This window comes from Paenibacillus thailandensis (genome assembly GCF_042685365.1).
GTDB lineage: Bacteria > Bacillota > Bacilli > Paenibacillales > Paenibacillaceae > Paenibacillus_AP > Paenibacillus_AP thailandensis.
In genome coordinates this window covers 98,237-153,732 of sequence record NZ_JBHUMY010000011.1, presented here as the reverse complement: position 1 = coordinate 153,732, position 55,496 = coordinate 98,237, and the positions used below count along the sequence as shown (strand labels likewise).

The 55,496-nt window shown below is 55.6% G+C and carries 56 protein-coding genes and 1 pseudogene (1 of these 57 cut by a window edge); 29 read left to right on the top strand and 28 right to left on the bottom strand.

What is annotated here, in order from left to right; genetic code table 11:
* From ACFSW5_RS11210 to ACFSW5_RS11195, 4 genes are all read left to right on the top strand, one after another.
* On the top strand, positions 1-1,369 hold the 3' portion of the coding sequence (locus ACFSW5_RS11210) for a sensor histidine kinase (RefSeq protein ID WP_379272764.1). 821 nt of this gene lie to the left of the window's left edge; only the last 1,369 of its 2,190 coding nucleotides appear in the window; the start codon falls outside the window, past its left edge; the stop codon is at positions 1,367-1,369.
* Between the two features lies 1 nt (position 1,370).
* Entirely contained in the window at positions 1,371-2,006 is a 636-nt protein-coding gene (locus ACFSW5_RS11205; protein ID WP_379272761.1) for a response regulator, read from the top strand.
* 66 nt (positions 2,007-2,072) lie between these two features.
* Complete coding sequence (locus tag ACFSW5_RS11200; protein ID WP_379272758.1) at positions 2,073-3,572, top strand: amidase family protein; 1,500 nt, start codon at positions 2,073-2,075, stop codon at positions 3,570-3,572.
* A 23-nt stretch (positions 3,573-3,595) separates the two neighbouring features.
* Positions 3,596-3,697: a hypothetical protein gene (locus tag ACFSW5_RS11195; protein ID WP_379272884.1), complete on the top strand. Its 102-nt coding sequence runs from the start codon at positions 3,596-3,598 to the stop codon at positions 3,695-3,697.
* A gap of 87 nt (positions 3,698-3,784) precedes the next feature.
* On the opposite strand, the gene ACFSW5_RS11190 is transcribed toward ACFSW5_RS11195, so the two are convergent.
* Positions 3,785-5,065 carry an ArsB/NhaD family transporter gene (locus tag ACFSW5_RS11190; protein ID WP_379272757.1) on the bottom strand — a complete coding sequence of 427 codons (1,281 nt, stop codon included), beginning with the start codon at positions 5,063-5,065 and terminating at the stop codon, positions 3,785-3,787.
* Positions 5,066-5,204: 139 nt separating this feature from the next.
* Complete coding sequence (locus ACFSW5_RS11185; protein ID WP_379272754.1) at positions 5,205-6,113, bottom strand: NAD(P)-dependent oxidoreductase; 909 nt, start codon at positions 6,111-6,113, stop codon at positions 5,205-5,207.
* Between the two features lie 282 nt (positions 6,114-6,395).
* Here ACFSW5_RS11185 and ACFSW5_RS11180 point away from each other — a divergent pair, with 282 nt between their 5' ends.
* The 7 genes and pseudogenes from ACFSW5_RS11180 (at position 6,396) to ACFSW5_RS11150 (ending at position 12,945) form a co-directional block, all read left to right on the top strand.
* Positions 6,396-7,745, top strand: coding sequence for a glucose-6-phosphate isomerase (locus ACFSW5_RS11180; RefSeq protein WP_379272752.1), 1,350 nt, complete (start codon positions 6,396-6,398; stop codon positions 7,743-7,745).
* A gap of 102 nt (positions 7,746-7,847) precedes the next feature.
* The gene (locus ACFSW5_RS11175; protein ID WP_379272749.1) at positions 7,848-8,483 is read left to right on the top strand and encodes a YigZ family protein; all 636 of its coding nucleotides are present in this window, start codon (positions 7,848-7,850) and stop codon (positions 8,481-8,483) included.
* Between the two features lie 34 nt (positions 8,484-8,517).
* Positions 8,518-8,634, top strand: a pseudogene (locus ACFSW5_RS11170) (DinB family protein); the annotation flags it as partial.
* 546 nt (positions 8,635-9,180) lie between these two features.
* Positions 9,181-9,975: a sulfate ABC transporter permease subunit CysT gene (cysT, locus tag ACFSW5_RS11165; RefSeq protein ID WP_379272882.1), complete on the top strand. Its 795-nt coding sequence runs from the start codon at positions 9,181-9,183 to the stop codon at positions 9,973-9,975.
* On the top strand, positions 9,972-10,769 hold the full coding sequence (locus ACFSW5_RS11160) for a sulfate ABC transporter permease subunit (protein ID WP_379272747.1): 798 nt from the start codon (positions 9,972-9,974) through the stop codon (positions 10,767-10,769). Before cysT ends, ACFSW5_RS11160 begins: the two co-directional genes overlap by 4 nt.
* Before the next feature lie 3 nt (positions 10,770-10,772).
* Positions 10,773-11,834 (top strand): sulfate/molybdate ABC transporter ATP-binding protein, encoded by a 1,062-nt coding sequence (locus ACFSW5_RS11155; protein ID WP_379272745.1) that lies wholly within the window; start codon positions 10,773-10,775, stop codon positions 11,832-11,834.
* A 40-nt stretch (positions 11,835-11,874) separates the two neighbouring features.
* The gene (locus ACFSW5_RS11150) at positions 11,875-12,945 is read left to right on the top strand and encodes a sulfate ABC transporter substrate-binding protein (RefSeq protein WP_379272743.1); all 1,071 of its coding nucleotides are present in this window, start codon (positions 11,875-11,877) and stop codon (positions 12,943-12,945) included.
* Between the two features lie 287 nt (positions 12,946-13,232).
* Here ACFSW5_RS11150 and ACFSW5_RS11145 read toward each other — a convergent pair whose 3' ends face one another.
* The 5 genes from ACFSW5_RS11145 to ACFSW5_RS11125 form a co-directional block, all read right to left on the bottom strand.
* Entirely contained in the window at positions 13,233-14,033 is an 801-nt protein-coding gene (locus ACFSW5_RS11145; RefSeq protein WP_379272741.1) for a Cof-type HAD-IIB family hydrolase, read from the bottom strand.
* A 145-nt stretch (positions 14,034-14,178) separates the two neighbouring features.
* Complete coding sequence (locus ACFSW5_RS11140; protein ID WP_379272739.1) at positions 14,179-14,967, bottom strand: IucA/IucC family C-terminal-domain containing protein; 789 nt, start codon at positions 14,965-14,967, stop codon at positions 14,179-14,181.
* Positions 14,968-14,989: 22 nt separating this feature from the next.
* A complete protein-coding gene (locus tag ACFSW5_RS11135) occupies positions 14,990-16,030 on the bottom strand; it encodes a FecCD family ABC transporter permease (RefSeq protein WP_379272737.1) in 1,041 nt (346 codons plus the stop codon).
* Positions 16,027-17,040 (bottom strand): FecCD family ABC transporter permease, encoded by a 1,014-nt coding sequence (locus ACFSW5_RS11130; protein ID WP_379272735.1) that lies wholly within the window; start codon positions 17,038-17,040, stop codon positions 16,027-16,029. The genes ACFSW5_RS11135 and ACFSW5_RS11130 overlap by 4 nt, the downstream gene beginning before the upstream one ends.
* Before the next feature lie 3 nt (positions 17,041-17,043).
* Positions 17,044-18,099 carry an ABC transporter substrate-binding protein gene (locus ACFSW5_RS11125; protein WP_379272732.1) on the bottom strand — a complete coding sequence of 352 codons (1,056 nt, stop codon included), beginning with the start codon at positions 18,097-18,099 and terminating at the stop codon, positions 17,044-17,046.
* 305 nt (positions 18,100-18,404) lie between these two features.
* Between ACFSW5_RS11125 and ACFSW5_RS11120 the strand changes: the two genes are divergently transcribed.
* Together ACFSW5_RS11120 and ACFSW5_RS11115 are read left to right on the top strand one after the other, a co-directional pair.
* Entirely contained in the window at positions 18,405-19,820 is a 1,416-nt protein-coding gene (locus ACFSW5_RS11120; RefSeq protein WP_379272729.1) for a S41 family peptidase, read from the top strand.
* A gap of 182 nt (positions 19,821-20,002) precedes the next feature.
* The gene (locus ACFSW5_RS11115; RefSeq protein ID WP_379272727.1) at positions 20,003-21,022 is read left to right on the top strand and encodes a Gfo/Idh/MocA family protein; all 1,020 of its coding nucleotides are present in this window, start codon (positions 20,003-20,005) and stop codon (positions 21,020-21,022) included.
* 133 nt (positions 21,023-21,155) lie between these two features.
* On the opposite strand, the gene ACFSW5_RS11110 is transcribed toward ACFSW5_RS11115, so the two are convergent.
* Genes ACFSW5_RS11110 through ACFSW5_RS11100 form a run of 3 tightly spaced genes read right to left on the bottom strand, consistent with a single transcriptional unit; the run spans position 21,156 to position 24,285 of the window.
* On the bottom strand, positions 21,156-21,995 hold the full coding sequence (locus ACFSW5_RS11110) for a carbohydrate ABC transporter permease (protein ID WP_379272724.1): 840 nt from the start codon (positions 21,993-21,995) through the stop codon (positions 21,156-21,158).
* A 1-nt stretch (position 21,996) separates the two neighbouring features.
* Complete coding sequence (locus ACFSW5_RS11105; RefSeq protein WP_379272722.1) at positions 21,997-22,890, bottom strand: carbohydrate ABC transporter permease; 894 nt, start codon at positions 22,888-22,890, stop codon at positions 21,997-21,999.
* A gap of 57 nt (positions 22,891-22,947) precedes the next feature.
* Entirely contained in the window at positions 22,948-24,285 is a 1,338-nt protein-coding gene (locus tag ACFSW5_RS11100) for an extracellular solute-binding protein (protein WP_379272719.1), read from the bottom strand.
* A gap of 492 nt (positions 24,286-24,777) precedes the next feature.
* On the opposite strand from ACFSW5_RS11100, the gene ACFSW5_RS11095 reads away from it, so the two are divergent.
* Entirely contained in the window at positions 24,778-25,713 is a 936-nt protein-coding gene (locus tag ACFSW5_RS11095; protein WP_379272716.1) for an ArsR/SmtB family transcription factor, read from the top strand.
* A 50-nt stretch (positions 25,714-25,763) separates the two neighbouring features.
* On the opposite strand, the gene ACFSW5_RS11090 is transcribed toward ACFSW5_RS11095, so the two are convergent.
* Positions 25,764-27,821 (bottom strand): ATP-dependent helicase, encoded by a 2,058-nt coding sequence (locus tag ACFSW5_RS11090; RefSeq protein ID WP_379272714.1) that lies wholly within the window; start codon positions 27,819-27,821, stop codon positions 25,764-25,766.
* 146 nt (positions 27,822-27,967) lie between these two features.
* Between ACFSW5_RS11090 and ACFSW5_RS11085 the strand changes: the two genes are divergently transcribed.
* Both ACFSW5_RS11085 and ACFSW5_RS11080 read left to right on the top strand, forming a co-directional pair.
* Positions 27,968-28,537, top strand: coding sequence for a GNAT family N-acetyltransferase (locus tag ACFSW5_RS11085; protein WP_379272711.1), 570 nt, complete (start codon positions 27,968-27,970; stop codon positions 28,535-28,537).
* A 193-nt stretch (positions 28,538-28,730) separates the two neighbouring features.
* On the top strand, positions 28,731-29,372 hold the full coding sequence (locus ACFSW5_RS11080; RefSeq protein WP_379272709.1) for a hypothetical protein: 642 nt from the start codon (positions 28,731-28,733) through the stop codon (positions 29,370-29,372).
* 134 nt (positions 29,373-29,506) lie between these two features.
* Here the strand turns inward: ACFSW5_RS11080 and ACFSW5_RS11075 are convergent, their stop codons facing one another.
* The gene (locus ACFSW5_RS11075) at positions 29,507-29,848 is read right to left on the bottom strand and encodes a DUF1904 family protein (protein WP_379272706.1); all 342 of its coding nucleotides are present in this window, start codon (positions 29,846-29,848) and stop codon (positions 29,507-29,509) included.
* A 204-nt stretch (positions 29,849-30,052) separates the two neighbouring features.
* Here ACFSW5_RS11075 and ACFSW5_RS11070 point away from each other — a divergent pair, with 204 nt between their 5' ends.
* Positions 30,053-30,214, top strand: coding sequence for a hypothetical protein (locus ACFSW5_RS11070; protein ID WP_379272704.1), 162 nt, complete (start codon positions 30,053-30,055; stop codon positions 30,212-30,214).
* An 87-nt stretch (positions 30,215-30,301) separates the two neighbouring features.
* On the opposite strand, the gene ACFSW5_RS11065 is transcribed toward ACFSW5_RS11070, so the two are convergent.
* Positions 30,302-31,195 (bottom strand): TIGR01777 family oxidoreductase, encoded by an 894-nt coding sequence (locus ACFSW5_RS11065; protein ID WP_379272702.1) that lies wholly within the window; start codon positions 31,193-31,195, stop codon positions 30,302-30,304.
* A 43-nt stretch (positions 31,196-31,238) separates the two neighbouring features.
* Positions 31,239-32,660 carry a vWA domain-containing protein gene (locus tag ACFSW5_RS11060; protein WP_379272700.1) on the bottom strand — a complete coding sequence of 474 codons (1,422 nt, stop codon included), beginning with the start codon at positions 32,658-32,660 and terminating at the stop codon, positions 31,239-31,241.
* Positions 32,661-32,995: 335 nt separating this feature from the next.
* Between ACFSW5_RS11060 and ACFSW5_RS11055 the strand changes: the two genes are divergently transcribed.
* Entirely contained in the window at positions 32,996-33,640 is a 645-nt protein-coding gene (locus ACFSW5_RS11055) for a futalosine hydrolase (protein WP_379272698.1), read from the top strand.
* A 2-nt stretch (positions 33,641-33,642) separates the two neighbouring features.
* Positions 33,643-34,482 (top strand): 1,4-dihydroxy-6-naphthoate synthase, encoded by an 840-nt coding sequence (locus tag ACFSW5_RS11050; protein ID WP_379272696.1) that lies wholly within the window; start codon positions 33,643-33,645, stop codon positions 34,480-34,482.
* A gap of 116 nt (positions 34,483-34,598) precedes the next feature.
* Here ACFSW5_RS11050 and ACFSW5_RS11045 read toward each other — a convergent pair whose 3' ends face one another.
* The 3 genes from ACFSW5_RS11045 to ACFSW5_RS11035 are packed head-to-tail and all read right to left on the bottom strand — an operon-like array spanning position 34,599 to position 37,264.
* On the bottom strand, positions 34,599-35,456 hold the full coding sequence (locus ACFSW5_RS11045) for an SDR family oxidoreductase (protein WP_379272694.1): 858 nt from the start codon (positions 35,454-35,456) through the stop codon (positions 34,599-34,601).
* Complete coding sequence (gene uxuA / locus ACFSW5_RS11040) at positions 35,453-36,535, bottom strand: mannonate dehydratase (protein WP_379272692.1); 1,083 nt, start codon at positions 36,533-36,535, stop codon at positions 35,453-35,455. The genes ACFSW5_RS11045 and uxuA overlap by 4 nt, the downstream gene beginning before the upstream one ends.
* A 21-nt stretch (positions 36,536-36,556) precedes the next feature.
* Positions 36,557-37,264, bottom strand: coding sequence for a GntR family transcriptional regulator (locus ACFSW5_RS11035; RefSeq protein WP_379272880.1), 708 nt, complete (start codon positions 37,262-37,264; stop codon positions 36,557-36,559).
* A 252-nt stretch (positions 37,265-37,516) separates the two neighbouring features.
* Here ACFSW5_RS11035 and ACFSW5_RS11030 point away from each other — a divergent pair, with 252 nt between their 5' ends.
* Together ACFSW5_RS11030 and ACFSW5_RS11025 are read left to right on the top strand one after the other, a co-directional pair.
* Positions 37,517-39,082, top strand: coding sequence for a stalk domain-containing protein (locus tag ACFSW5_RS11030; RefSeq protein ID WP_379272690.1), 1,566 nt, complete (start codon positions 37,517-37,519; stop codon positions 39,080-39,082).
* A 138-nt stretch (positions 39,083-39,220) separates the two neighbouring features.
* Positions 39,221-41,032 carry a B12-binding domain-containing radical SAM protein gene (locus ACFSW5_RS11025; RefSeq protein WP_379272687.1) on the top strand — a complete coding sequence of 604 codons (1,812 nt, stop codon included), beginning with the start codon at positions 39,221-39,223 and terminating at the stop codon, positions 41,030-41,032.
* Positions 41,033-41,177: 145 nt separating this feature from the next.
* Here ACFSW5_RS11025 and ACFSW5_RS11020 read toward each other — a convergent pair whose 3' ends face one another.
* The 4 genes from ACFSW5_RS11020 to ACFSW5_RS11005 all read right to left on the bottom strand — a co-directional run bounded on the left by ACFSW5_RS11020 (position 41,178) and on the right by ACFSW5_RS11005 (position 44,218).
* On the bottom strand, positions 41,178-42,152 hold the full coding sequence (locus tag ACFSW5_RS11020; RefSeq protein WP_379272683.1) for a type I phosphomannose isomerase catalytic subunit: 975 nt from the start codon (positions 42,150-42,152) through the stop codon (positions 41,178-41,180).
* A 72-nt stretch (positions 42,153-42,224) separates the two neighbouring features.
* Positions 42,225-42,614 (bottom strand): VOC family protein, encoded by a 390-nt coding sequence (locus ACFSW5_RS11015; protein ID WP_379272681.1) that lies wholly within the window; start codon positions 42,612-42,614, stop codon positions 42,225-42,227.
* Between the two features lie 72 nt (positions 42,615-42,686).
* A complete protein-coding gene (locus ACFSW5_RS11010) occupies positions 42,687-43,256 on the bottom strand; it encodes a class I SAM-dependent methyltransferase (protein WP_379272679.1) in 570 nt (189 codons plus the stop codon).
* A gap of 2 nt (positions 43,257-43,258) precedes the next feature.
* Positions 43,259-44,218, bottom strand: coding sequence for a TIGR01212 family radical SAM protein (locus ACFSW5_RS11005; RefSeq protein ID WP_379272677.1), 960 nt, complete (start codon positions 44,216-44,218; stop codon positions 43,259-43,261).
* A 304-nt stretch (positions 44,219-44,522) separates the two neighbouring features.
* Between ACFSW5_RS11005 and ACFSW5_RS11000 the strand changes: the two genes are divergently transcribed.
* Positions 44,523-44,735, top strand: a complete 213-nt coding sequence (locus ACFSW5_RS11000) for a hypothetical protein (protein ID WP_379272674.1) — start codon at positions 44,523-44,525, stop codon at positions 44,733-44,735.
* A 185-nt stretch (positions 44,736-44,920) separates the two neighbouring features.
* On the opposite strand, the gene ACFSW5_RS10995 is transcribed toward ACFSW5_RS11000, so the two are convergent.
* Complete coding sequence (locus ACFSW5_RS10995; RefSeq protein ID WP_379272877.1) at positions 44,921-45,163, bottom strand: transposase; 243 nt, start codon at positions 45,161-45,163, stop codon at positions 44,921-44,923.
* A 214-nt stretch (positions 45,164-45,377) separates the two neighbouring features.
* On the opposite strand from ACFSW5_RS10995, the gene trmB reads away from it, so the two are divergent.
* Positions 45,378-46,145 (top strand): tRNA (guanosine(46)-N7)-methyltransferase TrmB, encoded by a 768-nt coding sequence (gene trmB / locus ACFSW5_RS10990; protein WP_379272672.1) that lies wholly within the window; start codon positions 45,378-45,380, stop codon positions 46,143-46,145.
* A gap of 92 nt (positions 46,146-46,237) precedes the next feature.
* On the opposite strand, the gene ACFSW5_RS10985 is transcribed toward trmB, so the two are convergent.
* On the bottom strand, positions 46,238-46,792 hold the full coding sequence (locus ACFSW5_RS10985; RefSeq protein WP_379272670.1) for a phosphatase PAP2 family protein: 555 nt from the start codon (positions 46,790-46,792) through the stop codon (positions 46,238-46,240).
* Positions 46,793-47,022: 230 nt separating this feature from the next.
* Here ACFSW5_RS10985 and ACFSW5_RS10980 point away from each other — a divergent pair, with 230 nt between their 5' ends.
* From ACFSW5_RS10980 to rplT, 5 genes are all read left to right on the top strand, one after another.
* The gene (locus tag ACFSW5_RS10980; protein WP_379272668.1) at positions 47,023-48,201 is read left to right on the top strand and encodes a glycosyltransferase family 4 protein; all 1,179 of its coding nucleotides are present in this window, start codon (positions 47,023-47,025) and stop codon (positions 48,199-48,201) included.
* A gap of 342 nt (positions 48,202-48,543) precedes the next feature.
* A complete protein-coding gene (locus ACFSW5_RS10975; protein WP_379272666.1) occupies positions 48,544-49,782 on the top strand; it encodes a glycosyltransferase family 2 protein in 1,239 nt (412 codons plus the stop codon).
* Positions 49,783-50,041: 259 nt separating this feature from the next.
* On the top strand, positions 50,042-50,554 hold the full coding sequence (infC, locus tag ACFSW5_RS10970; protein WP_379272875.1) for a translation initiation factor IF-3: 513 nt from the start codon (positions 50,042-50,044) through the stop codon (positions 50,552-50,554).
* Between the two features lie 23 nt (positions 50,555-50,577).
* Entirely contained in the window at positions 50,578-50,778 is a 201-nt protein-coding gene (gene rpmI, locus ACFSW5_RS10965; RefSeq protein ID WP_379272664.1) for a 50S ribosomal protein L35, read from the top strand.
* Positions 50,779-50,820: 42 nt separating this feature from the next.
* Entirely contained in the window at positions 50,821-51,180 is a 360-nt protein-coding gene (gene rplT, locus ACFSW5_RS10960) for a 50S ribosomal protein L20 (protein ID WP_379272662.1), read from the top strand.
* 136 nt (positions 51,181-51,316) lie between these two features.
* On the opposite strand, the gene ACFSW5_RS10955 is transcribed toward rplT, so the two are convergent.
* From ACFSW5_RS10955 to ACFSW5_RS10940, 4 genes are all read right to left on the bottom strand, one after another.
* Positions 51,317-52,081 carry a DUF4247 domain-containing protein gene (locus ACFSW5_RS10955; RefSeq protein ID WP_379272660.1) on the bottom strand — a complete coding sequence of 255 codons (765 nt, stop codon included), beginning with the start codon at positions 52,079-52,081 and terminating at the stop codon, positions 51,317-51,319.
* 33 nt (positions 52,082-52,114) lie between these two features.
* Positions 52,115-52,621 (bottom strand): DUF4178 domain-containing protein, encoded by a 507-nt coding sequence (locus ACFSW5_RS10950; protein WP_379272658.1) that lies wholly within the window; start codon positions 52,619-52,621, stop codon positions 52,115-52,117.
* A gap of 33 nt (positions 52,622-52,654) precedes the next feature.
* On the bottom strand, positions 52,655-53,056 hold the full coding sequence (locus ACFSW5_RS10945) for a DUF350 domain-containing protein (RefSeq protein WP_379272655.1): 402 nt from the start codon (positions 53,054-53,056) through the stop codon (positions 52,655-52,657).
* A gap of 167 nt (positions 53,057-53,223) precedes the next feature.
* A complete protein-coding gene (locus tag ACFSW5_RS10940; RefSeq protein ID WP_379272653.1) occupies positions 53,224-53,895 on the bottom strand; it encodes a PspA/IM30 family protein in 672 nt (223 codons plus the stop codon).
* A gap of 241 nt (positions 53,896-54,136) precedes the next feature.
* On the opposite strand from ACFSW5_RS10940, the gene ACFSW5_RS10935 reads away from it, so the two are divergent.
* The gene (locus tag ACFSW5_RS10935) at positions 54,137-54,505 is read left to right on the top strand and encodes a hypothetical protein (RefSeq protein ID WP_379272651.1); all 369 of its coding nucleotides are present in this window, start codon (positions 54,137-54,139) and stop codon (positions 54,503-54,505) included.
* Between the two features lie 50 nt (positions 54,506-54,555).
* Here the strand turns inward: ACFSW5_RS10935 and ACFSW5_RS10930 are convergent, their stop codons facing one another.
* Positions 54,556-55,002, bottom strand: a complete 447-nt coding sequence (locus ACFSW5_RS10930; RefSeq protein ID WP_379272649.1) for a GNAT family N-acetyltransferase — start codon at positions 55,000-55,002, stop codon at positions 54,556-54,558.
* Positions 55,003-55,496: the final 494 nt, after the last annotated feature.

The following is a 55,496-nucleotide window of genomic DNA, read 5'->3' as shown; positions in this document are numbered from 1 at the left end:
GGATGTCGCCGTCCTCCTCGTCATGCTGCCGATCCCGGTTACGCTTGGCATCTCGATGCTGAGAAAACGGCTGTGGGATATCGATCCGATCGTCAACCGGACGCTCCTGTACGGCTGCCTCAGCGCAGCCGTCGTAGCGACGTATTCTTTGACCGTTTGGTACCTTTCTTATCTTTTCCGTTCGGACCCGGGCATGATCTCCTCGCTGATCGGCGCGGGAATTGTGGCCGTCGTGTTTGCCCCATTGAAGGAGAAGCTGCAGCGCGGCGTGAACCGGCTCGTCTACGGGGTTCAGACCGATCCCTTCTCCGTTCTGGAAAAGCTCGGGAACCGGCTGAAGGAGCCTTCGTCTCCGGAGGCCGTACTGGATCTCGTTGTCCGAACCGTAAAGGACTCGCTTCGCCTTCCTTATGCCGCCATTCACGTGACGCATCAAGGCGAAGCGCAGCGCATGGCTTCGGCCGGATTCGAGGCAGGCGGCAAAGTATCGCAGCTTCCGCTGGTCGCCGGCGGGCAAGAGCTCGGCTCCTTGCTCGTATGCACGCGCGGTCCGGAGGAAAGCTTTAGCGATGCGGACTGGAAGCTGCTGAACATCCTCGCGCGCCAAGCGGGGGTTGTTGTGCAAGGCGTAAAGCAAGCGATGGACATCCGGATGCTGCTGGGCGATTTGCAGGAGATGCGGGAGCAGCTTATTTTTGCAAGGGAAGAGGAGCGAAGGTCGATCCGCAAAAATCTTCACGACGATATTGCGCCGCGATTGGCGGCTATGCGTCTGACCTCCGATCTGGTCGTCGATTGGATACGGAAGGATCCGAATAAAGCCATCGACATTATGAACAAGTTCAAGCAAGACATCGGGGAAACCGTAAACGAAATAAGAGGGATCGTTTACGATTTAAGACCGCAGGCGCTGGATGAGCTTGGACTAAGCGGAGCAATCGGACAGCGCGTCGAACAGCTTCTGCAGCTGCAGCGGGTGAAGGATATCGCGGCGGCCGAGCCGCTTCGGGTGGAGCTGGATCTGCCGGAGCAGCTGCCCCCGCTGCCGGCCGCGGTCGAGGTAGGCGCTTACCGGATCGTGACGGAAGCGATGCTCAATGTCGTAAAACATGCGCGGGCGAGCTTTTGTTTAGTCCGGATCGTCCTCATGGAGGGTGACGGCATGATGAAGATCGACATTGTCGATAACGGAGTCGGACTTGGCGCAAGCCCGGCGCAGCAGGAAGGCGGGCTCGGCTTGTTCTCCCTTCGGGAACGGGCCGAAGAGTTGGGAGGCCGCTGTACGATTGAGAGCGCCGAAGCGGGCGGGACGCATGTATCCGCGGCGCTGCCGCTGCGAGCGGGAATCGTTAAAGGGAAGGAGGTTTAAAATGCTGCGTATTTTGCTTGCCGACGACCATCCGATGTTTCGGGAGGGGGTTCGAAGCATTCTGGAGAACGCCGAGGGCCTGACGGTCGTAGGCGAAGCGGCAACGGGAGAGGACGCGGTGCGTTTGGCCCTTGAGCTGAAGCCCGATATCGTGGTGATGGATATACGCATGCCCGGACTGAACGGGATTGAGGCCACCGCGCAAATTCGGTCGGCCGAACCGCAAATCGGTATTCTGATCTGCTCGATGTTCAAGGACGACGCCTCGGTCATTACGGCCATGAAAGCGGGCGCGCGAGGATATATTCTAAAGGATTCGGACAGGGACGATATCATTCGGGCCATCTGGGCCGTTGCTTCCGGCGAAGCCATCTTCAGCGGCGACGTCGCGGCCCGCATGATCGATTTCGTTACGAGACCGACGCATCGCCTGGATTCGTTCACCGAGCTGACTTATCGGGAAAGAGAGGTGCTTGGTCTGGTCGTCGAAGGGATTTCCAATGCCGAAATTTCAAAGCGTCTCATGTTAAGCCCGAAGACCGTCTCCAATTACATGACGAATATATTCAACAAGCTTCAAGTTTCCGACCGGGCCGAGGCGGTCGCCAAGGTGAAGGAGGCCGGGTTGTCGGGCTAATTCCGCAAAAATAGAAACGAGGGTACTTTTTGATGCCGGGGCTTGGACGGCGGGAAGGAGAAACGGATGACTGACTCCGTAATCGAAAAATGGCTTTTGGAAGCAAGCCTATTAGACTTGCAGTCGGCGATGGAGAACGGGGAGCTCAATTCGGAGAAGCTCGTGCAATGGTATTTGGACCGGATTGAACGTTACGACCGATTGTTAAACTCGATCTTGGAGCTAAATCCGGACGCGCTCGAGCTCGCGAGAGAGCTTGACCGTGAACGCCTAACGGCAGGGAGCCGCGGACCGCTGCACGGCATTCCGGTCTTGCTCAAGGATAATATCGGCACGGCGGACCGGATGCATACGAGCGCCGGGTCGATTGCTCTGGCGAATTGGCATGCGGAGCGGGATTCCGGGGTCGCTGCGCGGCTAAGAGCGGCCGGCGCCGTATTCCTCGGCAAAACGAATATGACGGAATGGGCGAACTTCATGTCGTCTACGATGTGGGCGGGCTACAGCTCGCGCGGCGGATTGGTGCTCAATCCGCACGGTCCGGGCGAGCTGTTCGTCGGCGGCTCCAGCTCGGGGTCGGCTGCCGCCGTGGCGGCTCATCTGGCGGCGGCCGCGGTCGGAACGGAGACGAGCGGCTCCATTATTAGCCCTGCCAGCCAGAACAACATTGTCGGCTTGAAGCCGACGGTCGGTCTGGTCAGCAGATCGGGCATCATTCCGATCAGCATAACCCAGGATACGGCGGGTCCGATGACAAGAACGGTGACGGACGCGGCCGTTATGCTCGGCGTTATCGCAGGATCCGACGAGCGGGACGCGATGACCGCCAGCGCCGACGTTCGCAAGCATGCGGATTACACTGTTTTTTTGCGGCGGGATGGCTTGCGGGGGGCTCGTATCGGCATTCCCCGCTATTATTATGGAAAGCTGGAAACCCATCGGCTTGCCGTGGCGGAAGCGGCCATAGAAGTCCTTCGGAAGGAAGGCGCGATCCTCGAAGACCCGGTGGAGCTTCCTTGCGAACGGACGGAATGGGATGCGAACGTGATGCGCTACGAGTTCAAAAAGGGGTTAAACGATTACCTTGCCGGCCTCGGCGAAGATCAGCCGGTTCGGAGCTTGAAAGAGCTGATCGCCTACAATGAAGCGAATGCGGAGCGGGCGCTTCGCTACGGGCAGGATGTGCTGCTGTGGGCGGAAGAGACAAGCGGAACGTTGACGGAACCCGAATATTTGGCGAGTAAAGCGCTCAACCGGGAGATGGCCCGTGCTCAAGGTATCGATTATGCGATCGATGCGCATCGGCTTGACGCCTTGCTTATACTCGGCGACGAGGATTTGAACGACGTGGCCGCTCGGGCGGGTTATCCGTCGATTACGGTCCCGGGAGGTTATGCGGAAGAGGGCCTCCTCGATCCGGGCGGGTACAATACGAAAGGGCCTCAAGGGATGACCTTTATCGGCAAAGCGTACAGCGAGCCGACGCTGCTGCGGCTGGCCTATGCGTTCGAGCAGGCGACGCGGCATCGGCGCTCTCCCATACTGAAGCCGTCGGATGAAAAGTAAGACCATTTCGAGGCTGCGACGACATTGACGCCTGCCGTTTCAGCAATCCAAGATTGACGACGATCAGGCAACATAAGGACCGGGTCGGGCAGCTGGCGGCCCGATTGCTGACCGACCTGATCTGAACAGCCCATAAACGGAACAAGCGCTCCATACCCGTCGGAAGACGAGACATGGAGCGCTTTTTCGGTTTTGCGGCGCGTACCGGTAGGCTACAGCAAATAACGCAAATAAATATAAACGCTGCATATCGCAATGGACAAAAGCATGAGCGGGAACCCGATTTTCAAGTACGGAACGAACCGGATCGGGTATCCTTCCTTGCCGGCCAGGCCCGCGACGACCAGGTTGGCGCTGGCGCCGATCAGCGTGCCGTTGCCGCCCAAGCAAGCGCCGAGCGCAAGGCTCCACCATAACGGCTCCAGATCCGTTACGCCCATCCGGCCCATTTCCTGGATCATCGGAATCATCGTCGCGACAAACGGGATATTGTCCAGGAAAGAGGAAGCGATAGCGCTAAGCCACAGAATAAGCATCGAAGCCGCCACCGGATCGCCGCCGGTCCACTCCACCGCCCTCGAGGCAAGCTCGGCGATGACGCCCGTCTCCTCCAGGCCGGACACCAGCACGAACAGCCCGACAAAAAAGAAAATCGTCGTCCATTCCACGCGGGTGAGCGCTTGCTCCATCCGATGCTCGCCCGCAAAAAGCAGCAGGACGAAGGCGCCGGCGAGCGCCACCGTCGCCGATTCGATATGAAGCGCTTGGTGCAGGAAAAAGCCGAGTATCGTCAGCCCCGTAATCGCAAGGCACAGCTTCATCAGCTTGCGGTCGGTGATAAGTCCTGCCGTTTCCATCCGCATAATGCCCGCTTTGCGTTCCTCCGTGGTATGGAGCCGTTTGCGGAACAGCAGGACAAACAGCGGGATATGCGTTAACAGCACGATGAGAACGACCGGCGTCAAATTTTCGATGAACGCCATAAAGGTCAGCTCTTCGACGGCGCTGCCGATCATAATGTTCGGCGGGTCGCCGATCAAGGTGGCCGTCCCCCCGATATTGGACGCCATAATTTCCGCCAGCAAATACGGAATCGGCGTCACGCCCAGCTGGCGCGTAATGCTGAACGTAACCGGCACGATGAGCAGGACGGTCGTCACGTTGTCCAGAAAAGCCGATCCGATCGCGGTAATGCAGGTCAAGGCGACGAGAATGCGCACCGGTTCGCCTTTGGCGCGTTTGGCGGCCCAGACGGCGACGAATTTGAACAGTCCGGTATCGGCCGTAACGCTGACGATGATCATCATGCCGATCAGCAGGCCCAGCGTATTGAAGTCGACGTGGTGCAGCGCGGTTTCCTGGTCGACGATGCCGAACGCCACCATGACGACGCCGCCCAGCATGGCGAGAATCGTCCGGTGGATTTTTTCCGAGATAATAAGGGCGTATACCACGAGGAAAATAACGATTGCATAATAAGCTTGCGGTTCCATAGCTCCCCCTGAAGTTTGCGGCATAGTTGAAAAACAACAGGAGGAGCCCGTCTTTGACAGGCTCCTCCCAGACGTGCGTATGAAATTCAATTGCCATTATAAAAGAGCTTCCGGCAGTTGTAAAGGCCGTACCGGCCGGCTACTTTTTGGCCGCGTTGACGCTTTCGCTGAACTTGCGGCCCGTCCATTGCTCGTACGCTTGGGCGACACTGCACATATCGAGGCCGGACAGCCCCATCGTTTCGCCGATGACGAACAGGCTTTTGGCCGCTTCGAGCATCGGGGTCGGCACGTTCATCTGATCGGACAGCACCGAAGAAAGCTTCAAATCCTTCAGCATAAGCGCCAGCGAAAACTGCACGTCGTAATCGCCTTGCAGCAGCTTGTCTCCCTTCAGCTCCGCCTGTTTGCTGCCGGCGCTGCCGGCTTTGACGAGCTCAAGAAATGCGCTGCCGTCGAGGCCGCCGCTCGTCGCGATCGCCAGCCCTTCGGATAACGCGGCAATATTGATGCCGACAATCGTGTTGTGGGCAAGCTTTGCAACCGCTCCGGTACCGTTCAAGCCCATCGGGATGATTTTGGTGCCCATCGCCGAAAGAACGTCCTCAACTTGCTTCAGCGTTTCGGACTCGCCGCCGACCATAAAAACGAGCGTGCCGGCATCGGCGGCCGGTTTGCTGCCGGTAACCGGCGCATCGAGAAACTTCCCGCCGCGCTGCTCCACCTTGTTCGCCAGTTCCCGAGCCAAGGACGGCGAGATGGTGCTGCTGTCGATGACGACGACGCCCGGGCGGACCGCTTCGAGGACCCCCTGCTCGCCGAAGTAGACTTCGCGGATCGCGTCGTCGTTGCTGATCATCGTTAGGATCACGTCGGCTTCGGCTCCGGCTTCGGCCGCCGAGCCAGCTTCTTTCGCTCCGAGCTCCAGCAGCCCTTCGGCTTTGCCCGGAGTCCGGTTGTAGACGGTGACGCCGTAACCTTTGCGAATGAGATTGGCGGCCATGCCGTAACCCATGACGCCAAGCCCGATAAATCCGATTTTTTTCATCATTTTTTCCTCCTTGCCGTCATCCTTTCGGATGCAGAAGCTGGATGCGCAGCGTTATTGGGAAACGATTACATCCGCGTAATATCCGGTTTTTTGCTGCGGCGGCATCGATTTTATCGTTCCGGTATAAAGGAACTTTATCCTTATTATAAAGTTTCTTCATTGATTTTTCATGGCTTAAAAACTTGTTTTTATAAGTCAAATTCGCTATTCTTAATTGCAGCGCGCAATCAGCGGACGTATTGTTTTTTTAATTCAAGCCTGTAGGAGGTCAATTAAGCAATGAGTAAAACGGTAAAATTCGACTACAGCAAAGCGCTTGCCTTTGTTGGTCAACATGAAATCGACAACCTGGCTCAGCCGGTTAAGCTTGCCCACGAGCAACTACATAACGGAACGGGAGCCGGATCGGACTTCCTCGGATGGATCGACCTTCCGGTTAACTACGATAAAGAGGAATTTGCGCGCATTCAACAAGCCGCCAAAAAAATCCAAGGCGACTCCGACGTGCTGGTCGTAATCGGTATCGGCGGTTCGTACCTCGGCGCGCGCGCCGCGATCGAAATGCTGTCGCATTCGTTCTACAACATGCTGCCGAAGGAGCAGCGCAAGACGCCTCAAGTGCTGTTCGCCGGCAACAACATCAGCTCCACTTACGTAACGCACCTGCTTCAGCTGCTGGAAGGCCGCGACTGGTCGATCAACGTCATCTCCAAATCCGGCACGACGACCGAGCCGGCTATCGCTTTCCGCATTTTCCGCGAAGAACTGGAAAAGAAATACGGCAAGGAAGAAGCTCGCAAACGCATTTACGCCACGACGGACAAGGCGAAAGGCGCCCTGAAAAAACTCGCGACCGAAGAAGGCTACGAATCGTTTGTCATTCCTGACGACGTAGGCGGCCGTTATTCGGTGCTGACCGCAGTAGGCCTTCTGCCGATCGCGACTGCCGGCATCGACATCGAAGCGATGATGAAAGGCGCTGCCGACGCTTCCAAGGAATACAGCAACCCGAACCTGGCGGAAAACGAAGCTTACCAATATGCGGCTGTCCGCAACGCTTTGTACCGCAAGGGCAAAGTAACGGAAATTCTCGTCAACTACGAGCCGAACCTGCACTACGTGTCGGAATGGTGGAAGCAGCTGTACGGCGAAAGCGAAGGCAAGGATTACAAAGGCATCTATCCGGCATCCGTTGACTTCTCGACGGACCTTCACTCGATGGGTCAATTCATCCAGGAAGGCAACCGCAACATTTTCGAGACGGTTATCCAAGTAAACGAAGTGGCGGAGCACATTACGATCGGCCATGACGAGGACAACCTGGACGGCTTGAACTTCCTGACGGGCAAGACGATGGACTTCGTCAACAAAAAAGCGTTCCAAGGCACGCTGCTTGCGCATACGGACGGTCAAGTACCGAACCTGATCGTGAACATCGCAGACATGACGCCTTACACGTTCGGCTATCTCGTATACTTCTTCGAGAAAGCTTGCGGCGTCAGCGGTTACCTGTCGGGCGTTAACCCGTTCGACCAACCGGGCGTGGAAGCGTACAAGAAAAACATGTTTGCGCTTCTTGGCAAACCGGGCTACGAGAAAGAAAAAGCCGAGCTGGAAGCGCGGCTGTAAGCGCCGCTTGGCGAATCAAGCGCGGCGCGGGAGAAGGAGCGGCTTCGGCTGCTTCCGGCTTCCGCGCCGTTTTTTTGTTATATGGGAAAGGAGGGGAAAGCTATGAGCCTGACTCGTTACCGGACAATCCGGCAGGAGGGCGTTCAGGAAATCGTCATTAAAAAATCGCGTTTTATCGGCCATGCAAAGCCTGTCGAGAGCGAGGAGGAGGCGATTGCATTCATCGAGGAAATCAAACGCCAGCATCGGACCGCCACTCACAATTGCTCCGCTTATATGGTCGGGGAACGCGATCAGTTCCAGAAGTCTTCGGACGACGGGGAGCCGAGCGGCACGGCCGGCAAACCGATACTTGAAGTGATCAAGAACAAAGGGCTCAAAAACGTCGCCGTCGTCGTTACCCGTTACTTCGGAGGTATTATGCTCGGCGCCGGCGGACTTGTTCGGGCCTACACGGACGGGGCTGTCGCAGGCATCGAAGCGGCCGGAGAAATCGTTCGCGTGCTTCATCGGGAAGTGTTCGTCGAGGTCGATTATACGTGGTACGGCAAGCTGGAGAACGAGCTGCACGGGCGCGCCGTTCGTGTTGGCGGAACCGATTTTACCGATCGGGTAACGGTGAGGTGCTTGCCCGAGGAGCCGGAGGCGGATGACTTTATCGCTTGGATCACCGACTTGACCCAGGGGCAGGCGGTTATCGCCCAAGGCGAAAGCCTGTATTTCATTGAAGGGGAGTAAATGGTATTTTTGATATGGGAATACGATGTGAAGACTGTTAACTCATGTAGAGACACACGAATTTCATCACAAAGGTCAAATCGTATGGATGGCAAGACATTTGGGCGCTCCGCCTCCAGCCGATGATCGTTTAGGCGGATTGTTTACCTAAAGCCCCAAAACCGGGAAGAGGTGTAGAATTGGAAACTTTAGGATCCCTTCCCCGTTTATGAAGACGACAATTCCGCCGCATTTGACTTCGCCAACATGAGCATCAATTTGCCGGGTCGCGTCAGACAATAACAAAATAAATCTTTGGCGAGTCCGTTATTCAACGGATACGCCAGTTCAATTTACCGCCTTTTCGTAAAGGCGGTTTTATTTTGGTCAAATATCTCGTTCACGAATCCGCAGATCGGCATCTCATTGCGAACCATTCGCCCATTTCTGAATAAACATCTATATATAAGCAACCGCTATATGCTCCATCAGAAAATTTGAGAAAGATTTTTTCGCCGAAGCTCTTCGAGAATGGTCGGCCGCGGTTAAAGGTTGCTGCTATCGCCAATAAGAATTGGTAAAAAAGCATTGACGCCATGCTCCTTTTTCTGTTAAATTTGAAATACCTAGTATCCTAATAGGAATTATCTTATTCGACGTTGAGGGCATGCCTACGGCTCGAGCCGACGGTTTGGAGGTTAAGTCACAAGTGAATGCTATGTTTCGGGGCCGAGGATGGAGTTTCGGCTTTCGCAGCGCGGTACTGTTGTATTTTATCGTCCTTATCGTATTTCCCATTATCGGAATTTATACCCAATCCTTCTCGCAGGGGTTCGTCCCTTTCTGGGAGAGCGTGTCCGATCCGCTCGCTTGGAAAGCGGTGCTGCTTACGATCAAGCTTGCTCTGATTTCGACGCTCATTAATATGGCGCTCGGCACGATGGTCGGCTGGGTGCTAATCCGTTACCGGTTTCCGGGACGCAGCCTGCTGAACAGCCTCGTCGATTTGCCGTTTGCGCTGCCGACGGCCGTCGGCGGCTTAATGATATTGCTGTTGCTTGGCCCGCGCAGCCTATTCGGCCAGATGGGACTTGAAATCGTATTTCACGAGCCTGCGATCGTCATTGCGATGGTATTCGTCACGTTCCCGTTTGTCATTCGCGCGGTTCAGCCGCTGTTGGAGGAATTGGACAAATCGGAGGAAGAGGCCGCTTATACGCTGGGCGCGTCGAAAGCCCGGACGTTCGTCCGGATCGTGCTTCCGTCGATGCTGCCGGGAATCGTAAGCGGCGCGATGCTGGCGTTCTCCCGGGCGCTTGCCGAATTCGGCGCGGTCGTGCTCGTAGCCGGCAATATTCCGGGCAAAACGCTGATCGCTTCCGTTTATATTTTCGGCGAGATCGAAAGCGACAACCCGCAAGGGGCTGCCGCCGTATCCGTGCTGCTGCTTACGCTCTCGTTCGTTATTCTTTGGTTCATCAACCTCGTTCAAGCGAGGAGGCTGGGCCGATGAGAAAACCGTTAATTTTGGCTACTTACTTTGTTTTTGCCGTTTTGCTTATTATTCCGCTGCTCAGAATATTTACCAGCGCATGGTCGGAAGGGTGGTCCGGTTTTATCGACGGCTTAACCCGGCCCGAAGCGCTGCACGCTTTAATGATGACCGGCATTATCGTTGTGATCGTTACGATTATCAATACGCTGTTCGGCGTGATGCTGGCGATTTATCTCGTTCGGGCGCCTTGGCTTGGCGAACGTTGGAAAAGGCTGCTGAACAGCATCGTCGATTTGCCTTATGCCGTATCGCCCGTTATCGGCGGGTTGATGATCGTTCTTATATTGGGTCCGGATACGGCGGCCGGGGCGCTGCTGGAGAGGGCGGGCGTATCCGTCGTGTACGCGCTGCCGGGCATAATTCTGGCCACGCTGTTCGTGACGTTCCCGCTTATGGTGCGCGAGGTGATGCCGGTGCTTCAGGAGATCGGCACCCAGCAGGAGGAAGCGGCATCGATGCTTGGCGCCTACCCGTGGTATACGTTCTGGAAGGTAACCTGGCCTTCGATCCGGTGGGGCGTCATCTACGGCGTCGTCCTTACCGTGGCCCGCTCGCTCGGCGAGTTCGGAGCCGTTCTGGTCGTGTCGGGCAACATCATCAACAAGACGCAGACGGCTACGACGCTTGTGTATCAGGACGTAGAAAATTTCAACCTCGTTGCGGCAAATGTCGTGGCGCTTGTGCTTGCGGCGTTTTCGATCGGTTTGCTGCTGCTGATGGAATGGGCGAAAAAACGAAAGGAAGTGCACTAAGCGATGCATATCGAGGTCCGGAATTTAAATAAAAGCTTTGGCGATTTCCATGCGGTGCAAAATGTAAGCTTTCAGATCGAAAAAGGCCATCTGATCGGCTTGCTGGGACCGAGCGGCGGCGGCAAAACGTCGATCCTCCGCATGCTTGCGGGCCTTGAGACGCCGTCCTCGGGCGATATATTGTTCCATGGACAGCGGGTGAACGATTTGCCGCCGCAGGAGAGAGGAATCGGCTTCGTATTTCAGAACTATGCTTTGTTCAAGCATATGACCGTTTACGATAATATCGCTTTCGGCTTAAAGGTGAAGAAGCAATCCAAAGAGCGGATCCGCGAGCGGGTCATGTCGCTGGTCGAGCTGACGGGCCTCAAAGGCTTCGAGCACCGCTACGCCCACCAGCTGTCCGGCGGACAGCGGCAGCGGGTCGCATTCGCGAGAGCGCTGGCGCCGGAGCCGCAGCTGCTGCTGCTGGATGAGCCGTTCGCCGCCATCGACGCCAAAATCCGGACGGAGCTTCGCACATGGCTGAAGGAAATGATCGAGCGCGTCGGCATTACGTCGATCTTCGTTACGCACGACCAGGACGAAGCGATCGAAGTCGCCGACGAAATTATGATTATCAATAAAGGAAGGCTAGAGCAGAAGGGAACGCCTTGGGATATTTACAAAAATCCGCAGACGCCTTTCGTGGCGAGCTTTATCGGCGAATCGACGATCGTCGAGGACGTCGCCGGCCTGAAAGGCTTCGAGGATGCGGCGGGCAACGGGACGAAGGCGCTTGTCCGGCCGGAATATATCGAGGTAGGCAAGCCCGGCGAGATTCGGCTCGCGTCGGCCGCGATGGACGGTATTGTGAAGCATGTCCACTTCCGCGGCAGCGAATGGCTGGTGGAGCTGGAAGCGGACGGCGTGAAGCTCGTGACGTACCGCCCGCTGGAAAGCGAAGTGCTTCACCCGAACGAGCGGGTCAGCATCTTGCTGCACCGGGCTTATCTGTTTAACGACGAGAAAAGCTGGATTGCCGAAAACCGGCTGAAGGTCGACCCGATGCCGATTTATATTTAAACGATGATTCCGATTTTCACCCGGAGGTAGGTGCACAAAAGTGTCGCGAGTTCGATTTACAAGCCGGAAGGCGTTCGCTCTGCTGCTTGCCGCGCTGCTGCTCGTTGCGGCAGGCTGCTCCGCAGGCGGACGGGCGGATGAAGAACAACCTTCCGGATCTACCGCGCAAAGCGGCGATGTAACGCTTGTAATCGGAGCGTATTCCGTCGTAAAGGACGCGTTTAAGGAGCTGCTGCCCGCCTTTCAGCGGTATTGGCTGGAGAAGACGGGACAAACGGTCGTTTTCCAGGAATCGTACGAAGCTTCGGGAACGCAGGCGAGAGCCATCGTAGGCGGTTTCGAGGCCGATGTAACGATGCTGGCGATGGAAGGCGACGTCGACAAAATCGCCGATGCCGGTCTCATTACCCACGATTGGAAAAGCGGGGCCGGAGGCGGCATGATTACGCGCTCCATCGTCGTGATGGGGACGCGCCCCGGCAATCCGCTGCAAATCCGCGATTGGGAGGATTTGACCCGCAAAGGGGTTAAGGTACTGTATCCGAACCCGAAGACGTCGGGCGGCGCCCAATGGGACATTAACGCCATGTACGGAGCCGGATTGAAGAAGTCGGAAGCCGAGACGGGCCGGAAGGATCCGGCTTACGCCAAAAGCTTCCTGAAAGCCGTTCACGCGAACGTGGAATCGCTGGACAAAAGCGGGCGCGCTTCGATGGCTGCGTTTGAATTCGGCGTAGGCGACGTCATCGTCACGTACGAGAACGAGCTGCTTGCCCGGATCAAGCAAGGCGTCGATTACGACATTGTCGTGCCGAGCTCGACGATCTTGATCGAGAATCCGGCCGCGGTCGTCGACCGCAACGCCGACGAGCACGGAACGCGCGAGGTGGCGGAGGCGTTCGTCGCGTACTTGCAAACCGAAGAGGCGCAGCGCATATTCGCCGATTACGGCTTCCGCCCGGTCAACGAGCGGGTGGCGCAAGAAGTGGCGGGCAAATACGAGGTTCCGTCCGGATTGTTCGACATCTCGTATTTGGGCGGCTGGGACAAGGTGCGGAGCGAGCTTTATTCGAAGAAAGGCGTATGGTACCAGGTGCTTGCGGATTTGTAGGATAAGAGCGGTACGCTCAAAAAAAGCTATAACGAAATAGACGTAACGCAATACACGCCAAAAAACCATCGCGACGAAACGCCGTTAAGCGTATCGTCGCGATGGCTTTTTTTGTTCGAATGGACTAACTTGCAGCGTGTCCCGCAGGGACAGAAGCGCTCCTTGCACGGATGATGTTCTCTGCAGCTCTGTCGCAATGTTCGTTATTTCTTTTGGGGTGGCCTTCAGGAGCTACGCCCCTTGGGGTCCCCCTTACGACAAGGGGGATTTAGGGGGTTGGGAGCGTCTTATGCGCGCTGCAATATGAATTTCTCGATCACATGCCGGACGCCTTCTTCGTTGTTGGTCCGCGTCACATAATCGGCGATTTCCTTGAGCGCGGGAATTGCGTTGCCCATCGCCACGCCAAGGCCGGCGGATTCGATCATTTCGTGATCGTTCCAGGCGTCGCCGATGGCGATCGTTTGCTCCATCGTGCAGCCGATATGCGAAGCCAGGAAGCGAAGCGCGTGTCCTTTGGTGCCTTCCTTATGCATGATTTCCAAGTAATGCGGCTTCGATTTCGTAATATGGGTGCGGTCGCCGATCAACGCCTTCAGTTCGGGAATGAGCCGGTCCAAATAATCGGGATCGTCGATGATGAGCATTTTGGGCGTCGGCTGCTCCACCAGCTTTTCGTAATCAGGCTCCACCACATACGGAATGTTGGTCAGCTTCGAGTATTTCCGGATTTTGTCGTTGTCTTCTTTCGTATACAGAATATCGTCCGCATAGAGCTGCAGATGCAAGCCGCGTTCCTCGGTGAACGCGAACAGCTCCCTCGCGGCGTCTGCCGGCACGAACCGTTCGTACAGCGCCTTGCCGTCGAGCAGCGTTTTGACGAGCGCGCCTTGATACGTGATGATGGGCACGTTCAGCTCGATTTGGCGGGCGATTTTTTGCGCCGACGCAAACATGCGGCCGGTTGCGAGGGTGACGGTTACGCCTTGCCGGATCGCTTCCTCCATCGCTTGTTTGGTCCCTTCCGTAACGGTCAGGCTATCGTCCAGCAGCGTGTCGTCGATGTCGATCGCAATCAGTTTGTACATGAATTAAGGCTCCTCTCCTTCTCTATCCATAATCCGTTACAACTGATTGTACTCGAAATCGCGCGGAACGTCCAAATAGGCGGCAGGAACCGGCCGGCGCAGGGCGTTTCGCGAGCCGATACGGTTCATCTTTGGTTAAGGACTATTAAGTTGCTTCGGCATGATTGTTCTTCGGACAAACCGAGCAATAGGACGGCTCATCGGACGTCCGATAATAGAGGCAGCACGTTCGGCGGATGCGGATCGGCTGCCCGCTATCGGGAACCGGCCGCTTGGGCGAGTCGAATTTGGCCAGCGGGTTTGTTTTTTCGCCGAACAACGCCGCCGGCGCCGTAAGCAAATACGCATAATCGTCCCGAATGCGGGCAAGCTGGCTTGGACTCGCTCCTTCGCTTATTTTTTTCTCGTACAGCCAATAGACGTTGACCGCCGTATTTTCCCACAAAGTCGCGGCGGACGTTTTGGCCGTGCGGGAGACCGTTCGCCACACCTTGGAGATGTTCTCCGCAAATATGGTCCGGATCACCTCGTCGCGGAACGCGCGGCGGTCCGCGTCGGTCGGCGTGATAACGCGCCAATCGGTTAAGCGCAGCTTCGGCAGCCATGTGCCGTTGTCGCGAAGCGAAGACTCGACATGCCCGTTGCCGGCCGATACGTCCATTCCTTTGTCATACATCGTCATGGCATACAGGGCGGGGATAACGGTCAAAAAGCTGTACCGTTTCGCAAACAGCGACCCCGCGACGAGCCGGGGCGGCGCTCCGAACAGCTCCGACGTCCGGTCGATGTAGGCGGTGCACGATTCATCTTCAAGCAGAAGCGCCGAAGGTATGGAGTGGGCGCGGTCCGGCGACGCTTCGGCCGTCAGCCGGAACTGCCCCGTTAGGTTGACGATCTCTTCATTCGTAAACGACGATTGTATGGCGGTCGGCATAATGGAACTCCTCCTTCGCGGATTAAGCTGGCCGGTGACGGCTGCGATAAAGCAAATAGATAAAAAACGGCGCGCCGATCCCCGATACGAATACGCCCGCCGGGATATCGAGCGGCAGAAACGCGGTCCGGGCCACGACGTCCGCCGCCGCCACGATCGTTCCGCCGATTAGCGCGGAAGCGGCAACGTTAGGACCGAACGGGCGGCCGATCAGCTTTCGGGCCATATGGGGCGCAATGAGTCCGACAAAGCCGATGCCTCCCGCGTATGCGACGGCCGAGCCCGCCAAAGCGACGCAGATCGCCAGCATGGACAACCGGTGCGCCTGCACCCGTACGCCAAGTCCGGAAGCCGTTTCGTCGCCAAGCTCCATGACGCCAGCGGCTCTGGAATAAAAGACGGATAAAGGGATAAGAACGGCCGTCCATGGCAGGAGGGCGTATACATCGCTCCACGTTGCTCCGTAAACGCTCCCGGTTAACCATAGATAAGCGCTTAACGCCGAATCGATATCGCTCATGACGATCATCGTCGTCGTTAGCGCTCCGGTGAACGCGGCGAGCCCGATGCCGACGAGAACGAGGCGAACGGGGGAAACGCCGCGTTTCCAGGCCAAACTGTAAATCAAGGCGGACACGGCGCTTGCCCCGGCGATGGCAGCGACCGGAAGCCACCCGATGCCGACCGTGCCGGACAGATACGTCATAAAAAAGACGGCCGCAAAGGAGGCGCCGCCCGTAACGCCGATGACGTCCGGCGAGCCGAGCGGGTTACGGACCACGCCTTGCATGATCAAACCCGCCACGCCAAGCGCCGCTCCCGCCAGCATGGCCAGAACCATTCGCGGCAGCCTGACCGTATCGACGGCAAAGGCGAGATCGCCGTTTCCCGCCCCCGCTAAATGGATGACGACATCCACCGGATTCAGCATCGTGCTGCCGACCGACAGTCCGCCCAGAAACAGGGCGGCGGTTATGACCGTCAAGGCGGCGATAACCGCAGCTCTTTTTTTATTGGCCGCAAAGGGAGCCGTTCCCGAACGGTTTCGATAAGGGATATTCATGTTTGAACCGGCCTCCTGCGCGCAAGGTAAATAAAGAAAGGCGTTCCGATCAGCGCCGTCATGACGCCGATCGGCATCTCTTGCGGCATAATGATGAACCGCGCCGCGACGTCGGCCAGCAGCAGCAGGCTGGCGCCGTATACCGCGCAATACGGGATGATCCACCGGTAATCGGTTCCGACAAGCCCGCGAACCATATGGGGAACGACGAGGCCGATAAAGCCGATCGAGCCTCCGACCGCAACGGAGCCGCCGGCCAGCAAGACGATAACGGCAATCATCGCCAGCTTGACCGCATTCGTGCGTTGGCCCAAGCCTTTGGCGATATCCTCGCCCGATGTCAAAATATTAACGGGATGCGCGAGCAGGAAGGCGGCGATCCAGCCTCCGATCATAAAAGGCAATATCGGAAGCAGCATATCGGCCGTTCTGCCGGCTACGGAGCCGGCAAGCCAGAACAAGATGCCTTCGAGGTTCTGCTGGCTCGTGACGAGCGCGCCTTGCGTCAAGCAGACGAATAAGGCGGAGATCGCCGCTCCGGCCAGCACGAATCTCATCGGCGATACGCTTCTTCCGCCGAGAGACCCGAGCGCGTAAACCATCAAGGTCGAGACTGCGGCTCCTGCAAAGGCGATCCACATGTAATGGACAAGCGAAGCGACCGAGAAAAAAGAGATCCCCGCGACGATAAAAAAGACGGCTCCCGAGTTGATGCCGAAAATGTCGGACGAAGCAAGCGGGTTTTTCGTTAACGCTTGAAGGAGCGCCCCGGCAATCGCCAGGCTCGCTCCGATGACCGCGGCGATAAGCGCGCGGGACAACCTCGAAGTCGTAATGATAACATGCTCCGTTACGCTTTCGTCATAGGCGAAAAAAGCGTTCCAAACCGTCTTCAGCTCCATCGGCGTTTGACCGAACGAAACGCTGGCCATGAAGGCGGCCGCCATAAGAAGCAGCCCCGACGTAAGCCCGAACCATTTGGCCCAAGTGCGCGAAAATAAGCTCAACATCGATTACGGTTCCAGTCCGAAATGCTCATAAAGCTGGTCGAGAAGCAGATTGGCGGACGTGATGCCGCCGGCCAGATTCCATACAACCTCGTCGATCATATAGACCTGATCGGCTTTGACCGCGTCAAGCGTTTTCCAGAGCGGGTGATTCGTCCATTCCTCGTACATGGTTTGAACGGCTTCCTCGTTGCCCGGGTCCGACAAAAATACGAAAAAGACTTCGGCGTTCATGCTCGGGATGCTTTCTTTGTCCGTCAGCTTCACCACGACCGTTCCTTTGTCCGCCTCTTTCTGCTGGTATTCGGACCGGGTGAAGCCAAGCTCGTTCAATATGTCTCCGGCATATCCCGTCACGTAAATGCGGGCGTGGTCCGACCTGAAATTAAGAACCGACGCCTCGATCGGCCACTGATCGCCCAGCTTTGCCGCTATTTTTTGCTTGAAATCGGCGACTCTTCCGTCCCAGTCGGCAAGAAGCGCGCTCGCCTGCTCTTCTTTGTTCAAAGCTTGCCCCATTAATTGTACCGTGTCTTTAAACTTGAAGACGGTCTCGTGCGTAATCGTCGGCGCGATTTTCGACAGCTGCTCGTATATGGCCTCGTGCCTCAGTTTCGACGCGATAATCAAATCCGGCTTCAGCTTGGCGATTTCCTCCAGGTTCGGCTGCGTTTCCTCGCCGACGATCGGAACCCCTTCAAGATCCGCTCTCAAATATTGATAGACCGGCTGCTCCGCCCACGATTCAACGATCCCGACCGGCTTTACCCCCAAAGCGACGGCGATATCCGACGCGCCTTGATACAACGTTACAACACGTTGCGGCGTGCCGCTCACTTTCGTCGTTCCCATTGCGTGCTCGATCGTTCGGACTTGCCCGTTCCCGGCTTCGGTTTGTCCGCCGTTTCCGGCTGCGCCGCCGCCTCCCGAGCCCGATGTGCTCTCCTGCTCCTGCCGTTCGGGCACGCGAGTCTCGCCCTGCGCTTGTCCGCAGCCGGCGATAACGGCCACAACCAGCAGCACGTAAGCCGTAACAACCATAAGCTTTCTTGACCTTAACATCCGAGAAAACTCCCCTTTATAAAAATGTTAATAATAATCATTCTCATCCGGTCGGTAAAAGGGAAGCCGGGTTCAAAGCGAACTCGGCCGGATCTAGTTGTTTGATAATGATTATCATTCTTCGATGTGATAATAATATGGGACGGGTGCCGGTGTCAATCGGTTTTTGGATTTTTTTGACGTGAATGGCCGGCGCTGCCGTCCGTTATTTAACTATTCGCCGCGAGTGCGATATAATTAAGGCTTACCGGGTTATCGGAAACGAAGGATGGCCTGCGAGCCATGCGCATACGGGAGATGAACAAATGTACGACATGAAGGATGGAAAAGAGAACAAGCGGGGCTGGAAGACCGTCGCCGGCGCGATTGTATGCGCGGCGGTCGGTTTTTTGCTGTGCTGGGGGTGGATGCTTTACCGGTATCCGATGCTGAAGGAGCCCGCATTTCATAATTTTGCCGCTTCTTATCAAACGATTATGGATAAATATTTGGAGGGCGCGGACGCGAAGAAGTTAATCGACGGCGCTTCGGAGGGGATGGTCGCTTCGCTTGGCGATCCGTATTCCAGCTATATGGCCGGCGAGCTTGGCGAAGCTTACAAGGATAGCTACGAAGGAGAGTTTTACGGCATCGGGGCGGAGGTCCGGCAGGAGGACGGCCAATTCGTCATTAACGCCTTGACGAAGGACGCGCCGGCGGAGCGTTCCGGCTTGCTGCCCGGCGATAGAATTACGGCCGTTGACGGGAATTCCGTGGAAGGGCTGACGCTTCAGGATTTGGTCGGCAAGCTGCGCGGGGACAAAGGAACGAAAGTGAAGGTGACCGTGGAGCGCCCGGGGGAACAGGAGGCGATCGATTTCGAGCTGACGAGGGAAGCGATTCCGGTGGAGACGGTAAGCTACCGTATGCTGGAGGACGGTATCGGCCTCGTTACGATTAGCCGGTTCGCCGAAAAAACGGCCGAGGAGTTCGATGCGGCCATTGCGGCGCTTAAGAAGGAAGGGGAAATGAAAGGGCTGCTGCTCGATTTGCGTTCGAATCCGGGCGGGCTGCTCGAACCGACTCTCGAAATCGCCGATATGCTTGTGCCGAAGGATAAAACGGTGGTGCAGGTGGCCTATAAAGACGAGAAGCCGGTCATTACGTACAAATCGAGGCAAAAGGAAGCCTGGAACATTCCGATCGCCGTATTGGTGAACGGACAATCGGCAAGCGCGAGCGAAGTGCTGACGGCGGCATTAAAGGAATCGGCCGGAGCCGTCGTCATCGGGGAGAAGACGTTCGGCAAAGGAATCGTGCAAGCGTTCAGCCAATTCAAGGACGGATCGGTGCTTAGCCTGACGCAGGCCCAGTGGAAATCGCCGAACGGCGAATGGATCCATAAGCAGGGCATCAAGCCGGATATCGAGATCAAGCTGCCGGATTACGCGTATTTGAAGGCTATTTCGTCGAGCAGCAAGCTGAAGCTCGGAAGCTACGGCGACGACGTGAAGACGCTGCAGACGATGCTGAAGACGCTTGGGTACGGCCCCGTCGGCGACATCGGTTATTTCGGCGAGCAGACGGCTTCGGCGCTGCGCGCGTTTCAGCAGGCGGAAGGGCTTGAAGCGACGGGCGAATACGACGGCAAGACCGCTTACCGGATGATTGAGCTATTGTCGGCGAAGCTGGAGCAGGAGGACACGCAGCTTCAAAGAGGGATTGAAGAATTGAAGAAATAGTTACCGGCGACATCGTTCGGACGGATGGTAAAGGAGCATAGAGAAAAGCCAAGCGACGGCAAACTGTACTTTTCGATTGCAGAAAAGTGCGGTTCGGGGCCAAGCTTGGCTTTTTTCATAATTAGCGTGGGAAGGCCCGCCCTATTTATAATTGAATTAATTCGAGTAAAGGGGGAGTTCGATTGGCGATTCGGACCGGCATCATCGGAACGGGATTCGGCGCGCAGGTGCACGGTCCCGTTCTAAAGCGGCATCCGGAGTACGAATTGGTCGCGATTAGCAGCATCCGACCGGGAAGGGCTCAAGCCGCGGCGGAACGTCTCGGCCTTTCACAGGCGTATCAGGATTGGAGGCGCATGATAGCGGAAGCGCGGCTTGATCTGGCCGTAATAGCTTCGGAACCGTCGCTTCATTCGGAGATGTCATTAGCTTGTCTGGAGGCGGGGCTTCATGTGCTTTGCGAAAAGCCGCCTGCGTTAAACGCCGATCAGGCGTCTGCGATGCACTGCGCTGCCCGGCGGGCGGGCCGGATCGCGGCGATCAACTTCGAGTGGCGGTTTTCACCGGAACGTCAAGCGATAAAGAGGATTTTGGACGCAGGTAAGCTTGGCGCTCTTTATCATGTCGATTGGGCGGAGGCATGGCCGCTTCGGCCGCAGAAACGCAAAGCTCGGAGCGAATGGGAGACGGTTTCGGGAAAAGGCGGAGGAATGCTGGGCGCCGTCGGATCGCATATGATTGATGCGCTGCAGTACTGGTTCGGCCCGATGAAGTTATATCATGGGTTCACGGCCAGGGAAAGCATTCCGGGTCCGGAAGGGGCGGACGATTCCTTTTTTGTACACGGGATATGGCCGGACGGGGGCTCGTTTGCTTTGCAGTTTATCGCTTCGTCTACGATTCGCCCGGCGAGGCTTGAAATTCATGGCTCGGGAGGAACGTTGCTCCTGCACGATAAGCAACTGACGTTTGCTTCTTCCGGAAGCTCCGGTTATAAAGCGGTTCCGGTAGAACAACCGTTGGATGCCCGATTGTTTGCCCCCGAGATCAGAGGCTACATCCATGCGCAATGGTCGTTATACGGCGAACTGGCGAGGGCGATCCGCGGCGAGGAGGCTCCGGCGCTTCCGGCGTTCGAGGATGGGGTGCGGGTACAACGAGTGATGGATACGATCAATCGGCCATGGAGCGAAGCCGAATGAAGAGGATGAAGCTTGGCGGGAAGATCGCGCGGGGATAGACGAATAATGCTGACGTCCCCGAGGCGGGCAACACGCATAGCGGCATCGTCCCTTGCAGCAAGGGCGATGCCGCTATGCGTCTTCCGCTTATTCGCTATCCTTTGACCGCGCCGGCGGTCATGCCGTCGATGAAATATTTCTGGAACGCCAGGAACAGGATGAGAATCGGCAGGATCGAGAAGAAGGAGCCGACGATCAGCAGATCGTAGTTGTTGCCGTAAGGCGTCAGCAGCGTCTTCAGGCCGATCGGCAGCGTATATTTGCCCGCGTCGCTGATGACCATGAACGGCCACAGGATGTTGTTCCAGCTGTTCATGCCGTTCAGAATGGCCATGGCCGCGAAGGCGGGCTTCATGACCGGCAGAATGAGACGGGCGTAGATGCCGTATTCGGAAGCGCCGTCGACTCTGCCCGCGTCGATGATTTCGCTCGGAACGCCGCGCAAATATTGGCGGAAGAAAAAGATCGTCGAAGCGCTTGCGACGCCCGGCAGGATGATGGCCGAATAACTGTTCATCAAGCCCATATTGTACGTTAACGTGTACAGCGGCATCAGCAAGATTTCGAACGGCACCATCATAATGAGAAGCACGCAGATGAACAGGAAGTTTTTGCCCCTGAACTCGTATGCGGCAAAGCCGTATGCGACCGTCGCGCTGATCAGAAGCGTAAGCACGACTTGAACGATCGTCAGCAGAAGCGAATTGGTAAACCACGTGAAATAAGCGTGATCGCCGGTAAACAGGAATACAAAGTTATCGAAGCTCATGACCGAGAAGTCCAGCTTCAGGTTCAGCCCTTGGCGGACCAATTCTTTGCCCGGCTTGAAAGAGCCTAACGCTATGGCATAAAAAGGGATCAGAATCAGGATGCTGATGATCGCAAATAGAACGAAGAGGACGATTTTGTTTACGGTCGTTAATGATTTGCTCATCTTAATCCCCCTTCTTGAACATGCCGGTAAAGGCAAGCTGCGTCAGGTTGATCGCCATCGCAATGACCAGCAGCACGATGCCGACGGCTGCCGCATAGCCGAGATCGTTTTTCTCGATGCCTTGCCGGTACAGGTAGCCGACGATGGTGAGGCCGATGTTCTTCGGCGAATTGTTGCCGTTCCATAGCATGATGCTTTCGATGAACATGGCAAGACCCGCGTAAATGCTGATCGTCACGACATAGATCGTCGTAGGCTTCAGGAGCGGAACGGTAATCCGGGTAAATTTCTGAAACGTCGACGCCCCGTCGATCGAAGCGGCTTCGTAGTAATCGTCGGGAATGTTCTTCAGGCCGGACAAGAAATAAAGCATGTTAACCCCAAGCCATCTCCACGTAGCCAGCGCCAGCAGGGCGATGAACCCGGTTATCTGTCCTTTCAGAAACTTGACGGGCTCCATGCCGAACCAGCCCAGAACGCTGTTGATCAGCGACGTGTCCATCTCGCCGAACATGAGCCGGAATATCGTGCCGGCTACGACGACGGACGTCAAAGCAGGGAAGAAAAACGCCGACTTAAATATTTCCCGGCCCCACATCACTTTGCTGTTGATCAACACCGCCAGCAGCATCGGAAGAGGAATAAGGATGACGAGCGTCAACAGCATGTAGACGACGCTGTTGGTGACGGCTTTCAGAAAGATCGTATCGCCCATCAGCTTCGTGTAATTGTCCATGCCGATCCACTCGGTTTCCTGTCCCAGACTGACGTTCTGGAAGCTCATCCCGAAGGAGCTGAGCAGCGGATAAACCCAGAAAACGGCGAATACAAGAACAAAGGGCGAAACGAATACGTAGGGAGCGACCTTCTGCGAGTAAAAGAATCGTTTTATCATCACTCTACTCCTATCGTTTGAAATAGAGCTACCCCGGGAGGGGTAGCTCGCGCAAGGCTATTTCAGCTGCTGCTCAATTTGCGCCTGGGCGTCGTCCAGCGCTTCCTTGACGTCTCTGCCGTCCTCGAAAATTTCGTTCAGCGTCACGGTGCCGAACTGGTTGTTGATCGTCGGCGAAGAGGCGGTCGATTTGATCAGCATAATTTCGTCCTTGATTTCGTTCAGCACGTCAAACGGGTTGTTGACGAAATATTTGACGAATTCGTTCTCCGGATTGTGGGTCACGTCTTTCATGCTCCACACGTCCATGTTGGTCGGGTCGAAGCCAAGCGTGTTCCAAATGTTGATGTTTGCGTCAAGCGACAGCTTCGCATACGCGATGAAATCTTTCGCAAGCTGGACGTCTTTGGCCGTTTTCGTCACAACCGTGCCCGTGCCGCCGCCGCCGTACGATCTCGGCATGCCTTTCTCGAATACCGGGAGCGGGGCGATTGCGATTTTGCCCGCAAGATCCGGCATGTAGTTCGTATAGCGCGACATTTGCCACAGGGGCATAAAGGCGGTTGCGTAATTGCCTGCGCTGAATTCTCCGTAAGCTTCTTCCGTGTCCGGCTGGCCGCCGGCGATCGTGGCGATGACGTTGTTATCCTGCAGATCCTTCAGCATCGTCAACGCTTTGACCGCTTCTTCCGAGTTGACTTGCGGCTTGCCGTCCGCGTCGGTCAAATCCGTACCTTGTTGGGCGAGCAGCAGCGAAATCTGCCAAAGCGCGCTCGTATCCGCGGTGCCCATGTATTTGCCCGTTTTTTCGTATACCTGCATGCCCGCTTTCTTGAAGTCGTCCCATGTCACGATCGTTTTATAGTCGACCCCGGCTTCCTGCAAAATTTCCGTGTTGTAGAAGGCGACCGTTGCGCCTACGTGGGTCGGAAAGCCGTAAATGGTGCCGTCCTTGCTGTATAAATCCAACCGCGATTTGACGATCGTGTCCTTGTACTGCTCGGCCGCGTCGTTCAGCGGTTCGAGCTGAGGCGTGCCGGAGAGGAAGTCCGGGAATTTGCCGACCTCGATATCGGCGATGTCCGGAGCCCCGGAGCCGGTCTGAATGGCCATCAGCAGCTTGTTGTGCATATCGTCGTAAGGCATAACCGTAACGTTCAGCTTGATTTGACGGTCCGGATTTTGCTCGTTCCACTTTTGCAGCATGCTTTCGAAATGCTTGCCGTGCAGCTCGACGAAGGTCCAAAATTCAAGCGTCGTCGCGTTTTCGCCCGCGCCCGCGTCGAGTACCGATTTTTCCCCGCCGGATGACGAGGACCCCGAGCTGCCGCAGCCCCAAACCATAATCGCGGCAAGCATTAGCATGAATACAGTTGCCCAACTTTTCTTCTTCATCGTTGACCCTCCCATAACATTGTGGAATTGCTGACCATTGTGAAGCAGGTTGGTTAAAAGCATATGCACAGCAGTTGCAACGCAGGAAAAGATAGCGCTTTCGCAATTCGCTTTTTAAAAAAACAATGAATCCGGCGAGGCGATAATCGCATGTTCCGCGTCTGACGACCGGGTCTATCCGTTTGTATCGTATTCGGTAATCGTTCCGGGCGCCGATTGATGATCGGGCTGGTCACCTCCCGCGTTCGGGTCCTTGTGTCGCATTCTTTGAAGTTGAATGAATCCGTTTTCAATATTAAAATAGCATATAGAGTAGGAGCTGTAAATGCAAAAATATAAATTTATTTATATATTTGCGAACAACTGGCAGCCAAACGCTTATTATCGCCTTTTAGTCGTTGTAAAAGGCTTCTTGTTCACACTATTCGCAAATGTAAACAGATATGTTAATTATTTCGCTTTTTATTAAAAGACGGAAGTCGAGGGGTCCCATTGAAAATCGAACTGACCGAAAATTACTTGCCCGTGTTTGAAGCGATATCGAGCAATGTCCGCATTCAAGTGATTCATTTGCTGTCGCAGCGTCCGATGAATATTAAGGAGCTGGCGGAAGCGCTTGGCTTAAGCAGCGCGATCATGACGATGCATGTGAAGAAGCTGGAGAAGGCAGGCCTCGTCCGGTCCGAAATGACGCCGGGCAAAGGCGGAGCCGCGCAGAAGGTTTGCCGCCTGACGGTTGAGGATCTTGAGGTCGCGTTTCCGGCGAAAAACGTCGTCCCCCGCGAGGTGCGCAGAACCGAAGTGTCGGTCGGCCATTTCACCGATTTGAACATCCAGCCCACCTGCGGCATCTGCACCCGGAATTCCGTCATCGGCATATTCGACGATCCGCGCTGTTTTCTCGATCCGGACCGGCTTAACGCCAAAATTTTATGGTTCGGGCAAGGCTATATCGAATATAAGCTCCCGAACTACTTAATGGGCAGCGAAGTGCCCGAGGAACTGGAAATTTCGATGGAAATTTCCTCGGAAGCCCCCTATACGAACAATAATTGGCCATCCGACATTACGTTTTATTTCAACGGGGTCCGGCTGGGGATGTGGACAAGCCCGGGCGATTTCGGGGGCAAAGGAAAGCTGAATCCGCCTTGGTGGTTCGAGAGCGTCAACCAGTACGGGCTGCTGAAGCATCTGATCGTCAAGAAGGAAGGCACGTTCATGGACGGCATCAAGCTGTCGGACGTGACGATCGACGAGATCGACGTCCGCAACAGCCAATGGACGTTCCGGATCGCCGTCGAAAGCGATGCGGAGCATATCGGCGGCGTGACGCTGTTCGGGTCCGGCTTCGGCAACCATAATCAGGATCTGGTGTTTAGGCTTTATTATACGAAAGCGGATCAGGAGCAAGCGGCGTCCGCAAAATGAACGGATAAAGCCGGGGCCGAGTCCTCGAACGATGCCTCGGCCCCGGCTTTCTACCGGTTCATGCCGGTATAGGCAGCCGTAATAAAGGAGGACACATCGGCCGCTTTGCCATGATAATAGGCGGGGGAGCTGACGTACAGCTCCTCTTGCGCCCGGGTTACCGCGACGTACGCCAGCCTCCGCTCCTCCTCGAGCGCATCGGGGGCCTCCTGATGGATGCTGCGGTCTTTAAGCTTGGCTGCCGTCAAGGCGGAGCTGTGCGGCAGCATTCCTTCCGACGCGCCCGTCAGAAAGACGACCGGAAATTCCAGTCCTTTGGCTTTATGAATCGTCATAAGCCGGACCGCATCGCCGCCGTTTCCTTGTTTGACCGTTTCTTTCATGCGGCGATGGCGCTCGGCGATGTCGTCGACGAACGCCAGAAATTCGACGATGCTCCGGAACCGGCTTGCCGCCGTTTCCAGCTCGTCGAGCATCTCCTTGAGCGACTCCTTATGCTCCGTTTGGCTTTCGAGCGTTTTGCCCATGTCCAGATATTGATCGTAAAACGAACCGCGCAGCAGCCGTATCGCGTCTTTCGGCTTCATCGGTTCGAGCGAGCGGATCAGCTTGATCCGCTCCTTTATTTTTTCTTGATGATAAGCTTTGAGCTGGGGCCAGCGGGTTAAATGGATGAGCGGGTATTTTTTCGCCTTCATGCTCTCCTGCTCTTTAATATAGCGCATCGCCTGCTCGCGTCCGACATACAGCGTCTGCAGCATATCGTTCATGGCGTCGAACGAGCGGCGGTCGGCCGCCAGCCGCAGATGGGCGATCACGGGCTTGATGACGCTGTATTCGTAGAACGAATCCCGGCTGCCGTAATCGATGAAGGGCACTTGGCGCAGCACAAGCCGGTCGAACAGCGCGCGGCTGCCGCTGGCGCAGCGGTACAGCACGGCGAAGTCGCCGAATTTGCGGCCTTTCTCCTTATGCTGTCTCCATATTTCGTCCGCGATCATGTCCGCTTCCTCGTCGGCCGATTTGGGACGGGCGAACAGCGGCAGCGGCCCGGCCGTTTTGGCGGCGAGCAGCGTCTTGTCCTTGCGCCGTCTGTTCAGCCGGATGATGGCGTTGCCGAGCGCGATAATGCCGCCGCCGGAACGGTAGTTGACGTCGAGGACGATCGTTCGCGCGTCCGGATATTGCCGCTCGAAGTTTAAAATATATTCGTTGCGCGCCCCGTTGAAAGAATAGATCGTTTGGTCGTCGTCGCCGACGGCCATGAAATTCCGGTGCTCCGCGGCAAGCATCGTAATCAGCTCGTATTGGATCAGGTTCGTATCCTGGAACTCGTCCGCCATGATGTAGCGGTAGCGCCGCTGAAGAGAGGCAAGCAGCGCCGGATCGTCCTTCAGCAGCCGGCAAGCCAGCACCAGCATGTCGTCGTAATCGATCAGCCCTTGCTCTTCCTTCCACTCTTCGTAGCGCCGGAAGACGGATTTGACGAGCGCGTCTTCATGCGTCCGCTCCGGCAAATCGTCTATATTCGTCATGTTCATCTTATAGGAGGAAAGAAGCGCGGCAAGCGTCTCGGGCTCGTATTTCTCTTCGGCTCCGCGCTCGCGCAGCAGCTTCTTGAACAGAAACAGCTTGCGCGCATCGTCGCCGAGCACCTCCTGGCGGTAACCGTTGCGCCGCAGGAGCAGCAGGCAAAACGAATGGAACGTCCGCGCCTCGACTCGTCTCGCGGCTTCCGGGCCGATCGTCGGCATGCGGCCGATCCGGCTTTGCATCTCGTCGGCCGCTTTTTTGGAGAACGTGACGAGCAGCACCTGTTCGGGCTTTACGCCGCGGACGGCCAGCAAATAAGCGGTACGGCTGACGAGCACGGACGTCTTGCCCGAGCCGGCCCCGGCGAGCGTTAGCAGCGGCCCGTCCTGATGGCGCACGGCTTCGATTTGCCGTTCGTTCAGCCGAATGCCGCCGGCTTCCAGCGCGCGGAAGAAGTAGGCGTCCCGTTCGTGATCGGCCACGAGCTCTCTGCTTGTTTTGGAGGATGCCCGGGACGCCGCAAGCAGCGGCTCTTTGCGAACGCCCAGCGGCGTTTTATAGTAATGTTTGTTCAACTTCAATCACCTGCAACATTTTCAACATCATTCGTGTCTCTGTCGGATAGAAAGACGGCTTCCATTATACCATGATAATTGGGCGCCGCTTGTGTAGAATAAATGGAGAAACAAGGAAAAATGCAAACAAACGGAGGATAAGCAGCATGATTGTACCGGCGGAAAAACAGGACGCAAGAGAGGTTATCGCATTGATGTTCGAGGCGATCGGCAGCGAGATTGCCCGGAATCTGACGGGAACGGACGACGACGGGGAGGCGATCGCCGCTTTGGAAGAGCTGTATCGGGAGGAAGGGAACCGGGTCAGCTATCAAAATTGCATTGTCGATAAAAGGGACGGCAAAGTGGCGGGCATGCTGCTTTGTTATTCGGGCGACGAGGCCGCCGAGCTGGATAAGCCGCTTCTAAGACGCATCCGGGAGGAGACGGGGCGCGAGAACCCGCATATCCAGACGGAAGCGGAAAAAGGCGATTATTATTTGGATTCCCTTGCCGTCGGCTCCGGATACCGGGGACAAGGAATCGCGACGGAGCTGATCGCCGAGTTCGAGAGGAGGACCGGCGATAAAGGCTACTCGCGCGCGTCTCTCATCGTCGAGCCGGACAATGCCGGGGCTTACGCCTTGTATTCCAGGCTCGGCTACAGGGAATCCGGCGAGCTGCGGGTCGCCGGCAAGACGTTCCTGCGCATGACGAAGGAGATTACGTCCTCGTAACCGGTTGGAGCTTTCGTCCGGAGGAAAGCCAGGAATGAAAAAGATACTGGTTGTCGAAGACTGTTAACGGTCTTGGGGATTTTGCCGGCACCCGCTAAAGGCTTCGTTCATGCGAAGCAACAAAACCGAAGGAGTCGGCGTTAGAAGTGTAACAGGCGTCAAATCATGTAACAATCGTTAAAGGAGGAGCAGGATGAAGGCCATGCTTTATGCCGCTGCGGTCGTCTTGGCGATCTTTTCTGCGGGATGTACAACGTCCGGACCCGATCGAAATGCAGTTCAATCTAACGCAAACTTGCCGGCGGAGACGGTAAAGGAACAAACGGCCGCCGTTCAAGAGGAAAGTCCGTCAAGCGAACCGGCATCGGAAAACGGCGCGCCAAGCGATTTTTCGTTAAGCGTTAATAACGCCGTTCTATCCCTTCATGTTTGGGATAACGAAATCGATTTGGAGCAAACGCTGGGAGCCCCGATAACGCAAAATGTAGAGCAATTAGAGAATGCAGACACCCATACCGGGTCATTTATTAAAAAATTGGAGTATGACGGGCTTCATATGGAGCTTTTTTCGCCCAAGCAAAACGGAAAAACGTTTTGGATCATGTCCATGCTTCTCTCCAAGGAAGGATATAAAACGGCAAAGGGAATCGAAGTCGGAAGTACGCTGGAAGAAGTGAAAACCGCATATCCCGGGATCGAAATGGCGCCTGACGGCAGAACCGACCCCGATAACGCCGCATACGCGATTAGCAATGAAGCGCAGACCGATCATTTGCAATTTGAGGTAAAGGAAGGTTTGGTTTCGGAGATTAAAATATTCAGTCAGCTTCCTTAAAGAGCGGATAGTTCCGTATCGCCGCCTCCTTTCCGGCTATCCCCGGAGCTATAGGCGCATCGTCCGGACAAAAGCGTGACGGCATTCACCGCTATCGTGAATGCCGTCTTTTTGAATGAAAAAACTCACTGCCGTTATCGCTGCTCCTCGAACGATTGGCCGTTCACATAGTAGCTGTCTTCCCTGTAAGTGCGGAAGGCGACCTCGATGTCGGCTTCGCCCAATTTCAGCAGATGGCGGGTGACCGCTTGGGCGACGGCGTCCCTCGTTTCCTGTCCCCGCTCAAACCAGGCGATTTCCACGAAGATGTAGCCTTTCGTTTCTACTTCGCATCCCCATAGAGTCGTTCCGTTCGAAATTTCCATCGTAAAATTGTCCGTGCCCGTGCGGCATATTTCGGCAAGCTCGCCCGCAAGCGGCTCGCATACGGCATGCAGCTTCTCGGCGGCGATTCCTCTGAACAGTAGATGAGGCATGACCAAAGCGTCTCTCCTTTTCGATTATGGCGCTTCCTTCATCTTACCACATCGGCGGTCGAATTTCTTATGGAGCGCAAGACTTCGGCAGAAGTTTTTCTCCTAGGGCCGGTGCGGAAGGCGTCCCGCTAATGGTATGCTTAGGACGGGATGAACGTTTACGGCAAAGCAGGTAACTGCGATAGAAAGCGAGAGTGAAATCATATGTTTACGTTAAAAGAAAAGCAGTACATGCTGGAGCTGCTGAAGCGCAATAAGCGCCGCTCCTTGTTCGGCTCCCGGACGCTGCCGCCGGAGCATGACAAGCTGGTCGAGAAGCTGGAGCAGATGGTTCGCAACGAGAAGGTGAACGGCAAGCATCTGTAGGGGCGGGTGGCCGAAGCGTCAAGGCATCGAATGGCCATGGCTCCGATATGCCGCGTTCGACTGTCGCCGCAGTATCTCGGCAGACGGTTAATCTTTGCGGCCGACGATGTCCCGGAGCGCTTCTTCAAGCGTTTCGAATTGGAATTCGAACCCTTCCCGGAGCAGTCTCTCGGGCCATACCCACCGGCTTTTCAGCATCAGCTCCGTTTCCGTGCGCAGCGCCCAGGCGCCGGCTTCGAGCATCCACCGCGCGGCCGGCAGCCCGAACGGGCGGTTCATCGCGCGGCGCAGGCTGCTCATGAACTCCCGGTTCGTAACCGGATCGGGAGACGCGCAGTTAAAGACGCCGCTCAAGTCTTCCCGCTCCTGCAAGAAACGGATAATACGGTACAGATCGCGGATATGAATCCAGCTGAACATCTGATTGCCCGAACCGTGAGCCCCGCCGAGGCCGAACTTGACCAGATTGCGGTAGGGCGTCATGACGCTTCCGTCGCCGAGAACGATCGCGATCCGCAAAGCCGCTTGTCTGGTCCGGGGCAGGTCGAAGGAGAAAAAGGCGTTCTCCCACGCCTTCGCCACCTCGACCGAAAAGCCGGTGCCGATCTCGCCGTCCGTTTCCGTCATCGGGCGGTCCTCCGCATGGCGGTAAATCGTGCCGGTGCTGGAATTGATCCAAAGCGGCGGAGGGTTGTCGCAGGCAAGAAGCGCTTCCCCGAGCGCGGTCGTCGTCGCGGTGCGGGACTCCATAATTTCCCGGCGGTTGTTCGCGTTGTACCGGCAATTGACCGATTTTCCCGCCAGATTGACCAGCAGCTCGGCATGCTCCAGCGCATCCCGGATGCCTTGCTTATCGTCCCACGCGACGGAGCCGTTCCGCCGGGAAACGATCACGACCCGATAGCCCAGCTTCGAATAGCTTTCCTCCAGCATTTTGCCGATAAAGCCGGTTCCGCCGGCAAGCACGATTTTTTTCTCCATAACGAAAGCCCCCTCGTTCCGAATTGAAGCGGCCGGTTAAAGCTTAAGGCTGCTTGGGTTCAAACATTTGATCGATACGCTCGTAAGCCTCTTCAAACTGCAAATCTTGCAATTCGAACAGTTGGTCGCTCATTTTCCCGTATTCGTCGAGTTCAATATCTCTTAGAACGCCATACGCATCCAACATGATGTTTCTCTGATCGCCGTTGATTTTGTCGTGCTCCGTAAGATAATTGATAGAATCGAGCAAACCGCCGTGGCAAGCGTACATTTTATCGGTGTAGACGTCTCGCCATTCAATAATCTGGTCGAAATGGTCGCCCCTCGTTTCGAGGGCTTGCTCCCGGCTCGAAAGGTACCATTCCAGCCATTTTTCGGCGTCTTCGCTGCTTTGCTCGAACTGTTTTTTCAATTCGTCTTGGCTTTTGACGTCGGCGTACGTACCGCCGGCCGCTTCGGCGACCGCTTTCAGCTGCTGCTGGCCTTGATCGTCCAGGTCGAAGCCGATGATGTTCACGACCGGCTTGACGTCGGACTGTTTCAGCTGTTCGGCCGCTTGCACCGGATCGCCGCCGCATGTCTCGATCCCGTCGCTCACGATGTAAAGGATATTGCGGTTGTTCTCGCCGCCGCCGAACGCGGCCAAATCCTGATGGGCCAGCTCAATCGCCTTGCTTAGCGGGGTCCATCCCGCCGGTTCGAAAGCGTCCATCGCTTCTTCCAATCCGGATTGATCGTAAGGCTGAACCTCATATACCAGTTCGTTCGCTTCGCAGGACAATTTTTTGTCCTTGTTCGAGCCGGTGCCTTTGTGACCGTAGACGCGAAGCCCGACGTTCGCCTCCTCGGGCAATGAGGACAGGAAGTCGGCAATCGCTTCTTTGGCCAGCTCCATCCGCGTTTTGCCGTCCATCGTATTCGCCATGCTGCCGCTTGAGTCGAGAACGATCTCGACGTTGTACGTTTCCTTTTGAAGCTCGGCCGGTACGGCGTCCGAGCCGCCCGGAAGCTGCGACTGGCCGTAATCGGCCTTAATGTCGCGCGGATCCGGATAATCCGGCTTCAGCAGGCTGTATATGTAGGTGAAATATTGCTCGGTTTCTTCTTTGCCGGCCGTTTCGGGAAGAACGGGGAGGTCCGCAAAAAACGCCGCCGCTTCGGGGTTGTCCTCGATTTCTTCCACCCCGCTGAACCGGCCGACGGGATATTCAATGAACTGCTGGATGGTCGTCGGCAGCGCCTGCGCCGCGCCCCATCCTTCGGGAAGCGTTGCCGCGTCGTCCTCCGATGCCGGAGTCTGTGCCTCCCCGTCGCCGGGAACGGAAGATTCCTGAACGTCTCCCGTTGCCGTTTCGGCAGCGGCCGGCGGCTCCGGTCGATTCGTGCATCCGGCAGCGAAAGAGAAAACGGCGATGAGGGCCAGAGCGGTAAAAGCTGGAGCAAAGATGCGCCGAATTGCTTGCAATGTCATTTTCCCCTTTCAAATGGTGATTTGCCCGCGAAACGCCTTCTTCTTGCTGCCAAGCCGGCGATTTCGCTTATCTTTTTCCCATTTTACTACGCGGTCGGAGGGGGAAAGTTCCCTTTTATGGCAAATACATGACAATTCGATAAGCTTGTCGCGTCTACTTCCTTGATTCCCGATCTTCGCATTTGCAATCATCCGTCCCCCCGTGCACGCTTATGGACAGCGCCGGCTCCCTCTGGAACATTGCGGTTGACAACGGCGGTTCGCTTCCCGGCTTTACAGAGGCGCTTCAATAGGAGTACTCTAAATAAGTCGAGAGGAGCGGAAGCCTAATGAAAGACAACATATTGATCATGGTATCCGTCGAGGCGGAGCGGGAGGCGGTATGGCGCGGCTTGCGCGGCGATATGCGCTTCGACGTGCGGCTAGCCGGCGTAGGCATGGCCGCGGCGGCCGCCAGCACGGCGTTTGCGCTGGCCGAGGGCAAATACGGCCTCGTCGTAAGCGCCGGCATCGCCGGCGGCTTCGCCGGACAAGCGGGCATCGGCGACATCGTCGTCGCGACGGAAATCGTGGCGGCCGATCTCGGATCGGAAACGGCGGACGGCATGCTGACGCTCGACGAGCTTGGTTTCGGCTCAAGCCGGGTGCCGGTCGACGGGCAGCTTGCCTTGCGGACGGCGGCCGCTATGCAGGCCGCGGGCATGCAGGCGAAGGCCGGTCCGGTATTGACGGTCGCGACGGCTACCGGTACGGCGGAGAGCGCCCGGCGCTTAGCCGAACGGGTGCCCGGCGCGGCGGCGGAGGGCATGGAGGGCTACGGCGTGGCCGTGGCCGCCAGGCAGCTGGCGCTGCCCGTGCTGGAGGTGCGCGCCGTCTCCAACGCGGTCGGGCCGCGCGACAAGTCGGCTTGGCGCATCAAGGACGCCCTTGCTTCGTTGGAGCGGGCTTGCGGGATTTTAACGGAGGTATTGTAAACATGAAGATTGCTTATTCACCTTGTCCGAACGATACGTTTGTATTTCATGCGCTGGCCCACGGCCTTATCGAAGGAGCGCCGCCGTTCGAAGTGACGTTTGCGGACATTGACGTTACGAACCATTGGGCGGCGGAGCTTCAAGGTCCGGAAGTGCTCAAAATATCTTACGCGGCGCTTCCTTGGGTGCTGAAAGATTATGCGCTTATTCCTTGCGGCGGAGCGCTTGGCAGAGGCTGCGGTCCGCTTGTATTGACGCGGAGCGGGATCGAGGGCGCCGGGGACCCGGCTTCCCTGGCCGGCAAACGGATCGCGGTGCCGAGCGAGCGCTCGACCGCTTATTTGCTGTTCCGGCTCTGGGCGGCGCAGAACATTCCGGGCGGTCCGGGCGAAATCGTCGTCATGCCGTTCCACGAGATCATGCCGGCCGTACGCGACGGCCGGCTGGACGCCGGGCTTGTCATTCACGAAGCGCGGTTTACGTATCCGTCTTACGGCCTGGAGCTGATGGCGGATATGGGAAGCTGGTGGGAAAGCGATACGGGCTTGCCGATACCGCTCGGCGCCATTATCGCCCGGCGCTCGCTGGACAGAAGCAGCCTGGAGGATTGGATTCGCCGATCGGTGGAATACGCGTGGGCGAACCCGGAAGCTTCCCGCGATTACGTGCTTAAGCACGCGCAGGAGATGTCGCCGGATGTGGCGCAGGCCCATATCGACCTGTATGTCAACGAATTTACGAGGGAGCTTGGCGAGGACGGCTATGCCGCCGTCGAGGCGCTCCTCGGACGGGCCGCCCGCGAAGGGCTTGTGCCGCCGATCGATATGGCCGACTTGCGATAACGGTTGGCTTGGACTCGTTGTTTGAGGCGGGAGCCGTTATTAGCGTTTCTTTGCGGTTTTTGTTATGAAAAATCCCGTTCCGCGGGCGATGCGGAACGGGATTTTTGCTTTTGCCGTTAAACGCCGGAGTAGGCCATGAAGCCGCCGTCGACCGGCACGGTCGTGCCGGTGACGAAGCCGGACATGTTCTCGTCCGCGAGCCACAGCAGCGTGCCGAGCAGATCGTCGGGCTTGCCGAAGCGGCGCATCGGCGTATGGGCGATAATTTTGCGGGAGCGTTCGGTCAGCGATCCGTCCTCGTTCGTAAGCAGCCTTTCGTTCTGCTTCGTCAGGAAGAAGCCCGGCGCGATCGCGTTGACGCGGATGCCGGCGTCGGCCATATGGACCGCCATCCATTGCGTAAAGTTGACGATGGCCGCTTTGGCCGCGCTGTAGGCGGGCACCTTCGTCATCGGCGACGGCGCGCTCATGGACGAGATGTTAATGATCGTCGTGCCGCTGCGGCCGACCATTTGTTTCGCGAACACTTGGGTCGGGATTAAAGTACCGACCATGTTCAAGTCGAATACGCTGCGGAACCCTTCGATTTTCAGATCGAAGAACGAGACGACGTTCGGATCGTCCACATCCTCCGGGCGGAACGTTTCGTTCGTCGTGATCGCGCTCGGATGGTTGCCGCCCGCGCCGTTGATCAGAATGTCGCACGGTCCAAGCTGCCGCAGCACTTCTTCGGCGGCTTCCCGGACGCTCTCCTCGTTCGTCACGTCGCAGGCGATCGCCGCGGCTTCGCCGCCTTGCGCTTTAATCGCCTCCGCCACGTCGGCGCCGCGTTCGGCGGTTCGGTTTAATACGGCGACACGGGCGCCTTGTCTGCCGAGCTCGATCGCCATGGCGCCGCACAGCACGCCGGAGCCGCCGGTAATGACGGCGACCTTGCCCTTCAAAGATTCATGCAACGGCAACGATAAGCTCATGCGCGCGCCTCCTTCCGTTCCGCCTGACGGCTGAATGCGTCCCATAATCCCCATAAGTACATAATGCCAAGCGCCCGGTCGTACAGTCCGTATCCCGGCCTGCACTTCTCGCCCCACAGATGCCGGCCGTGGTCGGGACGGGCGAACCCTTCAAACCCTGTGTCATGGTAAGCCTGCACGATGCCGGTAATGTCGACGCTGCCGTCCTGCGTGCGGTGCGACGTCTCGATGAAGTCGCCGTTGTCGTAAACGCGCACGTTGCGGATGTGGGCGAACGGAATCCGGTCCTTGAATTCGTGGATCATCGCCACGATATCGTTGTTCGGATTCGCCCCGAGCGAGCCGCTGCACAGCGTCACGCCGTTGTACGGGCTCTCGACGATCGCGAGCATTTTGCGGATGTTGTCCCGGCTTGTAATAATGCGCGGCAGGCCAAAGATCGGCCACGGCGGATCGTCCGGATGAATGGCTATTTTAATGTCGTGCTCCGCCGCGACGGGGACGATCTCTTTCAGGAAGTAGGCGAGATTTTCCCACAGATGCTCTTCGGTAACGCCTTGGTATGCGTCGAACAGCTTGGTCAGATGCTGCAGCCGTTCCGGTTCCCAGCCGGGCATCGTCAAGCTGGAGTTTTCGTTGATTTGCTTCACGAGCTCGTAAGGGTCGATGTTGTCTATCCGGCCTTTTTCATAGAAAAGCGCCGTCGAGCCGTCTTCCAGCTCTTTATGCAGGTCGGTGCGGAGCCAGTCGAACACCGGCATGAAGTTGTAGCAGATTACTTTAACGCCGACCTGGGCCAGCTTAGCGATCGTTTTTTTGTAGTTGTCGATGTACAGATCCCGGCTCGGCAGCCCGAGCTTGATGTCCTCGTGGACGTTTACGCTTTCGACGACTTTCAGATGAAGGCCCGCTTTGTCCGCCTGCGCTTTGACCTCCATGATTTTGTCCATCGGCCATTCGTCCCCGGCAGGCACGTCGTGCAGCGACCATACGATGCCTTCGACGCCCGGAATTTGCCTGATTTGGTCCAGCGAGACGGTATCGTTGCCTTCTCCGAACCAGCGGAATACCATTTTCATGCGTGAAATCCCTCCAAACGCCTATAGTTTAAAATAGTCGGGGTACTTCTCCTTCAGCAGCTCCTGATCATGGATCGTCAAGCTCATATGCTCCTTCATGAGCCGATCCGCCGTTTCGGCGTCATGCTCTTCGATTGCGGCCACCATCCGTTCATGCTGCGAGTACAAGTGCTCCCACCGGTGGTCGGCCGCCAGCCGAAGCATCCGGCTTCGGTTCAGATGCACGTTGATATGGCCCAGCACGGACCAGGTGTTGCTTTTGCCGCAGCCTTCGAAGATCGTTTGGTGGAACGCCTCGTCGAGCTCGAACATGCGGTCGTGATTTTGCTCCTCCATTCCGGCTTTCTGCAGCAGCAGGTTGGCTTTCAGCTCCGCAAGGCGGGAAGGGGGGAAGCTCTCGCAAGCGAGGCGAATGACGGCCCTCTCCAGCTGTTCGCGCATGAACCGCGCTTCCTCCACGAGACCGGTATCGATGAGCGAGACGAACGTGCCGCGCTGCGGATAAATGTCGAGCAGCCCTTCCTGGGAAAGCTGGACGAAGCTTTCGCGCACCGGCGTTCGGCTTACGTTGAACCGGAGCGAAATATCCTTCTCGGAGAGCGGCGACCCGGGAGGAAGCTTCAGGCTCAAAATTTGTTGTTTGAGCGTTTGGTAGACGGCATGGCGCGCTGCGCCCGGCTGCGGCTTGCGGATATAATCCAACGGATCGATCACCTCCTTGGCTCTAATTTCCGGCACTTGCATACAACTCCGAATGTTATCGCTTTCATACTACCATACTTGTATGGCAGTTTGGTAGTGTTTTTCGTCGATTCTAACAAATTTTTAAACCGGCGCCGTTAACGTTTTATAAGTGGTCCGCGCGGCTTATTCGAGTCCGGCGTTTGGCCTATGAAAACGCAAGTTTTCATAGACAAATCGCTAGAACGGATGATACGATAACGTAAATGTTCCTATCTAGTTAATTTTTGGAGGATACGAATGAAGAAAATGAAATTGGCCGGCGTGTTGGTTGCTCCGTTGACGGCTGCAGCTTTGCTGCTGGCTCCCGTACAAGGATGGACCGGCACGGCCGAGGCGGCAGTACATCGCAATTTTGCGGCAACGAGTATCAAGGTAGAGGTGGACGGCAGCAAACTCGCCTTATCGCCTTCGGCTTATTCGGAGAACGGCATTGCTTTCGTGCCTATGCGTCCGATCTTCGAGGCGCTTGGCGCCTCGCTGACGTGGGAGCCGAAATCGAAGACGATTATCGGGACGAGCTACGATACGACGCTTACGCTTACGGTCGGCGTCAAGACGGCCGTGGTGAACGGGCAAAGCGTCAAGCTCGACGCGGCGCCCGTCCAGAAGAACGGAACGACGTTCGTTCCGGCCCGTTTTGTCGCCGAAGCGCTGGAAGCCGAAGTACTATGGGACAATGCGGCGCAGACGGTTCGGATTAAATCTTCGGAGCAGCAATGGAACGAGGAATACGAGGAGTGGCTTCTGGAACAGGAGCAGGCCGAGCAATCGCTCGAGAAGCTGACGGCCGAGAGAATCGCCGAGCTTTACGATGCCAGCGTCGTGACCATTAATACGACTTATCTTTCGGGCTCCGGAGGCGGCAGCGGAGTCGTAGTCGGCGACCGCTACATTCTGACGAACTACCATGTCATCGATGAAGCGGAAACGGCGACCGTCGACACCTTGTACGGCGATACGGTGAACGTTCAAGGCGTAGCCGCTTACGATGAAGATGCCGACCTTGCGATCATCCAGACGGAAGAGTCGCTCTCCGACTACGGTTTGCCGCCGGTCGAGGTTACGACAAGCTTCCGGGCGGAGAAGGGCGGCAAAGTATACGCGATCGGAAGCCCGCTGGGCGTTCAAAACACGATTAGCGAAGGGTTGATCAGCAACATCACCAACGAAGGTTTTGTCCGTTATATTCAGACGAACGCGCCGATCGATCACGGAAGCTCCGGCGGGGCGTTGTTTAACGAATACGGTCAGCTGATCGGCATTACGACCTCAGGTATCGAATCGGCTGCGCAGCTTAATTTTGCGGTATCCGCGGAGTATGCGGCGTTTCTGATGCAGGAGCTGCCGGAGACGCCGGCGGCCAACGTTGCCATGCTGCCTAGCGCATTGCCGGACACACTGAAAGACGCTTCCATGGAGACGATCCAGAAGCTTATGAAGGAACGTTACGGTTCCCTGGACACGAACGAAGGAACGATTTCCTTCAGCGATTGGGCGGTCGAACGCGATTCAAGCGGCTGGCTGGTGTTTACGGCGAATATCGATCCGGTATTCTACTCGTATTACAGCGACTCGGTCAAGGAGGATCTCCGTTTATGGGCCGTCTCGCTCGGTTACGAGCTACACAAGCTGCTGCCGGACGAAACGGTTCAAGTGCTGATTTATTTCGACCGCACGTTTGGTTTTGAGCCCCGCGGCTTCGACGACAGCGCCGTGACGAAAGCCGGCGACGGCAAATGGCGAGTGCGTTATCCGGTGATCGATATGCAATTAAAGGATCAGCTGTTGATCCAGATGAAATAGCACTTTTTCCTTCTTCCATACATTCCTTCCGCAACGGTCCGCTTGGACGCAGCCTGGAGCTGCGGAGCGGACCGTTTCTTTTCTCGCCGAAGTTCGATACAATGAAAGCTATCTATAGAATAATGAGAGGTTACCACGATGAAGGTTGTGCTTGCGACTTTAAACGCCAAATATATTCATACGTCTCTTGCGCTTCGTTGCCTGAAAGCATACAGCGCGCACGAGTTCGATATCGATATCGCGGAGTATACGATCAAGGATCCGGCCATGAACATCGTCTCCGACCTGTTCGCGCGGAAGCCGGACGTGGTCGGGTTCTCCTGCTATATCTGGAATATCGAAGAGACGATTACGGTAATCAATATGCTCCGCAAAATTATGCCGGAAGTCCGGATCGTGCTGGGCGGGCCGGAGGTAAGCTACGATACGGAGCATTGGATGGAGCGGATTCCCGAGGTCGATTTCATCGTGATGGGAGAAGGGGAAGAGACCTTTAACCATTTGCTGAAAGAAATCGAAGGAGCGGGGAAATATCATTTGGTGTTCGGCGTTGCGTACCGCAAGTCGAAGGACGGCAAGGAGCAGATCGTCGTCAATCCCGGCAGGCCCAAGCTCGATTTAAGCACACTGCCTTCGCCGCACCGGTTCGAAGAGGATATTCCGAGCTTGGCTAACCGGGTCGTTTATTTCGAGACGAGCCGCGGCTGTCCGTTCAGCTGCCAGTTTTGCTTATCCAGCATCGAGGTTGGCGTCCGTTATTTCGACATCGAGCGGACGAAGGCGGATATTTTGTATTTAATCGAAAAAGGCGCCAAGCTGATCAAATTCGTTGACCGTACGTTTAACATCAAGCGGGATTACGCTCTGGAAATGTTCAAGTTTCTGATCGAAAACCATAACGGCTGCGTTTTTCAGTTTGAAATTACGGCGGACATCATGCGGCCGGAGGTGCTGGATTATTTGGCGGAGCATGCGCCGGCCGGCATATTCCGGTTCGAGATCGGCGTCCAATCGACGAACGACATTACCAATCTGGCCGTGCAGCGGCGGCAAAACTGGACGAAGCTGGTCCGTACGGTAACGAAGGTGAAGGAGTCCGGCAAAATCGACCAGCATCTCGACTTGATCGCCGGGCTGCCGCACGAAGATTACGATACGTTCCGCAAAACGTTTAACGACGTGTTTGCGCTTCGTCCCGAAGAGCTGCAGCTCGGCTTTCTGAAAATGCTGCGCGGAACCGGACTGCGCCTCGATGCGGAGAAATACGGCTATGTCTATATGGACCGCGCGCCTTACGAAATGCTGGGCAACGATTTGATGCCGTTTGCGGACATTGTCCGGATTAAGCGCGTCGAAGACGTGCTGGAGAAATACTGGAACGCCCACAGGATGGACCATACGATTTTATATTTGGTCGATCATGTTTTTTCTTCGCCTTTTGATTTTTTCCAATCGTTCGGCGATTATTGGGAAGAGCATGGCTGGCAGAAGATCGGGCATCAATTGGAGGATTTGTACGCTCGCTTGCGGTCGTATTTGCAGGATCGGGGAGCGGAGCAGTCGGAAGGCCGTCTGGATCTTGACGTTGTCCTTGGCCTTATGAAGCTGGACTATTTCCGAAACCACAACTACAAGCCGCGCAAAATATGGTGGGAATCCGACATGGACAAAAAGACGTGGAGCATGTGGATGAAGCGGCTTGCCGAGCATCCGCGGCAGGTGTCGGACCAATTCGCCGCCTACGGCCTGAGCGATAAAGATTTGGCGAAGCATGCCGTCATCGAGCGGCTGCCGTTTGATCTGGCCGCTTATCTTGAAAGCGGCCGGATCGACAAAGGCGCGGATACGCTGCTGATCACGTTGTACGCTCTCGAGCATGGGACGTCCAATAAGCCGGCTCCGCGCACCTTTACGCTGAAGCTTAAGCGGGAGGCGGCGGAAGTTAGCTGATCGTTAGCTTCGATGAGGCAAAAGAGGCCCCTTTCCTTATGTTGAGGAAAGGGGCTTGTTTATGTCAGATCAGTCTCGGGACGCGGCTTGGCCATGTCGAGCGCGATCAAGACATGCCGGGCGGCTTCCGTTACGATGTTAGGGATTAAGCGGGAACAACGCTTCTAAGCACGGTCATTTTTCCGTCTAATCCATATTCGCCTAACGTTGCAGGGAGCAAATAGCATTCCCCGGCTTTCACCGGTTTTTCCCCATCGGCCCATTGCAAGGAGCCTTCGCCTTCGGCAATGATAAGGATGGAGAAGCTTTCCCGGCTTGTGCCAAGCCGCCAAGGAGCGTCGACGACGCCTTTCTCCACGACAAAATAAGGGGAGGAGGCGATCGTCAGCCATTGTCCCGCCGGCGTTTCCGTCGAGGTGAGGTGAACCGCTCCGGCACCGTCGTACGCGATGACATTAAGGGAATCTTCGATATGCAGCTCCCGAAGCTTCCCGTCGAGACCCGGGCGGTTATAGTCGAACAAGCGGTAAGTCGTATCGGAATTTTGTTGAATTTCCGCCACGACGACGCCTGCGCATAACGCATGTACCGTTCCCGCCGGGATATAGAAGGCGTCGCCGGCTTTCACGGGCACTTCCTGCAGCGTGTCCATGATCCGCCCTTCGGCGATGGCGGTTTCCATCGTTTGCCGGTCAACGTTGTCTTTCAAGCCGTATATAATTTTAGCGCCGGGCTTGGCGTCCAGTATGTACCACATTTCGGTTTTGCCAAGCTCGCCTGCGGGAAGCCCTTCGTAATCATCCGTAGGATGCACCTGTATGGATAAATCGTCATTGCAGTCGAGCAGTTTGATCAGCAGCGGAAAACGGCCGTTTTTCTCGGAAAAGCCGCGGCTGCCGAACCATTCTCTCCCGTACCGTTCCCGAATGGCGTCGAGTCCGACACCGGCCAGCTCGCCGTTGACGACCTTGGTCGTGCCGTTCGGGTGATCGCCGATCATCCAGCCTTCGCCGATCGCGCCCGCAGGCAGTTCAAGGCCGAACCGTTCCAGCGCACGTCCTCCCCATACACGCTCTTTCATTTCCGGCTTAAATTGAAGCGGATAAGGCTTTACATCCATTTTCGATCTCTCCCCACATGAGTGATTTCTCTACAAATCGGAAATGAACATCATGCTTACCGAAAGACAATACTATACGCCCGGTTCAAACAGTTCCAGGATTTCGCCGTCGGGTCCGCAAAAGAAGAAATAGCGGGAGCCGTCGGGCAAAGTCGTAATTTCGGTGTCTAGCAGCTGAACGTTAAGAGACTTTATTCTCTCAAGCTCGGTATCCAGATTGTCCACGGTAAATGCGGCATGATGCACTTTGCCTTCCGCGGTGACGGGCCCATTATAGCCTTCGATCAGCTCGATGACCGTTTGCTCCGCATCCGGAAAGGCAAGAAACGCCAGCCTGATTATACCATTTGTGTGGAGCATCGTCTTTAGGTGCTTTAGCCCAAGTATTTCGGTATAAAAGGTTATGGATTTTTCGAGATTCGAAACGTGGATGCCCAGATGCTCAATTTTTTTTACTGCCATGTGAACAACTCTCCTTTTCATTTGTAATTCTAGTACTTTCATCTTAATATAAGATTTCTAAACTCTCACCCGTTATTTCTTAACGATTCCTATCAAATAGGGGGCGGCGGGACGCTGCAGCTGGCGATACAACACCGCTTGTCCGGTCTGTACGGGAAGGCGGGCAGCCCACGCCTCGACTTCCGCCGCCTCGCGCTCACCCCCGGCATGGCCGGGATACAACACGCAGGTGATGATGCCGCCGGGGCGGAGCAGTTCAAGAGCCGACCGAAGCGCGGACAACGTGCTGTCCGGCCGGGTAATGACCGACTGGTCCCCGCCCGGCAAATAGCCGAGATTGAACATAACCGCCGCCACCTTGCCGATATGAGCCGGATCAACCGCCTCCAGCATTTCGGCGTGGCTCCGGAGGACCAGATGCAAGGATGGCATGGCGGCCAGTTCGGCAAGACGGTTTTCGGTTCGATCCAAAGCGGCCTGCTGAATGTCGAACGCATAGACCGTTCCCCGGGCTCCGACGATTCTCGACAGCTCGTACGTGTCGACGCCTCCTCCGGCGGTCGCGTCGATAACCGTATCGCCGGGGGACGTCCGCTCGGCGATCCATTTATGCGCCATGCTGATAACAGACAAGAAACCCATAGCTACTCCTTTGTCCAGAGCTTGCCTTGCCAAGTGCCGCGGCCTTTAAGCTCTTTGTCGATTCCGTTTAATACGTCCCACTTATTCATGCTCCACAACGGGCCGATGAGCAGATCGCGCGGGGCGTCTCCGGTCAGCCGGTGGACAATCATCTCCGGAGGGAGGAGCTCAAGGGTGTCGACGACAAGCTTGATGTATTCGTCCCGTTCCAAAAAACGGAGAAGTCCGGCTTCGTATCGGCGGACCATGGGCGTTTTGCGCATGAGGTGAAGCAGGTGGATTTTAATGCCCTGCACGCCCATTTTCGCTACGGCGCGTCCGGTTTCAAGCATCATCTCATGGGTTTCCTGAGGCAGACCGTAAATAATGTGCGCGCACACCCGAATGCCCCTCTCCCGCAGTCTGCGGACTGCATCGAGATAACAAGCCGTATCGTGGGCGCGGTTAATGAGCAGGGAAGTGGACTCGTGCACCGTCTGCAGCCCCATCTCCACCCATAAATAAGTGCGCTCGTTCAGCTCGGCCAAATAATCCACCACATCGTCGGGCAGACAGTCCGGTCTGGTCGCAATGGACAAGCCGACAACGCCGGGCTGCTCCAAAATGACTTCATAATACTCGCGCAGCGTTTCGACCGGGGCGTATGTGTTCGTATACGCTTGAAAATAGCCGATATATTTGGCTTCCGGCCATTTCAAATGCTGGCGGTCGCGGATTTTGTTGAACTGCGTGACGAGATCGTCCCGCCGGCTTCCGGCAAAATCGCCCGAGCCCCGCGCGCTGCAAAAGGTGCATCCGCCTTTTGCAATCGTATTATCCCGGTTCGGGCAAGTAAAACCGGCGTCCAGCGTCACTTTGAACACCTTTTCGCCGAATTGCTCTCTCATCTCGCAGTTCCAGGTATGAAACCGTTTATCGTTCCACAGCTTCGGCTCTTCGGCCGAAACGGATATTCCGCTCATAACGATCTCCTTTTTATTTCCGACCCGTAAGTAAAAAAAATCATCAATCGTGCACTGTCTATTCTAACGAAAAGCGAGCGGAAATGCCATTCCGTCTTTCTGTTAAGGGAAGCGCTTTCCCGCATCGCAGCGCTGGAAATTTCCAAGGCCTAATTTAATTTTGGGCTTGAAAAACCTTACATGATGTGTTAAATTAAAAGTGCGACAAATCAATAAAAAAATCTGACATGGCTTATTTGCACTTACCGTCATAAAACGTCGATTAACTGGAAATGCTTTATAAAAAATCGATGAGGTGATTAAGATGAGCGCAACAGCTGTAAAAATCCCGCACGGAGACGAGACGGTCACGCTTGAACTTACGGTTAAAGAAATGATGGCGCTGGCAGGCATCCGGTTCCATAACGACCACCCGGTTGAAATCTCCGCTCGCAAGAAGCTCCAAGAAGCCATAGAAGTCAAATATTCGATCGATTCGAAGGAAGAAGCGCCGATTCCATATCAACATCTCGTTTGATCGGCATCTCGTTTAAATCGGCCATCCGTTCGAACGCACGAACCGTCGTACCCGACCGATCTATTTGGAAAACGCTTTTACACATAAGGAGACCGCTTAGTCGCTAAGCAGTCTCTTTTTTATTTGCTCGCGATACGCTTTAGATTTAGAAGAACTATGGGGCCGATAGTGGGAGCTGCATGTCCTTATGGGAACAACATTGTTGCCTCATTTGAACCGCTAGAGAGTGCAAAAGGCTGTTGTCTCGTATCGATCGAGTAGGCTTGATGATGGCCGCAACGGGGGCAGCGGAAACCGTCGGGCCACTTCAATTTATAGATATAATCCGAACAATGTTGCTCGGACGGAAATGATCTGCTTGAAACGGATACGGCATGATGTCGAACGTCTAGAGAACGATAAAATAGGGGGAGCTGAACAAAGGGGATACAGCCTATAAAGCGAAAAAAGGGGAGTTTTGACCGAATCCGGCGCCAATAGCGGGCTCAAACGATCGCTAAACGCCCGTTATCCGAAGAAATTGCATCGCGATCGCCTGGCGCGGACGGAATGGTGCGACAAGTCTTTACAACGGCAAGAAACTTGGGCACAATAAGGACTAGTTTGCAAACATGAAACGATCATATTGGAGGATCAACCGCAATGCGTTTAAGGGGAAGAAAAGGGATTAGAGAAAGTTTGGAGCGGCAGCCCGAGCTGGTCGTGCTCGATGCCGAGCCGCTTCGCGGAAAGTGGAGCGAGTTTTTTGGAAACGACCGCCCTATTTATGTGGAGCTCGGTATGGGCAAAGGCCGTTTTATTAGCGAAATGAGCGCTCGCAATCCGGATATTAATTTCATCGGCGTCGATATGTACGACGAGCTGATCCGCCGCGCGAGCGAAAAAGCGAGGAACGTTTGGAGCGAAAAAGGCGTCGAGTCTCCGCCGAATTTGGCCTTGTTGAGAGCCAACATCGAGCATATCGAGAAAATGTTCGCGCCGGGCGAAATCGAACGGATTTTTCTGAATTTCAGCGATCCGTGGCCGAAGAGCAAGCATGCGAGAAGAAGGCTGACGCATCCTCGCTTCCTGCAGAAATATATCGAGCTGCTTAACGAAAACGGAGAAATTCATTTTAAGACCGATTCGCAGTCTTTATTCGAGTTTTCGTTGAACAGCTTTGCCGAAACCGAGCTGCAGCTTCGGAACATTTCGCTGAATTTGCATAAGGACGGACCACGCGAGGATTTGGTATTTACGGAATACGAATCGAAATTTGTAGAGAAGGGGCAAAATATTTACCGCTGCGAAGCCGTCATCGGCGCCGCCGCGCTTGCCCGCTACCGGGACGAGAAGAAGCGGGCCGCAGCCCGAACGGCCGAAGCGGAAGCCGACACGGATACGGATACGGAGGTTGCGGCGGACGAATAGACCGATTCGGACGAATCGGCCGTTTTTATGCGGAAAATGAGATAAAACCTGAGCTTCTTGCCGTCCGGTGGACGGTGCAAGAAGCTCAGGTTTTATATTGACGGAACCCAGCTGAATTCGACGGCGATCGCCGTGAGTGTGCCGATCAGGGCACCGGCGGCAACGTCTGACGGGTAATGCAGTCCCAGATACATGCGCGACCAGCCTACCGAACCCGCTACGATAATCGCGATCGGAAGAACGAGCAGCAGCCAAACGTTCATCAGTACGATCGGAACGAGCCAAGCGAATATCGCGGTCGTATGGCCCGAAGGAAACGAAGAATCCTTCAGCAGCTTTCTCCCGGTGTGAACGTCGGGCAGTGCCTGATAAGGCCGGAGCCGCTTGAATTTCCACTTGACGATAGCGACCGGAATATGGCTGATAATAACGGCCGTGAGACATTTCCAGCCGGTTACGTTCCACGGCGAGGGAGCGAGCAAAGCGGCGAGCAGCGCAGTAACGAGGGTGAAGGTGGCTCCGCCCATATGGGTTACCGTACTGAGCCATTTGCCCAGCAAGCCCGAACCGCCGTTAACCGGCCTGCGATTTGCCCATTGGAGCAATTGCAGCTCTTGCGTCCGCAGCCAACCGATCATTTTTTCCACCCGGATTCCTCCTTCATGTACTCCCTATACCTCGATATTAACACGTCTTTGTTCTCCGGATGTTAAAAAAGAGAAAAAATGCCGTTAACAATTTCTACATTCGTCTTTTATCCCTTGCTAACAAACCCGCCTTAAACTGTCGGGAGCAGCACATTAGATCGCCGCTCTCGGACGTCTCCGGCCAGTTGCGGCACCCGGCTTCCGGAAGCGGTCGAATAGGAGGGAAAAGCATGAGGATAGCGCTTTTTACCGATACGTACGAGCCGGAGGTTAACGGCGTCGCCCGGACGCTGAAGAGATGGGTTTCGTATCTCGAAAACCGCGGCGTCGCTTGCAAAGTCTTTGCTCCTTCCGCCGAGCCTGACGATCGTACCGCGCAAGGCCCCCACTCCGTTACCCGTTTCGCAAGCTTGCCCTTCTTTATGTATCCCGAATGCCGCTTGGCTTTGCCCAATCCGCTGTTCGTGAAAAAGGCGATACAATCTTTTAAGCCTACGCTTATCCATGTCGCGACCCCGTTTAATATCGGATTATGCGGCCTTTACGCCGCCAAAAAGTTTAATCTTCCGTTAATTGCTTCGTACCACACGAATTTTGACCGTTATTTACCGTTTTACAATTTGCAATGGATGGAAAAGCTACTATGGAGGTATTTGGAATGGTTTCACCATGATTGCAGCCGGATTCTCGTTCCGACGCGGCCGGTCAAAGAAGAACTCGTCGCCCGGGGCTGGGACGAGAAGCGGCTGTCCATATGGCGCAGAGGGATCGATCCGTCCCGGTATCATCCCCGCGTTCAGAGAGAAGCATGGCTGCAGCGGCACGGGCTGGACCCGGATACATTCGTCGTGCTGTACGCGGGAAGAATGGCCCCAGAGAAGCAGGTGGACGTGGCGATTAAGGCTTTCAGCCTGTTTCAGCGGCGCTGCCCGAGCCGAACGGCGCTTGTTCTCGCCGGAGACGGCCCGACGGCATCGACCATGAAGGAGCTTGCGGAGCAGGAGGGGATTGCCGCTTATTTCGCCGGTCTTGTACAGCCGGACGATATGCAGCGGTGGTACGCCGCGGCGGATCTGTTTCTTTTTCCCTCCTCAACCGAAACGTTCGGAAATGTCGTATTGGAGTCGATGGCTTGCGGAACGCCCGTCCTCTGCGCCGATCAGGGCGGCGTAACCGATATTGTCGTCCACGGCCATACCGGCCTGATGTGCGAAGCGGGCAGCGACGAATCGTTTGCGGACGCGCTCGAGCTTGCGTATCGGGATTTGCCGCTGCGCCGAAGGCTGGCGGCGGCGGGACTTAATTACAGCAGGCGCCAAACGTGGGAAGCGATCTTCGACCAGCTGTTTGAAAGCTGTATCGAATTGTCCGGATCCGAATATTCCTCATCCGGACATATTGCAAATTAAGAATTTTTTAAGAAACATTTTGGGAAGTTTTGTCGTAGAGTAAAGGACAATAGGGCTAAAAAGCTTGGAAACGAATGAAAATGGAAACGAGACGTTGGAAAAGGAGGGAATGCGCATATTCGTTGGGCAAGGACGGTCTTTTCCGGCTTGATTAAGGGAAGACGGCCTGTAATTCCATTTTGACAAAGTTAAAGTTTGCATGCAGAATCAGTTAATGTCTCGGCGCATTTAGGGGTGAATCGCCGGGGATTCCAAAAAAAAGAGAAAAAGAAAAAGCCGGACGATGCTTGGCATAAGAATCGGCTGCTAATCAAAAAAAGGGGTCTTAAGGGGGCAATACCAATGTTTAACACCATCATGCTTGCTTTGCAAATCGCATTTGCACTGCTTGGCGTGTACCAGCTCGTGCTGTCATTTTTCGGCTGGCGGCGCAAAAAAGAGGTCATTACGCACGCGCCTCAAAAATCGTTTGCCGTGTTGGTCGCGGCGCATAACGAAGAACAGGTTATCGGCGCGTTGATCGAAAACTTGCTGAAGATGAAATATCCGCGGGAGCTGTATGACATTTTCGTTATTTGCGACAACTGTACGGACCGTACCGTTGACATCGTGCGCAGCTACGAGGGCGTATTCGCGTGCGAACGGCATAACCTGAACCAGCGGGGCAAAGGCTACGCCGTCGAGTGGATGCTCAAGGAACTGTGGAAAATGCCGCGAAGCTACGACGCGGTCGTTATTTTCGACGCGGACAATCTGGTCGCGACGGACTTCCTGGATTACATGAACAACGACCTGTGCAACGGCGTCAAAGTCGTGCAAGGTTACCTGGACACGAAAAACCCGAACGACTCGTGGGTCAGCTCCGCGAACGCGATCAACTACTGGTTCTGCAACCGCCTGTGGCAGCTTCCGAGATTCAACCTGGGGCTTTCCAACTTCCTTGGCGGGACGGGCATGTGCTTTGACGCGAAGCTGCTCCAAGAGATGGGCTGGGGCGCTACCAGCTTGGTCGAGGATTTGGAATTTACGGTGCGCTGCATTCAGCGCGGCATTTACCCGAAATTCAACTTCGACGCCAAAGTGTTCGACGAGAAGCCGATTACGTTCCGCGCGTCGGCAAGGCAGCGCCTTCGCTGGATGCAGGGGCACTTCGACGTTACGCGCAAATATCTGCTTCCGGTACTGTGGCAGGGCATCAAAGAGCGCAGCATGGTGAAAATCGATGCCGCACTTTATATTTTTAACGGCTATAATTTTCTGTTCGGCTTTTTTATCGCGGTCATCTATTACGGTGACATGATTTTGCCGGGCGAGCCGCATTTGACGTCGGTTTACGGCCTGCTTCCGGTATGGCTTTCCGTTCCGTACATGCTGTACGTGCTGCTGCAAACTCCGCTGGCGATGTTCCTGGAACGCGTGGAGTGGAAACAATACGTAAGGCTGATTACGTTTCCGATATTCCTTCTGTCGTGGTGGCCGGTTACCGTCCATGCTTTCTTTACGCAAAACAACAAGCAATGGAGCCATACCCAGCATACGCGCGTCCTGCGTCTGGAGGATGTCCAAAGCAAGCAGCTTTAAGTAAAAGGCTGTTGACACGGCAATTTGGAATATGATATATTCACTGAGTAATGCAAATGACAACTTACGCTGCAAGAAGAAGCGCCCGCTTCTCACCTCCCGGATCTGCCGGCTGGTTATGCGACAATAATCGAATCCGTTCGAATTGCGGCAACGCAATGACGGCGCTTATGTACGGTTATGAGATGCGGGTCTAACGATTCGCATCTTTTTTATTTTCGGTAGTAAGGTCAGGCATTTCAAATGGAGGTGGCAAACAATTAGCAGAGAACATCAAATCAACGATGAAATTCGGGCAAGAGAGGTGCGCCTGGTCGGAGCGGACGGCGAGCAAATCGGCATCAAACCGCTTCGCGAAGCTCTTCAAATGGCAATCGACCTGAATTTGGATCTCGTAAACGTCGCTCCTGCGGCCAAACCGCCCGTATGTCGGATAATGGACTATGGAAAATTCCGTTACGAGCAGCAGAAGAAAGAGAAGGAAGCGCGCAAAAATCAAAAGGTCGTTGACGTCAAGGAAGTTTGGTTCCGCGCCAACATTGACGAGCACGACTATCAAACGAAATATCGCAACGTCGTGAAGTTCCTTGGCGAAGGCGATAAAGTGAAAGCTTCCGTCCGCTTCCGCGGCCGCGAAATCGCCCATGCGGCGATCGGCCAGCGCGTGCTGGAGCGCCTTTCCCAAGAAGTTGCCGATCTGTGCGTCGTAGAGCGGGCTCCGAAGCTTGAAGGACGCTCGATGATTATGATTCTGGCACCGAAGAGCAACTAAAACCCTTAAGGAGGATAAATGACATGCCTAAGATGAAAACACACAGCAGTCTGAAAGACCGTTTCAAAATTACTGGTACGGGTAAAGTAAAACGCTACAAAGCGTACAAAAACCACCTGCTTTCCCATAAATCCGGCCGTCAAAAACGCGTTCTTGCAGGTCAGCCGCTGATGGCTCCTGGTGACGTAAGCCGTTTGAAACAAGGCCTTTCCAACCTGAAATAATAGCATTGAACGACTAAGTAAAATTACAGGAGGTTTCTACTCATGGCAAGAGTTAAAGGCGGTTTTGTCCGCACTCGTCGTCGCAAAAGAATTTTGAAGCTGGCAAAAGGTTATTTCGGTTCGAAACACCGTCTGTTTAAAACAGCGAAAGAGCAAGTCAACAAATCGCTGTTGTACGCATACCGCGACCGTCGCCAAGTAAAACGCGACTTCCGCAAGCTGTGGATCGTTCGTATCAACGCGGCAGCTCGCCAAAACGGCCTGTCGTACAGCAAATTCATGCATGGCCTGAAGCTGGCCGGCATCGAAGTAAACCGCAAAATGCTGGCTGACCTGGCCGTGAACGACATCAACGCGTTCAACTCGCTGGCCGGCGTAGCGAAAGAAAAAGTAAACGCCTAAGGCGTTTTGAGAGGTTGTCCGGTTAACATGCCGGACAACCTCTTTTATTTGTGCCCGGGACGTCCAGAGCCGGGCATATCGAGGGAGCGGTTTGGCGCAGCTCCCCACGCAAAATAAAAGACGACGGTGCGATCATTTACCGTCGTCTTGTTATTTTGCCCCGGCCGGCCTTGACCTTCGGGGCGGAGTAGCTTTTTTTCTTGAACAGGCTGCCGGATTTGCCGCCATCGCCGCTGCTCGAAGATGGACTGTCCTTCGTAATGATTTTGCCGATCGTCGAAGAGGACCGGCCCGTTCCGCTACCTCCGCTTGACCCGGTTGCGGCGGATGAATCGGCCGTTTTGGAACGCTTGAAGATCATCCCGGTTCTGTCGACGGTTACGGGCGGCGCCGTTTTCTTGTCCGCTTCCGTCGGCGTCCGGTAGGTCTGCTGCGGTTTATAAACATCCTGCGTCGAATATCCGCGGTAGCTGCCTTTGCCGTATTTGCCGTAATCGAACAGTTCGTCGAGAAGGGAAGCGAGCAGGTAGCCTTCTAGGAACGACATGCTGTAATTTTGCTGCACGTATTCCTTCGAATCGATTTCGATCAGCGTATCGTCCGGATTGTCCGGCGCTTGCTGGACGTGAACGATCTCGTCCGGGTAAACGAGAAACATCCGCTCGCTGCTTGCCGGGGACTGCTGTTCGGGCTGTCTTTGCGCGGCCAGCCGGGCGGCCACCTCGGGCACCGTCTCGCCGGCCGCCCGGTATACGTACGATGTCTGGCTGCCCGAGCCGTTGACGGCTTCCAGCGGATACTGCTCTTTGACGGAGCTCGAAACGCCGCAAGCAACGAGCAAAGGCACGATAAAGCTGAGAACGACAATAATTTTAACGCCGTGGAGCCACCATTTGTTCATGTTCGTCACCTCCTGCGGGACTCTCCTTAAAGCTTACGTCCCGCGCAGCACCCGAACGTCGGCGGGGAGCACCTCTTCGCCGGCATATAACATGAATCGGCCGTCTTGCCATTCGATCCGGAGCAGCTTCATGTCGTCGGACTTGAATTCCCAGACGTGCTGTTCCCCGCCTTGCTTGAACGGAGTGCGGCCCGTGCACAAAATAAATCCGGAATATTGCTCTTCCAGATGGTACATCCGTCCGTCAAGCTCCAACGTTGTCGGCACTTCGTTGAACGTATCCAATCGGCCGTCGATCGATTCGAACAGCTCGTACACGGTACGCTCGCGTTCCTCGATCGCGAGGTATCTCACGTCCGTGCCGTCCTGCAGCGTCAGAAGGACCGCGTTGCGGCTTCTGTTTTGCGTTCGGCCGGTAACTTGGAAAGTGACAAGGGATACTTCGCAAACGTCTCCGGCCGTCAGCGACAGGACGCTTTTTTCTGGCCGGAGGGGCTCGGGCTTCGCGATTATATTTTTAATTCGTTTGAATAAACTCATCGGTACGATCTCCTTCTTCAGCTCTCGGCCGGTTTATACGGCCCCGATAATAAGCGCTCCCGCCAGATGGAGCGAGCCGGCGAACAAGGCGTAATTGACTTTGCCTTCGTGAATGCCTTCCTCCAGCTTAATGCCTCCCGCCGCCGCCAGTCCGATCCGGAACAGCCACTCGACAATAAACAGAACGACAAAAGAAACAACGGAAATAACGAGCGCTTCCCACAGGTCGCCGGACTTGGCGATGGACTGCCCCAGAATATACGCTTGGGCGATCAGCTTCAAGACGAACCGCGCGGTGACCGCCGTATTGCCTTCCCGAATTTCTTGAAAGTCCCGGTATTTGGTCGTGAGGGAGTCGAGCAGCATAAGCGCCAGCAGCAGAACCGCGCCCAGCGCCGTCCATACGGGAATGCGCAGTATGGCTATCCAATCCATTGATGAATCCTCCTAAAAGTTTTGCGAGCCTTGCTACTTGGATTATACGTCGAGCAAAACTCGCATCGGAAGCATACGCTCAGTTTTGCGAGCCCCCAATCGCAAAAACCGCCGGCGCAAGATCGGCAGATCTCTGCTCGCCGGCGGGAAGTTGGACAGGCATCGCTTTATTTCTGTTCGTATTGCTTCATAAGCGAGGCAAGCTCGTCTTCGATCGCTTTATCCTTGTTCAGGTTCGCGAACTCTTCGTCCAGCGATTTGCCCTTGGATGCCAGAAGCTCGTTGCTCGCTTCGGCGCGCGCTTCCATTTGCATCATTTTCTCCTCCATGCGCTTCAGGCCGGCCGCCGCTCCGTCCGAATTGAAGCCGGAGATCGACTTGTTGATTTGCTCTTGCGCTTTGGCCGCATTGTAACGGGCGACAAGCGTTTCGCGCTTGTTTTTCATTTCGGCCAGCTGCTTGCGCATTTCATCCAGCTTGGCGCGGAGATTGTCGGCCAGCGCTTTGTTCTGGTCGTAGCTTGCTTTATATTCGGCCGCTTTCGCTTCGGCCGCTTTTTTCTCTTCAAGCGCTCTGCGCGCCAAATCGACGTTTTGCGCCTGGGCCGCGATATGCGCTTGCTCCGTCCGTTTTTCAACAAGCTGGGCTTGCTCTTCGTACAATTGCTTGAATTTTTTCTCCAGGGCGATTTGCGCCGCTACCGCTTTCTCCGCATCCTCCAGATCCTCTTGCATGTCGCGAATATATTGGTCGGTCAGTTTTACCGGATCCTCGGCTTTTTCGATCAATGCGTACACGTTGGAAAGGGTAAGGTCGCGCAATCTTTTAAAAATGGACATATCGTTAATCCTCCCGGTTAAAATAGTGAACTGATACATCTAGTTACGCGTAAAGCGGAATAAAGTTTCAACCCGCAAGTAAAACTATTTTTTTGTTCCTTATCCTAAATTATCCGTGCTTGTGCCGCAAATCTATTATTTCAACCGTAATCTCTTATTTCTTGGGCAACGGGACAAACAAACAATCGGATATTGATAGAAAAGAATACGATAAAGAATAACGGGAAAAGGAGGGATTTCTATGCAACATGTTACGAGAGAGCAAGCGCTTAGGCTCGTCGGCAAAGATATCTACGCGGTTCGCAGAGACAACTCTGTCGCTACCGGAAGGCTCGTCGGGCTGCGGGGCGACAAGCTGGTGCTAGAGCCTCTTCGCAAGGACAGGGGAAAGACGGTTCATACGAGAGGATTCATCCTCCCTTTATTATTGTTTGATTTGCTCGCGATCGGCACGCTTCCGTTCTGGGGCTTCGGCGGCTGCGGCTGCGGAGGAGGCTGCGGCGGATACGGCGGCTATGGCGGTTATGGAAAACCGAAACCCGGATACTATAAAAACGGATATAACGGATACAAAAATTACGGCGGCTATGGCGGCGGGTACTACTATTAAGAGTACAGGGTACCGTCCGGCGGGATGAAAGCGAACGGGTATACGCCCGGTCAGACAAGGCGCTTCACCATTTCATAGCATCGGGTCACAGGCGAAAAGCCGGCCGCCGAGTAGCCAAGCCTCTCGTAAAAGCGGCGGGCTCCCGGATTGGACTCGTCAACGAACAGGAAGGCCGCCGTACAGCCGCGCTCCCGTCCGTAGGCCTCGCAAGCGGACAGAAGCTGCCGCCCCAGTCCCCGTTCGCGGTTAGCGGGATGGACCGCAAGCATATCCACGTATAGCCATTCGCCCGCCGCGATCAGATGAATAAAACCAAGGGGAGGAGCGGTTTTGCCGGCGGCGGCCACGAAGGTGACGCCCCGGCGAAACCGTTTGGGCAGCTCGCGAATGGTCGGGGCGTCATTCCAATGGACGGTGTGCGAATGCGGAATGAGCTCCTTGCGGATAAGGTCACACAATACGGCGTCATCGACTCTGGCGTTCCGTAACCGGATCATGCTGCAGCTTCCTTTCGCGGGCTGCCGCCCGATATAAGGATAACCTGCATAAATGCAGGAGGAGTGGCTACAATAACGTATGAGAAAAACCTCTACCGGGGTTCCGCGAGGGCGGCTTATTGGGTGAACAAAACGCAAGCCCGTTAAGAACGGAATTTCGGGAACGAACCTTCAATGTTAGTTATTGACGCGGGTCATGGTAAGGGATATAATAAGAAAAAATTAACCCATAGACAATCGGCTATGATGAGGACGAAGTGTTAAGGGCTCTTTTGTTCAGAGAGCGTACGGATTTGCTGAGACCGGCGCCATTACCCCTTTTCTACGAGCTCACCTCGGAGCTGTTCTCCTGAAAAGCGGCTTGCCCGCGTATTAGGGAGAATCGCAAGGCACGCGTTATTGTGCTGAAGGTAAAGACGGCAGTGCGCACACGTTTTTACCTGCGGAGGCTGTACATCGCAAGATGTCGGCGAAGTTGGGTGGTACCACGGAAG

Excerpts from the sequence above, each read along its gene's own strand:
- ACFSW5_RS11205 (WP_379272761.1), top strand. The coding sequence starts at position 1,371 with ATGCTGCGTATTTTGCTTGCCGACGACCATCCGATGTTTCGGGAGGGG.
- ACFSW5_RS11200 (WP_379272758.1), top strand. The coding sequence starts at position 2,073 with ATGACTGACTCCGTAATCGAAAAATGGCTTTTGGAAGCAAGCCTATTA.
- ACFSW5_RS11190 (WP_379272757.1), bottom strand. The coding sequence starts at position 5,065 with ATGGAACCGCAAGCTTATTATGCAATCGTTATTTTCCTCGTGGTATAC.
- ACFSW5_RS11185 (WP_379272754.1), bottom strand. The coding sequence starts at position 6,113 with ATGAAAAAAATCGGATTTATCGGGCTTGGCGTCATGGGTTACGGCATG.
- ACFSW5_RS11180 (WP_379272752.1), top strand. The coding sequence starts at position 6,396 with ATGAGTAAAACGGTAAAATTCGACTACAGCAAAGCGCTTGCCTTTGTT.
- ACFSW5_RS11175 (WP_379272749.1), top strand. The coding sequence starts at position 7,848 with ATGAGCCTGACTCGTTACCGGACAATCCGGCAGGAGGGCGTTCAGGAA.
- cysT (WP_379272882.1), top strand. The coding sequence starts at position 9,181 with ATGTTTCGGGGCCGAGGATGGAGTTTCGGCTTTCGCAGCGCGGTACTG.
- ACFSW5_RS11160 (WP_379272747.1), top strand. The coding sequence starts at position 9,972 with ATGAGAAAACCGTTAATTTTGGCTACTTACTTTGTTTTTGCCGTTTTG.
- ACFSW5_RS11155 (WP_379272745.1), top strand. The coding sequence starts at position 10,773 with ATGCATATCGAGGTCCGGAATTTAAATAAAAGCTTTGGCGATTTCCAT.
- ACFSW5_RS11145 (WP_379272741.1), bottom strand. The coding sequence starts at position 14,033 with ATGTACAAACTGATTGCGATCGACATCGACGACACGCTGCTGGACGAT.
- ACFSW5_RS11140 (WP_379272739.1), bottom strand. The coding sequence starts at position 14,967 with ATGCCGACCGCCATACAATCGTCGTTTACGAATGAAGAGATCGTCAAC.
- ACFSW5_RS11135 (WP_379272737.1), bottom strand. The coding sequence starts at position 16,030 with ATGAATATCCCTTATCGAAACCGTTCGGGAACGGCTCCCTTTGCGGCC.
- ACFSW5_RS11130 (WP_379272735.1), bottom strand. The coding sequence starts at position 17,040 with ATGTTGAGCTTATTTTCGCGCACTTGGGCCAAATGGTTCGGGCTTACG.
- ACFSW5_RS11125 (WP_379272732.1), bottom strand. The coding sequence starts at position 18,099 with ATGTTAAGGTCAAGAAAGCTTATGGTTGTTACGGCTTACGTGCTGCTG.
- ACFSW5_RS11120 (WP_379272729.1), top strand. The coding sequence starts at position 18,405 with ATGTACGACATGAAGGATGGAAAAGAGAACAAGCGGGGCTGGAAGACC.
- ACFSW5_RS11110 (WP_379272724.1), bottom strand. The coding sequence starts at position 21,995 with ATGAGCAAATCATTAACGACCGTAAACAAAATCGTCCTCTTCGTTCTA.
- ACFSW5_RS11105 (WP_379272722.1), bottom strand. The coding sequence starts at position 22,890 with ATGATAAAACGATTCTTTTACTCGCAGAAGGTCGCTCCCTACGTATTC.
- ACFSW5_RS11100 (WP_379272719.1), bottom strand. The coding sequence starts at position 24,285 with ATGAAGAAGAAAAGTTGGGCAACTGTATTCATGCTAATGCTTGCCGCG.
- ACFSW5_RS11085 (WP_379272711.1), top strand. The coding sequence starts at position 27,968 with ATGATTGTACCGGCGGAAAAACAGGACGCAAGAGAGGTTATCGCATTG.
- ACFSW5_RS11080 (WP_379272709.1), top strand. The coding sequence starts at position 28,731 with ATGAAGGCCATGCTTTATGCCGCTGCGGTCGTCTTGGCGATCTTTTCT.
- ACFSW5_RS11075 (WP_379272706.1), bottom strand. The coding sequence starts at position 29,848 with ATGCCTCATCTACTGTTCAGAGGAATCGCCGCCGAGAAGCTGCATGCC.
- ACFSW5_RS11070 (WP_379272704.1), top strand. The coding sequence starts at position 30,053 with ATGTTTACGTTAAAAGAAAAGCAGTACATGCTGGAGCTGCTGAAGCGC.
- ACFSW5_RS11065 (WP_379272702.1), bottom strand. The coding sequence starts at position 31,195 with ATGGAGAAAAAAATCGTGCTTGCCGGCGGAACCGGCTTTATCGGCAAA.
- ACFSW5_RS11055 (WP_379272698.1), top strand. The coding sequence starts at position 32,996 with ATGAAAGACAACATATTGATCATGGTATCCGTCGAGGCGGAGCGGGAG.
- ACFSW5_RS11050 (WP_379272696.1), top strand. The coding sequence starts at position 33,643 with ATGAAGATTGCTTATTCACCTTGTCCGAACGATACGTTTGTATTTCAT.
- ACFSW5_RS11045 (WP_379272694.1), bottom strand. The coding sequence starts at position 35,456 with ATGAGCTTATCGTTGCCGTTGCATGAATCTTTGAAGGGCAAGGTCGCC.
- uxuA (WP_379272692.1), bottom strand. The coding sequence starts at position 36,535 with ATGAAAATGGTATTCCGCTGGTTCGGAGAAGGCAACGATACCGTCTCG.
- ACFSW5_RS11030 (WP_379272690.1), top strand. The coding sequence starts at position 37,517 with ATGAAGAAAATGAAATTGGCCGGCGTGTTGGTTGCTCCGTTGACGGCT.
- ACFSW5_RS11025 (WP_379272687.1), top strand. The coding sequence starts at position 39,221 with ATGAAGGTTGTGCTTGCGACTTTAAACGCCAAATATATTCATACGTCT.
- ACFSW5_RS11020 (WP_379272683.1), bottom strand. The coding sequence starts at position 42,152 with ATGGATGTAAAGCCTTATCCGCTTCAATTTAAGCCGGAAATGAAAGAG.
- ACFSW5_RS11015 (WP_379272681.1), bottom strand. The coding sequence starts at position 42,614 with ATGGCAGTAAAAAAAATTGAGCATCTGGGCATCCACGTTTCGAATCTC.
- ACFSW5_RS11010 (WP_379272679.1), bottom strand. The coding sequence starts at position 43,256 with ATGGGTTTCTTGTCTGTTATCAGCATGGCGCATAAATGGATCGCCGAG.
- ACFSW5_RS11005 (WP_379272677.1), bottom strand. The coding sequence starts at position 44,218 with ATGAGCGGAATATCCGTTTCGGCCGAAGAGCCGAAGCTGTGGAACGAT.
- ACFSW5_RS11000 (WP_379272674.1), top strand. The coding sequence starts at position 44,523 with ATGAGCGCAACAGCTGTAAAAATCCCGCACGGAGACGAGACGGTCACG.
- trmB (WP_379272672.1), top strand. The coding sequence starts at position 45,378 with ATGCGTTTAAGGGGAAGAAAAGGGATTAGAGAAAGTTTGGAGCGGCAG.
- ACFSW5_RS10980 (WP_379272668.1), top strand. The coding sequence starts at position 47,023 with ATGAGGATAGCGCTTTTTACCGATACGTACGAGCCGGAGGTTAACGGC.
- ACFSW5_RS10975 (WP_379272666.1), top strand. The coding sequence starts at position 48,544 with ATGTTTAACACCATCATGCTTGCTTTGCAAATCGCATTTGCACTGCTT.
- rpmI (WP_379272664.1), top strand. The coding sequence starts at position 50,578 with ATGCCTAAGATGAAAACACACAGCAGTCTGAAAGACCGTTTCAAAATT.
- rplT (WP_379272662.1), top strand. The coding sequence starts at position 50,821 with ATGGCAAGAGTTAAAGGCGGTTTTGTCCGCACTCGTCGTCGCAAAAGA.
- ACFSW5_RS10955 (WP_379272660.1), bottom strand. The coding sequence starts at position 52,081 with ATGAACAAATGGTGGCTCCACGGCGTTAAAATTATTGTCGTTCTCAGC.
- ACFSW5_RS10950 (WP_379272658.1), bottom strand. The coding sequence starts at position 52,621 with ATGAGTTTATTCAAACGAATTAAAAATATAATCGCGAAGCCCGAGCCC.
- ACFSW5_RS10945 (WP_379272655.1), bottom strand. The coding sequence starts at position 53,056 with ATGGATTGGATAGCCATACTGCGCATTCCCGTATGGACGGCGCTGGGC.
- ACFSW5_RS10940 (WP_379272653.1), bottom strand. The coding sequence starts at position 53,895 with ATGTCCATTTTTAAAAGATTGCGCGACCTTACCCTTTCCAACGTGTAC.
- ACFSW5_RS10935 (WP_379272651.1), top strand. The coding sequence starts at position 54,137 with ATGCAACATGTTACGAGAGAGCAAGCGCTTAGGCTCGTCGGCAAAGAT.
- ACFSW5_RS10930 (WP_379272649.1), bottom strand. The coding sequence starts at position 55,002 with ATGATCCGGTTACGGAACGCCAGAGTCGATGACGCCGTATTGTGTGAC.